The organism is Bacillus sp. ISL-7 (assembly GCF_018613065.1).
Genome location: NZ_JAGGQW010000021.1, coordinates 1 through 57,671 on the forward strand (window position 1 = coordinate 1; position 57,671 = coordinate 57,671).

Below are 57,671 nucleotides of genomic sequence, written 5' to 3' on the forward strand. Positions count from 1 at the left end.
CATATTATGGGTTACAGTTCATTCTAGGAGTCAGGCTTTTTTTTTAATAAAATATGATATACTTTCACTTAGGATTGGAGCTGATTTAAATGGATAAAAACCAATTAGGTGTGCAATACATGCAGGATGGCAATCTGGAGGAGGCGGCAAAGGCCTTTAATGAAGCCATTCAAGAAAACCCAAACGACCCAGTTGCCTATATTAATTTCGGAAATGTACTTTCCGCTGTTGGGGACGACGAAAAGGCACTTAATTTTTATCAAAAAGCAATTGAAATAGATGAAAACGCTGCGGCGGCTTATTATAGTATTGGAACCTTGTTATTTAGTAACGACCTCTTCAACGAAGCCAAGAATATGTTTGAGACAGCTATGAAAAAAGGTCTGCAATCAAGTGACAATTACTTCATGTTGGGGCTGACACTTGTTCAGTTGGATCAAGGGAAATTTGCGCTTCCATATTTACAAAGAAGCGTCGAGTTAAATGAAAATGATGCGGAAGCACGTTTTCAATATGGGTTATGTCTTGCGCAGCTTGAGTTAATTTCTGAAGCGCTGATTCAATTTGAAAAATGTATCGAACTAGATCCGGAACATTCCGATGCCTATTATAATTTAGGTGTCACTTGCGCTTTTCAAGAAAATCCTGTGAAAGCAGTTGAAATGTTTAATAAAGCACTTGAAATTCAACCAGACCATTTACTTGCTGGTCACGCGAAAAAGTTAATCGAAGGTAACCAGTAATTTTTCTTATTTTTTCAGAAAGGAGGGAGCCAAATGGAAAAGCAAGATACACTTGATTTATTTACTGAACAAGGAAAATTCGTAAAAGGAAGACCAATTGTGACCATTTTTCACAATGATCAAAACCTTTACACCGTGCTAAGGATTCGCGTCGATGAAACAAATCATCCTTATGAGGACAAAGAAGCTGTGGTCACCGGTTATTTTCCGAAAATTCATGAACAAGAGACCTATATCTTTTTCGGAGAATTTAAGGATCATCCAAAGTTTGGGATGCAATTTCATACCAATCATTTTCGCAAGGACATGCCCCAAACGAAACAAGGGGTTATCAACTATTTATCTGGAGAAATGTTCAAGGGGATTGGAAAAAAGACCGCTGAAAACATTGTAGAAACCTTAGGAGAAGACGCCATTTCCAAAATTCTCAATCAGCCGTCATTGCTTGACTCCATACCAAAACTTCCTCCTGAAAAAGCAAAATTACTTTACGATACGTTGATGGAGCATCAAGGACTCGAGCAAGTGATGGTTGCTTTAAATCAATATGGATTTGGACCGCAGATTTCTATGCGGATTTATCAAGCCTATAAAGATGAAACACTTGACATTATGCAGAAAAATCCTTATCAACTGGTTGAGGATATTGAAGGAATCGGGTTTGGCCGGGCCGATGAGCTTGGCTACCAGCTGGGTATTTCCGGAAACCATCCTGACCGGATCAAAGCAGCCTGTCTCTACATCCTTGAAAATGAAAGCATGCAAACAGGGCATGTATACATAAATGCTGAAGACTTATTGGAGCAAGTAAAAGCATTATTAGAAGATAACAAGCGTGATCAAATCGACTACATAGATATATCCAATGAGGTCATTAAGCTGCAAGAAGAGGGTAAATTAATGGGGGAAGAAAAACGCGTTTACTTGCCTTCTTTATATTTTGCAGAAAAAGGGCTTGTGACGAATATCCACCGAATCCTTGAACAAACCGAATATAAAGATCAATTTCCCGAATCTGAGTTTCTGCTATCGTTAGGAAGTTTAGAGGAACGGCTTGGGGTCCAATATGCACCGACGCAGCGAGAAGCCATCCAAACGGCGTTAATGTCGCCGATGTTGATTTTAACAGGTGGACCTGGAACAGGGAAAACGACTGTTATTAAAGGGATTGTTGAGCTTTATGCCGAATTGCATGGCTGTACCTTAGAGCCTAAGGATTACCATAAAAAGGGGGAGCCATTCCCATTTTTGCTTGCAGCACCTACTGGTAGAGCGGCAAAAAGAATGAGTGAATCGACGGGACTTCCAGCGGTAACCATACATCGTCTTCTCGGATTTAATGGGCAGGAAGGATTTGACCGTGAGGACGCGAGCCCGCTTGAAGGGAAAATTATCATTGTCGATGAAACGTCAATGCTTGATATTTGGCTTGCTAATCAACTGTTTAAGGCACTCCCTGAAAATATTCAAGTCATTCTAGTCGGGGATGAGGATCAATTGCCCTCCGTAGGACCAGGCCAGGTTTTAAAGGATATGCTGGAATCTGAACGGATTCCCACGGTCCGCCTAACCGATATTTATCGCCAGGCAGAAGGTTCTTCCATTATTGAGCTAGCCCATGAAATTAAAAAGGGTTATTTACCTGCCGATATTACGGTGAAGCAAGCAGACCGTTCATTTATCAAATGTTCAACAGCGCAGGTATCTCAGGTTGTAGAAAAAGTAGCTCTAAATGCCAAGAATAAAGGATATTCGGCAAAGGATATTCAAGTATTAGCCCCCATGTATAGAGGGCCTGCTGGAATCGACCGTTTAAATGTATTGCTGCAAGAAATATTTAATCCAAACCCTGACGGCAAGCGGAAGGAAATTGCTTTTGGTGAGGTAAAGTATCGGATCGGTGATAAGGTTCTACAGCTTGTAAATCAACCTGAAAGTAATGTTTTTAACGGGGATATTGGGGAAATCATCTCGATTATTTATGCGAAGGAAAATACCGAAAAGCAGGATATGATTTATATTTCCTATGAAGGCAATGAAGTCGAGTATACAAAGCAGGACTTAAATCAAATCACGCATGCATATTGCTGTTCTGTTCATAAATCGCAGGGCAGTGAATTTCCGATTGTCATCTTACCAGTGACGAGAAGTTATTATCGGATGTTACGTAGAAATTTGATCTACACAGCGATTACCAGAAGTAAACAATCCTTGATCCTTTGCGGAGAAGTAGATGCACTCAAACTGGGCGTTGAAAGAGCGGATGAACTCTCTAGACAAACAACCCTATGCCAAAAGCTCCAGGAATCAATTAAAGCTAGACCAAATGCTGGAGAAAATCATGAACCAATCGTTCCTAAAACAGCAGAAGGTGAAAATTCTACCGATGGCTTGTCCTACGAGGATCTTTTCATACAGGAAGATCCAATGATTGGCATGGAAAACGTTTCACCTTATGATTTTATGTTAAATGACTAACACTATAAATGTTCACAGGAGGTGGGACACTCTTTGCGGACATTTTCGTTACTGAAAGGACAGCCTGTTTTTAATACAAAAAGCGGCCAGAAAATTGGTGAGGTTTGTGATTTATGTATCTCAAGTAACGGTAAGGTAAATGGCTTACTGATTAAAAAAGGCGTTTTTTTCAAACAATCCTTTTTTCTGGACATCGAGAAAGTGGCTTCCTTCGGCTTAGATGGAATAATGATTGATGACGACGGCTATTTGATAAAACTGAAAGATGAACTAGAATATACACTTACTCATCAACATTCTCTAGATGGAATGATGATGCTATCTAAGAGCGGGGAATCGCTTGGATTGTTAAAAGATGTATATTTTCAGGAAGAATTGGGCACAATCATAGGGTACGAAATCACGGATGGCTTCTTTTCGGATCTTACGGAAGGCAAACAAGTCATTCAATCCGGGAAGCCCTTAGCTATCGGAAAGGATGCCATTATCGTAGATGTAAATAATACGTGAGGTGTCTTTCCATGTTTAAGTGTCCCAATTGTCAAAGCAAGGATATCGGTAAAATTGGTATCAACCAATATTATTGCTGGAATTGCTTTATTGAACTTACAGTAAACAAAGGCCTAATCAGTACCCATCAAGTCGAAGAAGACGGGTCACTTAGTTCCTTAGATGATTTGTTTGAAGAAGAAGAGCGTCGTTACACCCTTTAAGATAAAAAAGCGGAAGCGCTTGTGTTAGACCGTTATCAAAGTTAACCATGTAAACTTATTTAACGTCTATTAAAGAGGTGAAACGTATGAATAAAATGATGACGACGACGATGATTGCTATTGGTGCTGGGATGGCTGCCTATTCGGTGGCCTCAAGAAATAATATGATGTCAGCCCGAAATATGAAAAGAATGACAAGGAAAGTAAGGCGCGCGATATTTTAGAACTGAATCCCCCTCAATTCGAGGGGGATTTTTGCGGTTCGGGTCATACCTGTTAACATGCGCTACCGCTTTTCTGATGCATAATTCCACCAAGTGTCTCTAAAACTAACATGAAAAGGAGGCATAAAACGTGGAGATTCAAATGAAATGGTATTACCGCATCGGGTTTTTACTCCTTTTATTAATTGCCATCTATGTGTTTCTAAAAATCCGCTTTGTTTGGATGCCTGTCTTTAGGGCAGCAACAATTATTATCCTCCCTTTTGTGATTGGAGGATTTATCACCTATTTGCTGCATCCAATTGTCGAAAAATTACACCAAAAAGGCATGCATCGAGGACTCGCTATTTTTCTTATCTATATTTTATTTTTTGGTGGTCTGGGTATTTGCGTATATAAGGGAGTTCCGGCGATGATCGACCAAATAAAAGACCTCTCCGAGAGCGCGCCAGTTTTAGCAGAGCAATACAGAGGATGGATTGATAAGCTTCAATCGCACACAAGAGAATGGCCCGACGGCTTGCAAACTAGAATTAATGATGGAATTGATGCGTTTGAAAAAAAGCTCGATTCTCTTTTGTCAGTCATTGTAAATATTTTAATTAGTTTTTTTAATTCTGCTTTAATTATGATGATCATTCCGTTCATTGCCTTTTATATGCTAAAGGATTTTCAATTGATTAAACGATCTCTATGGTATATTACCCCTAAACAGTGGCGGAAGAAGGGGACACTTTTCCTAAAAGACGTTGATGAATCGCTGGGCAGTTACATAAGAGGGCAACTTCTGGTATGTGTAATCATTGGCAGTGTCTCAGCCCTTTTGTTTTGGATATTTCATCTAAAATACTCTTTAATTTTAGGCTTGATTGTTGGAGTGACCAATGTCATTCCCTATTTTGGACCCATCATCGGAGCTGTACCAGCAGTCATCATCGCTGCCACATCGTCCGTAAAATTAGTTGTGATTACAATGGTGATTGTTTTTGGGCTTCAATTTCTAGAAGGAAACATCCTATCTCCATTGATTGTAGGTAAAAGTCTTCATATGCACCCCCTAATAATCATGATGGCGTTAACCGCTGGGGGAGAAGTCGGTGGAATACTTGGACTTATCTTGGCTGTTCCTGTTTTAGTGGTAATAAAAGTGGCTATTATTCACGCGAAAAATCATTTTATTCGCAGGAAAGCAAAAGAACCTTCCACATAAGCGGGTGATAGATTGACAAACTTTTTTCGGGTAGCTATAATTCGTGATATAGAATGATTATTTGTATTAAAATGTTGAAGGATTGAGTATGTTGTAGAAACCATCTGTAACGCATTTGCGTAGAAGAGAGGAGCTTCCCTGGCTGAAAGAAGCTCTAGATGAAGGACGACAGAAAGCTAATCTGGAGTGCAGCTAACCACTGCCGTATTCCTGCGTTAAGGGATTATTGAGAGATGGATACGTGTTTTGTATCCATAATCAGGGTGGTACCGCGAGACAAGCTCTCGTCCCTGTTTTTGGGATGAGGGCTTTTTTGTATGCTTTTTTATAAAAAAGGAGGGTCTACTAATGAAAAATTTAACAGGTTCACAAATTCGTTCGATGTTTTTAGAGTTTTTTAGTAAAGAAAAAGGTCACACCATTGAACCGAGTGCATCACTTGTGCCGCATGATGATCCATCACTATTATGGATTAATAGTGGGGTCGCAACTTTAAAGAAGTATTTTGATGGACGTGTCGTTCCTGAAAATCCTAGAATTACAAATGCGCAGAAATCTATCAGAACCAATGACATTGAAAATGTCGGAAAAACAGCTCGCCACCATACATTCTTTGAAATGCTTGGTAACTTTTCAATCGGTGAATATTTTAAAGTAGAAGCTATTGAATGGGCATGGGAATTCTTAACGTCTGAGAAATGGATTGGCTGGGATCCAGAACTTCTCTCAGTTACGATCCATCCTGAAGATCACGAGGCCTATGAAATTTGGCATAACACCATTGGTCTGCCAGAGGAGCGGATTATTCGTCTTGAAGGGAACTTCTGGGATATTGGTGAAGGTCCAAGCGGTCCGAATACAGAAATTTTCTATGACCGCGGTCCAGAGTATGGAAATGATCCTACGGATCCTGAACTCTACCCAGGTGGAGAAAATGACCGTTATCTTGAAGTCTGGAACCTAGTATTTTCTCAATTTAACCATAACCCGGATGGTACTTATACACCGCTGCCAAAGAAAAATATTGATACGGGGATGGGCTTAGAACGAATGGTTTCTGTTGTTCAAAACGTGCCTACTAATTTTGATACAGATTTATTTATCCCTATTATTCGGGCAACAGAAGAGATTTCCGGCGAAAAATACGGACACAACAAAGAGATCGATGTTGCGTTCAAAGTAATTGCAGACCATATTCGTACGGTTGCCTTTGCGGTCGGCGATGGGGCATTGCCTTCAAATGAAGGTCGTGGCTATGTACTGCGCCGCTTGCTTCGCAGGGCTGTTCGGTATGCTAAACAAATTAATATTAATCGTCCATTTATGTTCGAACTTGTTCCTGTCGTAGGCGAAATCATGGATGATTTCTATCCGGAAGTGAAAGACAAGACTGATTTTATTCAAAAAGTTATCAAAAGTGAGGAAGAACGTTTCCATGAAACACTTCATGAAGGCTTAGCGATTTTAGCAACTGTGATTAAGAAGGAAAAAGAGAAAGGCAGTGAAACCATCACTGGTGCTGATATTTTCCGACTTTATGACACATATGGGTTCCCGGTTGAATTAACAGAGGAATATGCTGAAGAAGAGGGCATGAAGGTTGATCATGAAGGCTTTGAAGTAGAAATGGAGCAACAGCGTGAGCGTGCCCGGGCAGCAAGACAAGATGTCGACTCGATGCAGGTCCAAGGCGGTGTCCTTAGAGATGTTAAGGTTGAAAGTAAGTTTATCGGCTATGACGAACTTAAAACGAATTCTACTGTGGCAGCAATCATTAAAAATGGTGAACTTGTCGACAAAGCATCTAGTGGCGAGGAAGTACAATTAATTCTAGATGTGACACCGTTTTATGCAGAGAGCGGCGGGCAAATTGCTGACCGCGGTTTGATAACAGGTGTAGATTCTAGCATAACGGTTAAGGATGTTCAAAAAGCACCAAATGGTCAAAACCTTCACCAAGTAGTAGTTAAATCAGGAACTTTAACAACGAACGACAAGGTGACTGCTGAGGTTGATGCTGAAAACCGCGTGAAGATTATTAAAAACCATACAGCAACCCATTTGTTACACCAAGCCTTAAAAGACGTTCTAGGCGAACATGTGAACCAAGCTGGTTCCCTTGTAGAACCAGATCGTCTCCGCTTTGACTTTTCGCATTTTGGTCAAATTAAACCAGAAGAACTTGAACAAGTTGAGAAAATCGTCAATGAAAAAATCTGGAGAAACATCGAGCTTGATATCAGCTTAAAGCCAATTGCTGAAGCAAAAGAAATGGGGGCAATGGCTCTTTTTGGAGAAAAATATGGTGATATTGTCCGTGTAGTAAGGGTTGGCGATTATAGCCTAGAGCTTTGCGGCGGCTGCCATGTTCCAAATACATCTGTGATTGGGTTGTTTAAAATTATTTCTGAAGGCGGAATTGGTGCTGGAACCAGAAGGATTGAAGCGGTAACCGGTGAATCAGCTTACAAATCATTAAATGAGCAAGTGAGCTTGTTAAAGGATGCAGCTGAGAAACTAAAAACCAATCCGAAAGAAATTGTTAATAGAATTGATAGTTTAATGCTAGAAATCAAACAACTTCACAGAGAAAACGAATCTCTTTCAACAAAACTTGGGAATATTGAAGCCGGAAATCTCGTATCAAAGGCGCAAGAAATTGATGGGGTAACAGTGTTAGCTGCAAATGTTCAAGGTGCTGATATGAATAATTTAAGAAATATGGCTGATGATTTGAAGCAAAAACTGGGCTCGGTCGTAATTGTTCTGGGTAGTGCCCATGAAGGAAAGGTTAATTTAATTGCAGCAGTTACCAAGGATTTAATTGAAAAAGGTTTTCATGCTGGAAAGTTAATCAAAGAAGTTGCTTCTCGCTGCGGCGGCGGCGGCGGCGGTCGTCCTGACATGGCTCAAGCAGGTGGTAAGGATCCGGAAAAATTGGATGCTGCACTTCAATTCGTTGATGAATGGGTAAAATCCATTTGATAATAGGACAAAGTAGTGTAAAATGTAGGTAACTAAGCTAAAAAGCGGAAGTGCCCAGGCGCTTCCGCTAGACAATACAATTCTCTCCTCAAATAAAAAGCGAGGTGTATGCAATGAGCTCATTTGACAAAACGATGCGATTTAATTTTCCTGAAGAACCGTTTGAGCATGATATAAATGACGTTCTTCTTCAAGTTTATGAAGCTTTGCAGGAAAAAGGCTACAATCCGATCAACCAAATTGTTGGTTATCTTTTATCAGGAGATCCTGCCTATATTCCGCGTCATCGCGATGCCCGCAATATTATTCGCAAACTTGAACGAGATGAAATTATTGAAGAATTAGTGAAATCCTATCTAAAACAACAGCGAGAGGGTTAATGAATGCGCGTATTGGGTTTAGATGTAGGCACTAAAACAGTCGGTGTCGCTTTAAGCGATGAATTTGGCTGGACTGCCCAGGGCCTTACAACTCTCAAAATCAATGAAGAAAAAAATGTGTTTGGTTTTGAGGAAATTGGTCAATTAATAAAAGAGTATCAAGTAGATACGGTTGTCATCGGTCTGCCTAAGAACATGAACGGGACGATTGGACCGCGCGCAGAAGCGAGTATGCAATTTGCAAAAGAAATTGAAAGTAAATTTGCAGTGCCAACTGTTCTTTGGGATGAGCGTCTAACAACAATGGCAGCTGAGCGCGTATTACTTGAAGCCGATGTGAGTCGGAAAAAACGTAAGAAAGTAATTGATAAGATGGCTGCAGTGATGATTCTGCAAGGCTATCTGGATAGTAAAAATTAATGAGGTGAAGAAATGGCACACGATCACGAACAAGAACATGATGAAGAACAATTTATTACACTGGTAGACGAAAATGGTAACGAACAATTACATGAAGTGCTTTTTACTTTTGATTCTGATGAGTTCGAAAAATCTTATGTATTCTTTTATCCTGTAGGATCTTTTGATGATGATGAAGAAGATGTTGATATTCATGTTTACGCTTATATTCCTACGGAAGATGGCGGATATGGTCCGTTATTGCAAATTGAAACGGACGAGGAATGGGACATGGTTGAAGAAGTGTTCAATACCTTCAATGAGGACCAAGAAGCGGAAGAAGAATAGAATATGGATAAACCGGCTGATTTAATAGCCGGTTTTTTTTTGTCTTTACTGTATTAAAAACTGACAAATTTATTGTTAAATTGACATTTTTCGTACTATGTGCTGAAATAATTAAGATGTCTATTTTTTTAATGTTACACATTAATAGTTTACAAAACCTAGATATGCGTTGGTATAAAGGGAAGGGGGAGTCAAATGACAACAGACAAAAAAGATGTTATCCGTAAAAAAATGCTTGAACATCAAAAAGAAGCAAAAGTTGTCAGAAAAATTGTTTTGATTATTTCGATTTTTTTGCTATTATTAATAGTCTTAATTAGTGGTGGAGGATATTTGTACATAGAATCAGCACTTAATCCTGTTGACGCAGGTAGTAAGAAACTGAAAACAGTGGATATTCCAATTGGCTCATCAGTCACAGGTATCGGCGAAAAGTTAGAATCAAGTGGGATCATAAAAAGTGCAAAAGTATTTAAATATTATGTAAAGCTTAAGAATGAAGGCGGGTTTATGGCAGGGGAGTATCAACTAAGTCCTTCCATGGATGTCCCCGAAATCGTTAGCCGTCTAAAAACCGGTAAGGTACTGGCTAAGGCTAGTTTCAAAATTACCATTCCTGAAGGAAAACAACTGAAAGAAATTGCGGCCATGATGGCGAAAGCAACAAAACAGAAGGAAGATGTTGTTTTTAATAAATTAAATGACAAAGAATTTATTAAAACGCTAATGGCCAAATATCCGGATATTTTAACCGAGGAAATCTTAAATTCTTCAGTAAAATATCCACTGGAAGGTTATTTATACCCGGCGACCTATCCGTTCTACAAACATAATCCCACTGTTGAAGAAATGGTCACTGCTATGCTTGATAAAACCCGGACGATTGTATCTGCCTATTCAGAGCAAAGTAAGAAAAAAAAGCTATCTGTTCATCAACTATTAACCATGGCCTCATTGGTTGAAGAGGAAGCGACCGAAAAAGCGGACCGTAAAACGATTGCGAGTGTTTTTTATAATCGGATCGAAAAGGGTATGATGCTGCAAACCGATCCAACCGTTCTCTATGCTCAAGGGAAACACAAGGAAAGGGTGTTATATGAAGATCTTGAAGTGGATTCACCATATAACACATACCAAAATACGGGTCTGCCTCCAGGTCCAATTGCCAATGCCGGAAAATCTTCGATTGAAGCGTCACTTGAGCCTGAGAAGACTGACTATTATTATTTCTTGGCAACGGCAGATGGTGATGTTATTTTTACTAAAACACTGGAAGAGCATAATAAGGAAAAAGCAAAGCATATTACAAGTAAAAATTAATTGCATTACGGAGGAAATGTTATATCATTCCTCCGTTTTTCTATTGAAATATTATACTGATCTATGTTAAAATAGTTCAAGTGTTTTAATAAATGATCCATAGCGTAACTCACAGTAAGGTAACCTGGCCATAGCTGCCTGGAACGCATTATGTCGGAATTCTACCCGTTAATGCTGAAGATTACTGTGAACGCTATTTTTTCATGTCTAAATAGTTTTATCTATAGAGATAATAAAAGTATTTGACTTAGAGAATTGCTAGCCTAAGCGCAATTCTTATTAGGGATAGAGGTGAGGGCAGCTTGTTAAATGAGAAGCTGCATTCTTATATTGAAGGTCTTATTTCTGAACGAAATCTATTGTTTACAGAAATGGAAAACTATGCGAGTGTTCATAATGTTCCTATTATGGAACTGTCAGGTATAGAAACGATGCTGCAATTATTACGAATTCACGATTCAAAGAAAATACTTGAGGTGGGAACAGCGATAGGTTATTCTGCTTTACGAATGGCAGAGGCGCTCCCAAATGCCCAAATTGTTACAATCGAGCGCGATGTGGACCGTATACACATGGCTGAACAGTTTATCAGTCGTTCGGAACGTAGTCATCAAATCACTATAATCAATGGTGATGCACTAGAGGTTGAGGATGCCGTAAGTGGACATGCCTCTTTTGACGCGATTTTTATTGATGCAGCGAAAGGTCAATATAAAAAGTTTTTTGAAATCTATTCTAAATATCTAACGAATAATGGAATGATTATTACCGATAATGTTTTGTTTAAAGGCCTGGTTGCTGAACCTGTTATTGAAACAAAAAGAATACGTAATCTCGTCAAAAAGATTAATGAATTTAATCACTGGTTAATGAATCATCCGGATTTTGATTCTGTTATATTACCCGTCGGGGACGGGGTTGCGATAAGCAAAAGGAGAGGTGATAGGATATGAAAAAATCAGAATTACTGGTAACTCCTTTGACTGTCAATGATATCTTGCCACTATGTGAAGCTGGTGCAGACGCGTTTGTGGTCGGTGAACAACGGTATGGCTTACGACTTGCAGGGGAATTTAACCGAGAAGATGTCCAAAAGGCGATCGAACTAGGCCACTCAAAAGGGAAAAAAGTATATGTGGCCATGAATGCGATTTTTCATAATGAAAAAATTGAAGAGCTCTGCGATTATATTCAATTTGTATCAGCGGCAAAGGCTGATGCGATAATTTTTGGTGATCCGGCCGTTTTAATGACGGCAAGAGAAGTTGCCCCAGATATGAAACTGCACTGGAGCACCGAAACAACAGGAACAAACTGGTACACTTGCAATTATTGGGGTAGAAAAGGTACGAAACGGGCAGTGTTAGCACGAGAAATTAATATGGATGCGATCGTTGAAATGAAAGAAAATGCGGAAGTGGAAATCGAAGTACAGGTTCACGGCATGAGCTGTATGTTCCAATCCAAACGTTCGCTGCTAGGAAATTATTATGAGTATCAAGGAAAAGTAATGGAAATTGAAAATCGAAATATGCAAGAAAACATGTTTTTACATGATAAGGAACGAGAAAATAAATATCCAATCTTTGAAGACGAAAACGGTACACATATAATGAGTCCAAATGATATGTGTATCATTGATGAACTTCAAGAGATGCTTGAAGCGGGTGTCGACTCGTTTAAAATCGACGGAATCCTAAAAAGCTCTGAATATATTCTTGCAGTAACAAAGGCTTACCGTGAAGCAATTGATTTGTTTAGCGAAGATCCGGATGCTTATGAAGATAAAAAGGACGAGTTGTTAGCGGCAATTGAAGAAATTCAGCCGGCCAATCGTTCATTAGATACAGGATTTTATTTCAAAGAGACGGTTTATTAAGGAGGGGTTCAGCTGTGAATACAGTTAAAGATAAGATTTCTGAAATTATCGACGGAAAACGTGTCATTGTAAAGAAGCCGGAACTCCTTGCTCCAGCAGGTAATCTTGAAAAATTAAAAATTGCTGTACATTATGGTGCAGATGCCGTATTTATCGGTGGCCAAGAATATGGACTTCGTTCAAATGCCGATAACTTTACCTTCGAAGAAATGAAGGAAGGCGTGGAGTTTGCGAGAGAATACGGAGCAAGAATTTACGTGACCACCAACATTTTCGCTCATAATGAAAATTTGGACGGTTTAGATGAATATATACTTGGGTTGAAGGAAACTGGGATTGCGGGAATAATTGTCGCTGACCCGTTAATTATTGAAACTTGCCGCCGTCTTGCTCCGGAAATTGAAATCCATATAAGCACACAGCAATCACTCTCCAACTGGAAAGCTGCCCAGTTTTGGAAAGAGGCAGGGGCAGAACGTGTTGTCTTGGCACGGGAAGTAAGTGCAGAAGAAATTAGAGAAATGAAAGAAAAGGTCGATGTTGAGATTGAAACCTTTATTCATGGGGCGATGTGTATTGCCTATTCTGGACGTTGTACATTGAGCAACCATATGACTGCAAGGGATTCGAACCGCGGTGGCTGCTGTCAATCATGCCGCTGGGATTATGACCTTTACAAGTTAGAAGGCAGCAACCAGGAAGTTGCCCTTTATGAAGAAGGTGACGCACCGTTTGCAATGAGCCCGAAGGATCTTAATCTAATTCAAGCCATTCCACAAATGATCGAACTAGGTATCGATAGTTTGAAAATCGAAGGCCGAATGAAATCGATTCATTATATCGCAACAGTTGTCAGTGTTTATCGTAAAGTGATCGATGCCTTTTGCGCGGATCCTGAGAATTTTGTCATTCAGAAAGACTGGCTAATGGAACTCGACAAATGTGCAAACCGAGAAACGGCTCCTGCATTTTTTGAAGGTGTGCCAGGGTATAAAGAGCAAATGTTTGGTAATCATAGCAAGAAGACAAATTTTGAATTTGTAGGCCTTGTACTGGATTATGACGAAGAAACAAAAATGGTTACACTTCAACAACGTAATCATTTTAAACCAGGGGAAGAAGTAGAGTTTTTCGGACCTGAAATTCAAAACTTTACCCATGTCATTGATAAAATCTGGGATGAAAAAGGTATTGAATTGGACGCAGCAAGACATCCACTTCAAATTGTACAATTTAAAGTGGACAAACCGGTCTACCCTAACAACATGATGCGAAAGGAGAACTAGCATGATGCGCAAACCCGTTGTTATTGGTGTAACCGGCGGCTCCGGCTCCGGAAAAACCAGTGTAACAAAAGCAATTTATGAAAGTTTGAAAGATCATTCCATTTTGGTGCTAGAACAGGATTATTATTATAAGGACCAGAGTGATTTACCATTTGAAGCACGTTTAAAAACAAATTACGATCATCCACTTGCCTTTGATAACGACTTATTGATCGAACATATCGAAAAGCTTTTACGCTATGAGACGATTCAAAAACCGGTTTATGATTATTCAATTCACACCCGTTCTGACAAAGTGATTCCAGTTCAACCCCAAGATGTTATTATTTTAGAGGGAATCTTAGTACTTGAGGACGAGCGGCTACGGAATTTAATGGACATCAAGTTGTACGTTGATACAGATGCTGATTTAAGAATAATCCGCCGTTTGACTCGTGATATTAGAGATCGCGGTCGGACATTTGATTCTGTCATTGACCAATACTTAAATGTTGTTCGTCCGATGCATAACCAATTTATTGAGCCTACGAAACGATATGCAGATATTATTATCCCTGAAGGCGGCCATAACCATGTGGCGATTGATTTAATGGTCACAAAAATTCAAACAATTCTTGAACAAAAGTCAATTTTATGAAACAATAGCAAAAGAAAAGTCTAATTAGATGAGAAAGAGAAATGTCCAGCTCCAGCGCCTAGCCCCTCGAGGTCATAAGCCAATCCGTCATGAAGGTTAAAAATCAACCTTCCTGCCGGCTCGACTTATGCTTGTCGGGGCTGATCAAGGCGCTTGCGCTTTTCGTCGTTGCGCGCCCTTTTATTAAAGGACGCGCTACTATCTATTATGCCGGTTGGCATAATATTACATATTTTACATACACAATCTTAATGACTAGAAGGAGTGAGGGTTTTGGCAACAGAAAAAGTATTTCCAATGACACAAGCAGGTAAAGAAAAACTTGTCCAAGAACTTGAATACTTAAAATCAGTGAAACGTAAAGAAGTGGTTGAAAGAATTAAAATCGCGAGAAGTTTCGGGGATTTATCTGAAAACTCTGAGTATGATTCTGCGAAAGAAGAACAGGCTTTTGTTGAAGGGCGTATAACAACTTTAGAAAATATGGTTCGCAATGCGAAGATTATTGCAGAGGCCGCTATGGCGAGTGACTCTGTAACATTAGGAAGTTCCGTTACATTTGTTGAGCTCCCAGATGGGGATGAAGAAACGTATTCCATTGTTGGAAGCGCTGAAGCTGATCCATTTGAAGGGAAGATATCAAACGATTCACCAATCGCCAAAAGCCTTTTAGGTAAAAAAGTAGGCGACCAAGTTTCGGTTCAAACTCCCGGCGGTGAAATGAGCGTCCGTATCGTCAGCATTAAATAATCGAAATTATAACTATTCTTTTGAATATTGTTTGAAATAAGAAAACCTCGTCAAAACTTTTGACGAGGTGTTTTTTATGTGGCGAAGACGAGCCATTGGGTGGCTTATTATTTCTATTACAGGTTTGTTGTTACTTTTAGTACGTTTAATGCAAATTCAGTTAATTGAGACAGAAACCTTTTCTAAACATAACGTAAATTTACTCGAAGAAAGTGTCAAACAAAGAACTCAAGAACTGGTAATTGATAATGGCAGAGGTAACTTTCTTGACCGAAATGGTGCAATGCTCACACATAAAAAGGTGGCAGTTCTCGTCCTTTTTCCCTTTTTAAAAAAAATGGATTGGGAGGCCGACAAGGTTTCAAGTATTTCTGGAATACCAATAACTGTCCTTAAGATGGCTGTGGAAGGGGCAAAAAAGCCTTTTGCCTATGGTGACCCTGAACCATATGAACTTACTAGTTCACAAATGGAAAGAATCAATAGCTTAAAAATACCTGGTGTATTTGCGATAGAAAAAAAGTTTGAACGTGCCCATGTACCAGCGGAACAGTTGCTTGGGATGACAGGTGAAAATTCTAAAGAGTTAAAGAAGCGATATCCGAGTAAGGAATTGTCGGAGAAAACCTTAATTGGCGTGTCAGGGCTGGAAGAAAGTTTTGATGAATTCCTGCTCCCTGAAGGTAAATCAAAGCTGGTTTATCATGTAGACGGCGGTGGTGCACCGCTTTTTGGAATTAATGTAAGATATGTGGATCCGGCAAATCCGTTTTATCCTGTCAATATTCGGACAACCCTGGATAGGACACTTCAGCAAACAGCGGAGAATTTAGTTGACCACTATCAGATAAAAAAAGGGGGCTTGGTTCTCTTTAATATTCAGGATAATAGCGTGTTGTCACTTGTTTCGCGGCCAACGATTAATAAAAATGACCCCTACAATGGTGCTGGAATGACAAATATGATGTTGAAACAACAGATAATGGGCTCAGTTTTCAAAACGGTTGTAGCGGCTGCGGCCATAGACCATAATCTTGATGACCCGAAGCGTCTATTTGATTGCAGTAAGAAAATCAATGGTAAACCAGAGTTAAAATACAATTATGGAATGTTGGATTTCACGAATAGCTTTGCAAGGAGTTGTAATCGTACCTTTGGAGAGCTAGCTAGTGAATTACAAAAAATGAATCCCAACCTTTTAGAAGATTATGCAGAAAAATTGTCGCTTACCGGTTCGGTTGGCTGGCAGGGGGATATCTATCATACGAATGATTTTAAACAGCTCGCGGATGAGGACAAAGGAAGAGTGTTTCTTTCTGAGGACGCAAGGAAGGACGCTAATTTCGCCGCGATGTCCGGGATTGGACAACATGAAGTACGGGCTACCCCTTTAGCCGTCGCTAATATGATGGCGACGATCGCAAGGGGTGGTGAAAAAGAGATGGTTAGGGCCGTATCAAAAATTGAATACAAAAACGGTACGACAATGGTCAATTTTCCGGAGCAAAGCTTAAAGGGAGATACCATTTCTCCCTATACCGCGATGAAGCTGCAAAAGTTATTGCGGGAAGTTGTCTTGAACCCGAACGGCACAGGAAGATGGTTTAAGGACTTGCCTTATGAGGTAGCAGGAAAATCAGGCACAGCGGAAACAGGAAAATATGAAGCAGGCAGGCAGTTGCATAATAAATGGTTCGCTGGTTATTTTCCTTACGAGAATCCCAAATATGTACTTGTGGCAGTGAATTTGGATGTACTAGATTCAGAGGGCGGGGTAAATTTGTTGTTTGCTGATATGGTTAAAATGCTGTATGAAAAAGATAATGGGATGCAATAGGTAATGGTTTTTCCTTCAAGTTCTCATAAAATCATGTTAGAATATTGAGAGTCTATAAATGTCTGGCTCCTTGTACCAAGGGGAGCTTCCGTATTTTATTTTAGGAGGGAATTAATTTGACTAATAATTTGAATTCTAATTCGCGTTCAGGTTACCGCTCAAAAAGAAAAAAGACCAATATCGTCTTAAATAGTTTAATCATCGTTGTGCTCTTACTAATTATTTTTGTCGCATATAATATCTTTGCTACTGGAAATGACAATGCATCACCAAAAAAGGAAAGTACAAAAACAGAGCAAAAGGAAAATAAAGATGAACAAAAAGAGTCTAAAACTGTCACTACAAATAACGATGACAGTGTAACTGATCCTTCTGCCGAAGAAGAAGAACTAAGTGAAGATGCGGCGACATCAGAGGATTCTTCCACATCTGAGGAAACTTCGACACCAGAGAAAGCAGATGAATCACAGGCTGTCGTGACAGAGGGAGACGGCAATTCGAATGTGATAAAAGCAACTGAAAATCCTGCTTGGCAGCCTGTTGGTACATCGCAATCAGGTGAGCATACTCCAGTTTATGACGAGTCTTCGGCTGACTGGCAAGAAATGTTGAATGCCATTTCTTATGCAACTGGTTTAGACAAAGGTAATATGACCGTTTATTGGCTGGGAAGAGATAGGTCTACCACAAATGGCTCATTTGGAACCGTCGCTTCAAAAGATAAACAGCAAAAGTTTAATGTATATCTCCAATGGGTTGATGGTCAAGGTTGGAAACCTACCAAGGTGGAAGAACTGGCTGAATTAAATCAGTAATCGATATTGAAAAAACCTCTCGAAATCTCGAGAGGTTTTTTGCGCATTTTAGACATTTCGAGGCATTCTCACAACGAAAATATTGACGAATTTGCAAAATATGATAAGTTGGGAACAGGTTTTTCACGAACCCATAGTATACTCATAGGATTGATGTATTCAATTAGGAGTGAATAGGTAAGAAGGTGCAGCACATTGTAGCATGCTCATTACAAAAGCGGTAGAATAGTGTTTGCGGATACAATGTATGGTTCCGAGGAAGATTATAAGCAGTAAATCTGATAATAATTATGAATACAAGAAAGAGGTCACAGTATGAAAATCGCAATCATTGGAGCAATGGAAGAAGAAGTAACTTTACTTAGAGACAATATCGACAATCAAACACAGGAAACTATAGCAGGCTGTGAATTTACCTTTGGAAAAATGCATGGAGTGGATGTCATTCTGCTTCGTTCTGGAATTGGTAAGGTCAACGCTGCCATGTCATCTACTATTCTGCTTGAAAAATATAAGCCTGATTGCATCATCAATACAGGGTCTGCTGGTGGCTTTAATCCTGCACTAAATGTAGGTGATGCCGTTATTTCAACGGAGGTTCGCCATCATGATGTAGATGTAACTGCTTTTGGTTATGAATATGGCCAGGTTCCGCAGTTGCCAGCTGCCTTTATAGCGGACACTAAATTAATTACAGTCGCAGAAGTAGCAGCATCAGAACTTGAAAACTTCCAAATTGTCAAAGGCCTAATAGTCACTGGAGATTCTTTTATGGAGGACCCTGTACGTGTCGATTTTGTCCGGTCAAAATTTCATGACCTGCAAGCCGTCGAAATGGAAGCAGCAGCAATCGCACAAGTGGCTCATCGTTTTGGCGTACCTTTTGTCATTATTCGCTCACTTTCTGATATTGCTGGAAAAGAATCTGAAGTTTCTTTTGACCAATTTATCGATAAAGCGGCAACTAATTCTGCGACATTGGTTATGAAAATGGTGGCAGCTTTACGATAGTTAGAAGAGGTGAAAAAATGAAGGTTTACAAAAATGTACATGAACTAATTGGGCATACACCTATTGTTGAAATTACACAATTTCCTTTGTCTGAGGGAGTTCGTATTTTTGCAAAACTAGAATTTATGAACCCTGGAGGCAGTGTAAAAGACCGCCTTGGGATCGAACTATTAAACGAAGCTTTTTCAAGTGGGAAATTGCAGGCGAGCGGAACCGTTATTGAGCCAACTGCAGGGAATACCGGGATTGGCCTAGCGCTAGCGGCTATAAATAAAGGAATTCAAGTAATATTATGTGTTCCGGAAAAATTTAGTATCGAAAAGCAAGAGCTGATGAAAGCACTAGGGGCCAAAATCGTTCACACGCCAACAGAAATGGGGATGAAGGGCGCGATTGCAAAGGCTGAGGAGCTTCTAAAAGAAATTCCAGGGTCTTATTGCCCGCAGCAATTTGCCAACCCTGCTAACCCCGCTACGTATTATAAAACGCTTGGCCCTGAACTCTGGGATCAAATGGACGGTCAAATTGATATTTTTGTTGCTGGCGCAGGTACAGGCGGAACATTTATGGGGACTGCTCGGTATTTAAAGGACCATAAAAAAGCAGTTAAAACGGTTATCGTTGAACCGGAAGGATCGATCCTAAATGGCGGGGAATCTGGTCCGCATCGGACCGAAGGCATCGGAATGGAATTCTTGCCAGGGTATATGGACCCGGACTACTTTGATGCAATCCATACTGTTCCGGATGCGACAGCCTTTAACCATGTAAAGGAATTAGTTGTAAAGGAAGGACTTCTAGTCGGCAGTTCTTCTGGCGCCGCTTTTTATGCTGCACTTAAAGAGGCAGAAAAGGCAATGCCTGGAGCAAATATTGTGGTTATTTTTCCAGACGGCAGTGAGCGTTACTTAAGTAAGAAGATTTTTGAAGGAGGGATTTAGCATGAAAAGAAAAACGCAATTAATTCATGGAGGCATTAGTAACGATCCAGCTACTGGTGCAGTTACCTTTCCTATTTATCAAGTGAGTACATTTAAGCAAGAAGGTGTCGGCGGGCATAAAGGCTTCGAATATTCACGAACAGGAAATCCGACCAGACATGCGCTTGAGGAATTGATCAAAGAGCTTGAAGGAGGCAAAGCTGGATTTGCCTTTGGCTCTGGAATGGCAGCCATGACAGCTGTGATGATGCTGTTTAACAGTGGGGATCATGTGATCTTAACTGATGATGTTTACGGCGGTTCGTTTCGGGTAATGACGAAAGTATTGAATCGATTGGGAATTGACTCTACCTTTGTGGATACAAGTAAATCTGAAACGATATTAAGCGCGATTCGACCAAATACAAGAGCCATTCATTTAGAAACACCTACAAACCCGCTTCTAAAGATTACTGATATTGAAGCTGTCGCAAAGCTTGCAAAAGAACATAATCTTTTAACTATTGTTGATAACACATTTTCGACGCCATATTGGCAAAACCCTATCGAACTTGGGGCGGATATTGTCTTGCATAGTGCCACAAAATACCTTGGCGGGCACAGTGATGTAGTCGCAGGTTTAGCTGTGGTAAATAGTGAAAAGCTTGCTGAGGAGCTCCATTTTGTTCAAAATTCTACCGGTGGGATCTTGGGACCGCAGGATTCATGGCTGTTAATTCGCGGAATTAGAACACTCGGAATACGCTTGGAAGAGATGGAAGCAAATACGAAAGCAATTGTGGAATTCCTCCAAGGGCACACAAATGTAAAAAAAGTTTACTACCCTGGAATTGAAACACATCCGAATCATCAGATCGCTAAAAAACAAACGAGAGGATTTGGCGGTATGGTTTCGTTTGATGTCGGGAGTGCCGAAAATGCAGACAAATTACTTAGTAAAGTGAAATATTTTACCTTGGCAGAAAGCCTTGGAGCAGTTGAAAGTTTAATCTCAGTACCAGCAAGGATGACCCATGCGTCAATTCCAGCAGAGCGCCGAGCTGAACTAGGGATTACCGATGGTCTAGTAAGAATCTCAGTAGGCCTAGAAGACGTAGAAGACCTCATTGAAGATCTCGAGAATGCATTAAATTCATAAAAGGATGGGTGTCAGGCACCATGTGAAAAATTCACATGGTGCCTGACACCTTTTTGGGCATTTGAATTAATTTAAAAAAGTTTCCATAAAAAGGTTTACAAAGTATTTGTGTATGGATATAATTACCGTAGTAAGTAAAAAATTCCAAAAAGGAGGTCGAGGAAAATGATGTTTACATTAACTGGAGCGATTGCGTTAAACGGTATGGTATCAGCAACTGGAATGATTGTAACAATTGAATATGAATATCAAACATTCGACCAGTCTGGAATGGATTGCTTAATTTTAAATTAAGTTACAATACATATCCATGCCGCAGGGAGAATGACGCCTTGCGGTATTTTTGTGCCTAAAAAACCAGAGTCGCAGGGATACTCTTCTGCGGCCTTTTTGTGCCCTTTTTACGAGCATTTTGGATATGTAAAGCATAAATTGAATCTGTTGCGATTTCACTACAAATAATTACTTAAAGGAGGTGGTTAGTCATGACCCTAAATATATTCTTTTTTTCAATTACGATTAAGAAACGAAAAGTAAGCACGGAAGAAGCTATTCATCAAGAAATGGTTGAGAAGCTCTACGAACAAAACAAAGATCGTCAAGCATCAATGTACCGTGGGATGTAATTAGAAAAAAATTTGCTGAGAAGAAAGGTGGTTTTAAATATGTTGTTTTTACTAATGCAAGGTCGTGGCGCTAGTCTCTGGGTTTCGAAGGATACCACCTAGCTATTCATAAAAATTAGGAGGTAACAATCATGCCGCTGCATATCTTATTATTGTCGCTATTCTTTATACCAAAGAAAAAAGGGTCATAATGATATCATATTAAAATCGAATTGCTAATAGCCGAAAGTGTTTGATAACAAAATCTCCACAATTCCTTAAGCTAGTTACTGTGAAAATATGATAAATTCAAATTAGAAAGAACAGGATCTATCTAAGGGGTGGAGAGTATGTTCATGGTTGTGATGGCTATCGTCATTACTTCGGCAATCGGCTGCGTTATTTCAGCTGAAATTAGTGTTGAATAGAAAGTAAGCATCGACCAAAATATTCGGTCGATGCTTTTTTTCATCTTATTTATCTTCAGTCAAAGCCAAGAATTCATTAATATCATCAAGACAAATACGGACTGCCTTCTCCCAAAAGTCAGGTTGCGTCAAATCTACTTGTAAATGTTTCTCCGCTAGGTCCTCGACCGACATTGAGGCTGTATCCTTTAACAAGGCAATGTACTTATCTTCATAGCCCCTGCCTTCCTCAAGAGCCTGAGCATAGATACCAAGTGAAAAAAGATAACCAAATGTATATGGGAAGTTATAGAATGGAACACCGGTTATAAAGAAGTGGAGCTTCGAAGCCCAGAATAACGGATGATATTCTTCCAAAGCATTGCTATATGCCTCTTTTTGTGCGGCAAGCATCAATTCATTTAACCGTTCCACTTCAACAGGACCTTGCTTTCTTTCTTCATAAAAACGCGTTTCAAACAAGAAACGGGCATGTATATTCATTAATAGCGCAACCGTTCTTTGAATTTTATCATCTAATAAAACGAGCTTTTCTTCTTCGTCCTTCGCATTCTTCACTGCCGCGTCAGCTACAATCATTTCCGCAAAGGTTGAGGCGGTTTCAGCAACGTTCATCGCATAATTGCGATTGAGATGATGAACACCCTTCATTGCGAATGTATGGAATCCGTGTCCCAGTTCATGTGCAAGGGTTGAGACGTTAGATGGAGTGCCTGAATAAGTCATGAAAATACGGGATTGATTACTTTCAGGGAAGAAAGTACAAAAGCCGCCAGGTGCTTTTCCAGGGCGATCTTCTCCTTCGATCCATTGTTCTTTAAACGCCTTCTGGGCAAATGAAGCCATTTTCTCACCAAAGATAGCAAAGTTCTGTTCGATAAATTCAGCACCTTCTTGATAAGAAACCTTTGAGGCTGTTTTTCCATATGGAGCATCTAAATCATACCAACTTAATTTTTCAAGTCCTAACAGCGTAGCTTTACGCTCTAGGTATTTAACCAGCATTTGTTTATTTTCCGAAATAACTGTCCACATTGTTTCCAGCGTTCTCTTTTCCATGCGGTTAATACTAAGCGGTTCCTTCAAAACATCCTCCCAGCCACGCTTTTTGTAGACACTTAAACGGAAACCAGAAAGATGATTAAGTGTTTTAGCCAAGATGTCTGCTTGATCTCCCCAAGCTTTTTCCCAATTTTCAAAAATAGCTGTTCGAATTTCCCTGTCTGGGCTGGAAAATTTGTTGAAAGCCTGCCCGACAGAGAGTAGTTTCTCTTTGCCATTTTCGTTAAACGAGATTTTAATTTTTCCTACGATTAAATCATACAGTTGACCCCAGCTATGGTAACCGTCCACACCAAGGGCGCTGATAATAGCTTCTTCTTCTTTAGAGAGCTTATCTTTTGCACGATCTCGTCGTTCATTTAATATGTAAGAGAGCACTTTGAGTTTTTCATCTGCTAACAACTGTACCCAAACGTCATCGTTGATTGTTGTTAATAAGCTATCAAATCTACTAAGAGCAGTTTGGAAAGCAGCACTTAAACTGGTCACTCTTGCTTCCAGGTTAGATGCTTTCTTGTCTTCGGTATTTTGTGCCTGCAAACATCCAACAAAGGCACCGGCTTGACGAAGCTTTTTGGCGGCATGCTCAAAGTCTTCAAGTAACTCTTGTAGGAATTTTGAATCTTCGGTTGTATTGAGTGGAGTCCAACTGCTAGCTTTTGCTTGGAAAAGATCAATTAACTCTGAAGTAAGGGTTAAGTGGTCTGCAAATTCTTTGGAATCACTGCCGCCTTTAAAAATTATTTCTAGGTCCCACACATCCGAATATGGAGTGGCTGTCATTCTATGTACCTCCTTTATTTTTGTACTTTCATTATTATATAGTTATTTTTCTAAAAATTCTATACACTACGCTTTCCGAAGGATGGGATGCAAAAGGGAATAAAAAAGTAATTCACCTAATCTTCAAATTTGTTTTTCAACCGTATGTAGTATAATTTAATCCTAGATCTAATATGCGGGAGAGGAAACTAGTGAAAAAAATACTACTCGTTGATGATGAAACAAGAATGTTAGATTTACTTTCTCTTTATTTAACTCCCAAAGGGTATAACTGCATTAAAATGTCTTCCGCTCTCAAGGCAATTTGTTATTTGGAAAAGAAGAAAGCAGATATAATCTTGTTAGATGTTATGATGCCCGAAATGGACGGGTGGGAAGCATGTAAGGAGATTCGAAAAAACTGGGACATCCCGATCATTATGCTAACCGCACGCAGTGAAAAAAATGATATTGTTAAAGGCCTAAAAATGGGTGCTGATGATTATATTTCTAAACCATTCGACGAAGAGGAGTTAACTGCTCGTATAGACGCTGTCCTAAGAAGACAAGCAGGTCATCCAGCATTCATTGACTTTAATGGTCTTTCATTAAACGAGGATTCTTTTGATGTTTCATACAAGAATCGGCATATACCTGTCACACCAAAGGAATTTTCTTTATTAGCGCTTTTACTGAAGAATCATAACAAAGTGTTTACCCGGGAACATCTTTTGACGACGATATGGGGTTATGCCGCTCCAACAGAAGACCGGACGATTGATTCCCATGTTCGGAATTTACGGGATAAATTACGGAAAACAGGATTTCCTGTTGACGATTATTTGACAACCGTATGGGGACTGGGGTATAAGTGGATGGATAAGGATTCATAAATGAATACCTCATAGTTTAATATGGAGGGAAAAAAGTGAAGATTACAATGAAAGTCTATCTTGCTATTTTGACAGGAATCATGCTGATTTTGGCCTCAGGCTGCACAAATAAAAGCCAAGAACAGAAACCTGAAAAGGAAAAGATAGCAAAAGTAAACTTTGATATTATCCAGGCGAAATCATTAAAAGTAGGTCAGATTCTTGGTATTGGCTATCCAGGAAATGATTTTGCTTTGTACGTAGCTACAGATGACGGCCTAAAAATGTATAATGGTTCTGAATGGTATGAAACAACAACGAACCAACATGATTACTTTGGCTTTCAAGCGATAAGTGCTGGTTTTATCGCAAGCGGTCAACCTCAAAAAGGATCGGGTCTTAAGGACCCACTCGGTGTAATTCAGAGTGTTGATAAAGGACTAACCCTCAAGAAATTATCCTTTTATAATCAGTCGCTGTTCCATTTCGTGGGTGCAAGTTTTTCAGGAAAGGGTCTTTATGTAATTAACGAAGAACCTAATGGAAAACTGGGTCAAGGCGTGAATTATTCTCTGGACAATGGAGCGACGTGGAAAAAAAGTGCATTAAAGGATTTTAACGCTGATTCATTTGGGATGATTGCGGTTCATCCGAAAAATGGCAATATCATCGCGATGTCGACAAGGTCTGGTATTTTTTATTCGACCGACAATGGGAACACCATGAAGCAGATTACAGATCCATTTATGGTTACGGCACTTACATTTAGTGGAGACTCGATTTTATTTTCAAGTGTGGAAGACGAAAAAGTACTATTAAAAACAATCAATCCTGCAACTGGAGAAGAAAAGAATATCGCTTTCCCATTCCTTGATTATGATAATCCAATTACTTATTTAGCGATTAATCCAAGAGATCCGAACCAAATCGCCTTCACTACTTATAAGAATGATGTATATGAATCTATTGATGGTGGAATGAAGTGGAATAATCCTTTACAAAATGGAAAAACAGAGCTGAAATAATCTTTAGCTCTGTTTTTTTAGGTTACTTTTTCTTCTTCTCTTTTTCGGCTCGATAAAATTCATGGAACATTTTCATTAAGGCGCGTTTTTCAATCCTTGAAACATAACTTCGTGATATTCCTAATTCTTTGGCAATCTCCCGTTGTGTTTTTTCTTTTTGTAGGTCAAGACCAAATCGCCCGATGATTACTTCCTTTTCTCGGTCATCCAGCACTTCAATATATTGTTTCACTTTCTCCAGCTCCATGTTCAGCTGAATCGTATCAATCACATCTTCTGATTCTGATTTAAGCACATCGATTAATGATATTTCGTTTCCTTCCTTATCTTGACCAATTGGATCATGCAAGGAAACATCTTTTTTTGTTTTCTTAAGAGCTCGTAAATGCATTAAAATTTCATTCTCAATACAACGTGCGGCATAGGTGGCGAGCTTTGTTCCTTTCCCCTCGGAGTAACTCTCAATCGCCTTAATTAACCCAATGGTTCCGATTGATATTAAATCTTCCGAATCCTCCCCAGTGTTTTCGAATTTTTTTACTATATGCGCGACCAATCTTAGGTTGTGTTCAATTAACATATTGCGCGCATGGGAATCTCCCTCTGCCATCAATCGAAGATATTTTCTTTCTTCTGCGGCAGATAGGGGTTGAGGAAAGGCATTATTTTTTACATAGGAAACAAGAAATAAGAATTCCTTCATTAAATATCCGAGAGCTGTTAAGATTCCAGACATCCACATCTACCCCCGTCTTTTTTGGCTTATTCGCCTATTATTAATTCCTATGAAGGAAAAGGGAAATTGTGTCTGTCCATAAACTTTTTTATTTAAGTAGGAATTTTTTAGAAAAAAAAGCATCAACCATGGACTGATTGATGCTTTCTTGCTGTTTCTATACTTTTTTCAGTTTAAATGGACTGACCATTAGGAATGATAGAATGATGATGATAAATAAGAATGTTTGGGAAGGGATATAGGGAATGGCTAAAAAGCTTAAGGTAGCCAAGCATCCTGCTGCTGTAATTGGTAGACCAGTAAAATAGCCATTGCTTTCCGTTATATTGAAGCGTGCTAATCTGAAGGCGCCACAACCGATGTAGAAAACTGTAAAAAATGAACCCGGTCCGCCAAATTCATGTAAAATTCCTTGATATAGTAATAGTGCAGGTGCCACGCCAAATGATATAATATCACTCATGGAATCCAATTGTTTTCCTAACTCGGACTCAATATTAAATTTTCGTGCAATCATGCCGTCAAAACGATCGGCCAATGCGGCAATAAAAATTAACAGCAGGCTTAATCTCAAATTCCCATGAAATCCGAATACAATGGCAAAACCGCCCAATGATAAGTTTGTTAAAGTGATAACATTAGCTGTTTGTGATTTAAGTTTTTTTATTGTTTGATCTAGTACGTCTAATAAAAACATGCTCCACACCACTCCTTTCTTACAAGCCGGAAGGTAAATAATTTCTTACATTCATTCTATATTATTTAATTTTAAGCGTTTTATGTCTTTTCGTAAAGAGTATTTTTACACTATTTGGGGGTAGTTAGATGATCCAAGGCTTTTATCGTCTATTGATTGAGTTAACAAATGGAAGGTGGACATCAGGAATTTTAAGAAGGTTTGCTCGTTCAAATGTCAGTCGTTTCGTGGTACCATCCTTTGCAAAGATTTATCATTTAAATCAAGAAGAAATGGAGAAGAGCTTGTCAGAATATCCTACTCTTCATGATTTATTTGTCAGGACATTGAAGAAGGATGCAAGAGAAATTGATAAAGGTGAGAATTCGGTTGTCAGTCCGGTGGATGCGGTTATCGAAGATGTGGGTCCGATTAAAGAGACGAGTGATATTCATGTCAAAGGAAAGACGTATTCAATTGAAGAAATGCTGGGAAATCCACAACTGTTAGCCAAGTATTTGAATGGTACATACATGATTCTTTATTTAAGCCCAAGTCATTATCATCGTATTCACAGCCCTGTCAATGGAATCGTCACCGAACAATGGACGCTTGGTTCAAAATCATATCCAGTCAATAAGCTGGGGCTAAAATATGGGGTTAGAACACTCGCCAAGAATTATCGAGTTATAACTGAAGTGAAAACGGATTATGGGCATGTTGCAATTGTGAAGGTTGGGGCTATGTTTGTTAATTCAATTGAAACCACACACAAGGGATCAGAATTAGTGAAGGGCGGCGAAATGGCTTATTTTAGTTTTGGTTCGACCGTAGTCCTGTTATTCGAAAAAGATATTTTTCAAATGGATTCAAACGTTCAGACACCTAAGGACATTAAGGTTGGAGAAAAACTTGGGGTTTTGAGAAATCAGTAACGAAAAACAGTCTCAGCGACTTGGGCTTGAGTTGAGGCTAGACAAAAAGAAAAGCCCTAATAGGGCAATTGTTAATTTTATGACGACATTTTTATTTTATGGTATAAGGAGCGTCTGAGCATTTCTGACTCAATAAGTCCAATAAAATCAGGGCTTAAGTTTAATTCTCTTGCTTTAAAATATGACTCAATTAATAATTCATCTGACAGTTTCCGCACGGCAGAATCCACCTCCGATTTGAAAATAAATAGTTCTAATATATGAATCATTAGCATAAAATGGTATGTTCAATTGGTGTACCCTAAATCTACCAAATTTATTCCTATAGAACAATCGTTCTAACTATCCACAGGTTATGGTGGATAACTTGTGATTACTTTGTTTATAAAATGATGAAATGTGTATGATTCAATGGGTATAATGTTAATAACTTTATCCACAACGGTGTGAAATGAAGATATTTGTCGAAAAATATTTTATTACTTTTTTAATTTTATCCTATTTTAGAAAGATTTAGGTGCTCTTATAAAAAGCAATAATATTTTAAAATCATGTATTATCAGTTTTTGATGAATAATAAGACTATAAACAAATTACATTTAATCTTTGAAACAAAGGTTAAAATTGGTTATGATTGTACAAGAAAAAAATATTGAACGATTATATTTAGAATTCAATGAGGTGTAAGCTTAGTGCTAAAACAATTTTTACCGAATGAACATGTTAAAAGCATCCTTGATATATCCGCTGAACAGTTGAATGCAAAAGGGATTAAGGGGATCATTACTGATTTGGATAATACGTTAGTGGAATGGGATCGCCCCAATGCCACTCCTCAATTAATCAAATGGTTTGATGAAATTCGAAAACATAATATCCTCGTGACAATTGTTTCTAATAATAATGAAGAACGTGTCAAAGCCTTTTCTGATCCTTTAAAAATCCCCTTTATTTTTAGGGCTAGGAAGCCGTTTGCCATTGCCTTTCACAAGGCCATTTCACAAATGGGAATTAAAAAAGAAGAGGCAGTGGTAATTGGAGATCAGTTACTGACAGATGTACTTGGCGGGAACCGGGGTGGTTTTCATACGATCCTGGTTGTCCCTGTTGCACAGACTGACGGATTTTTTACAAAATTTAACCGCTTTGCCGAGAGAAGAATTTTAAATTGGTTTCGAAAAAAAGGTATGCTTCAATGGGAGGATTAATGTGTGAGTGAACATCAACATATTTGTATGGGTTGTGGAGTAAAGGTCCAAACAGAATACCCAGAGGAACTAGGATACGCCCCAACATCGGCATTGGAAAAAGAAATGATTATTTGCCAGCGATGTTTTCGTCTTAAGCACTATAATGAGGTTCAGGATGTTAGCTTAACCGACGATGATTTTTTAAAAATATTAAATGAAATGGGAAAGTCAGATGCCTTAATCGTGATGATTGTTGACATTTTTGATTTTAATGGCAGCTGGCTTCCAGGTTTACACCGTTTTGTAGGAAGCAATAAAGTGCTTCTTGTTGGAAATAAGGTGGATTTATTGCCTAAATCTGTGAAGCATAGTAAGCTAATTCACTGGATGAAGCATGAAGCCAAAGAACTGGGGTTAAAGCCAGAAGATGTATTCCTTGTAAGTGCTGCGAAAGGCTTATTTGTTAAGGAAACGGCGGCGGCCATTGATGAACACCGAAATGGTAAAGACGTCTATGTGGTTGGGTGTACTAATGTTGGGAAATCTACGTTTATCAATCGAATCATTAAAGAAGTAACAGGAGAATCCGATGTTATTACCACCTCCCATTTTCCGGGAACGACGTTGGATATTATCAAAATTCCACTTGATGATGAAAAATCATTAATTGATTCGCCAGGTATTATCAACCATCATCAAATGGCGCATTATGTTGATAAGAGGGATTTAAAAATTATCACCCCCAAAAAAGAAATCAAGCCAAAAGTGTTTCAATTGAATGAAGGACAATCCTTATTCTTTGGCGGACTGGCCCGCTTTGATTATATTAGTGGCGGCCGAAGATCCTTTGTTTGTTATGTTTCCAATGAATTGAATATTCACAGGACCAAAATCGAGAATGCGGACGAACTCTATGAAAAGCATGTGGGGGAAATGTTGACACCGCCTCGTATGGAACAATTAGAATCTTTTCCTGAGCTTGTGAAACAGGAATTTATTGTGAAAGAAGCAAAAACGGATATCGTTTTCTCAGGACTTGGTTGGATTACCGTAAATGAGGCGGGTGCAAAAGTAGCTGCCTATGTACCAAAAGGTGTACAAGCATTAATTCGAAAATCCTTAATATAAATAGATATCTTTAAGGTCAGGTTTTCACGTGCTGACATGGGTGGGGGGAATTCAGATGAAGAAATTATTTGCTGTTTTGGGGAATCCAATCGGACATAGTATGTCTCCGGTTATGATCAATGATTTATTTTCATTTTATAACATCGATGCAGCCTATCTGCCATTTCAAGTTAAGGAAGTGGATTTACAGGATGCTGTCAAGGGATTAAAAGCGCTGGGCGTCAGTGGATTTAATGTAACTGTACCGCATAAAAGTAAAATTATTCCCTTTCTGGATGGCATAGATGAATTGGCCGCGAACATCGGGGCGGTGAATACCGTTGTAAATGAAAACGGTCAACTAATTGGCTATAACACAGATGGCCCTGGTTTTCTAAAAGGCTTAAATGCTTTTCTGCCTAAAATAACAGACCAAAAGGTTCTGATTATTGGAGCAGGCGGGGCTGCGAGAGCCATCTATTTAACTTTGGCAAAGGAAAATCCGCTCGTCTTGAACATTGCCAATCGCACGATAGAGAAAGCCTGGGAACTAATCAAAGAATGTCCTTATTCAGTTTTTTCTAGTGCTTGTTCGTTTGAAGAGGCAAGTGAATCATTAGGGGAATATGATTTAGTTATTCAAACGACACTGATTGGCATGTCCCCAAAAATTAATGAGCAGCCATTCCCGCTAAATAAAATAAAGAATCAAACCGTCTTTTGTGATATCATATACAATCCGCTTGAAACGCAATTTTTACAAGAAGCGAGTCTTAATGGAGCAAGCATCCAAAACGGGATAGATATGTTTGTATATCAGGGAGCACTTGCTTTTGAAAAATGGACAGGAATTTTCCCTGATGTGGAAAGAATGAGAGATAATGTGTTAAAACAATTAGGAGGAAGAACATGTTAACAGGTAAGCAAAAAAGTTTTTTACGTTCAAAGGCGCACCACCTAGATCCGATATTTCAAGTAGGTAAAGGTGGAGTAAACGAAAATATGATTAAACAAGTTGCTGATGCACTCGAAGCAAGAGAGCTATTTAAAGTCAGCATTTTGCAAAATTGTGAAGAAGATAAAGCGGCCGTTGCTGAGCAGTTAGCTGAAGGTACGGGTGCAGAAATTGTTCAACTTATCGGAAATACCATTGTCCTTTATAAAGAGTCTGTGGAAAAGAAAACAATTAAACTTCCATAATTGAAAGTATAAGGAGGCGATCGCATGTTGAAGGTGGGAATATTGGGAGGAACTTTTGATCCTCCGCATTATGGACATCTTTTAATTGCAAATGAGGTTCTTTCCACTCTTCAGCTTGATGAAATTTGGTTTATGCCAAACCAAGAGCCTCCCCATAAGAGAAAATCAGAATCGATTAAAAATGAAGATCGCCTGCAAATGCTGGAATTAGCAATCGGTGGAAATGCTGCTTTTCGAGTGGAAACGATTGAACTTCATAGGCAAGGCCCTTCTTATACAGTTGATACCATGAAAATGATTAATGACCAGTATCCTGACCATCAGTTTTTCTTTATTATTGGGGCGGATATGATTGAATACCTGCCGAAATGGCATAAAATTGATGAACTTATTAAACTTGTCCAATTTGTTGGAGTTGAAAGACCGACGTATAGCAGTCAGACAGACTACCCTATCCTTTATGTAGATGTTCCGGCACTGGATGTGTCATCTAGTATGATTAGGGATAGGGTGAAAAACGGAAAGACAGTTCGTTATCTACTTCCTGACCCGGTCGTTCAATATATCGAGGAGAAGCATTTATATGGAACGTGAAGAGGCGTTAAAGCTTGTAAAGGAACAATTAACCGATCATCGCTATCAGCATACTTTGGGAGTAATGGAGACAGCGATAGCACTTGCAAAACAATATGGCGGAAATGAACAAAAAGCGGAATTAGCTGCGATTTTTCATGATTATGCAAAATTTCGTCCAAAAGACGAAATGAAGGAAATCATTACTGGTCAAGGATTTCCGCAGGATTTGCTTGAATTTAATTCGGAATTGTGGCATGCACCTGCAGGGGCCTACTTGGTGGAAAAAGAAGCGGGCATCAGCGATCGTGAAGTTTTGGAAGCGATCCGTTATCATACCTCAGGAAGACCAGGAATGACTTTACTGGATAAAATTATTTATTTAGCCGATTACATTGAACCAGGCCGTCATTTTCCAGGTGTGGAAGAGGTACGAGATATGGCTAAAGAAAATTTAGATAAAGCACTAATTAAGGCCATTCAAAATACGATCATGTTTTTATTAAAAAAGAATCAAACAATATACCCTGATACATTCTATACGTACAATGATCTAATCAAAAAACTGGAGGATTGATTAATGGATAATCAAGAACTACTAAAAATTGCTGTTAAAGCAGCGGATGACAAACGTGCTGAAGACATTTTAGCCCTAAATATGAAGGGGATTTCTTTAATTGCTGATTACTTTATCATATGTCACGGAAACTCAGATAAACAAGTACAGGCGATTGCAAAGGAAATGAAAGAAAAAGCCCAAGAACATGGATATGACGTAAAAAGAATAGAGGGTTATGATGAAGCAAGATGGGTGTTGATTGATCTTGGCGATGTTGTTGCCCACGTATTCCATCGTGACGAAAGAAGCTATTACAAATTGGAGCGTCTATGGGGCGATGCGCCGTTGGAAGACATCCACAGTGCGCTAAATACATGAGCTATCAGCAATTTGCCTATCTCTATGATGAGCTGATGAAGGACGCACCATATGATGAGTGGGTCCAGTTTGTCAAAGATAAATGCGTGAACTATAACGTTACTGGCACTCGCTTGCTGGACCTAGCATGTGGGACAGGTGAACTCTCCGTCCGGTTAGCGAAAGACGGCTTTCAAGTAACGGGAGTGGATTTATCTGAGGATATGCTAGCTGTGGCACAGGCGAAGGCCGAGGATGATGGGGTTAGAATTCCGTTTTTTCAGCAGAATATGGCTGACTTAGAGGGCCAGGGGGAATTTGATGTCATCGGTATTTTTTGTGATTCGTTAAATTATCTTCAGAGCGAGCAAGAAGTTATGGCGACCTTTTCAAACGCCTTCCAGCATTTGAGCGATGAAGGAATATTCATTTTTGACGTTCATTCGATTTATAAAATTTCTCATTTATTCATTAATCAAACCTTTGCTTCCAGTGAGGATCATGTCTCATTTATCTGGAATAGCTTCTCTGGAGAAAGTTCGAATAGTGTGGAACATGAGTTAAGCTTTTTTGTTTTGGATGAACGAACAGGAAAGTATGACCGATTTGATGAGATTCATTTTCAACGAACATATCCAGTCCAGCAATATTCAGACTGGTTAGTCGAGACTGGTTTTGAATTGTTGGAGGTTTGTGCTGATTTTAAAGATGCTAAGCCTGCAACACAATCAGAGCGAATCTTTTTTGTAGCGAAAAAAATAAAGAAAGCCATCTAAAAAATAAGATGGCTTTTTATTATGAGAAAAGAAGGAATTTGTCAGTAAATGGCGAAATTAATAATTAGAGAATTGCGTCTCTACTTTATCTAGATCCTCTTTAAATTTTGCCTGCGTAGCCTGAAATAGGTGCCCAAATACGTCTCCGAGCTCGTTATCCAGTACTTTTATACCTTCACCGGTTATCCCGCCCTTTACACATACCTTTTCCTGCAGTGATGAAAGTGTATAATGCCCTTGCTTTAATAATTCACCCAGTCCTACAATCATTTCACTTGCCATAATTGTAGCGGCATCTTCGTCAATTTCTGTCTCTTTAACTGCCGCTTGGATGAAACTTTGGAGAAGATAGCTGAAGAAAGCTGGCCCGCAGCTAACGATATCAGAGGCAGGCCTCGTTATTTTTTCATCAATATGAAACGGCACCCCAATCTTCGTAATTAATTTCTCTACTTTCCTTTTCCAATGGTCTCTGCAATTTTCCCCATAGGTAATCAATGACACCCCAGATAATGCGCGATTTGTAATACTTGGGATTACTCTAACGGCTGAACAGGAAACCTTCTTTTCAATTTGGCTTGTACTGATAGGGCTCGTTATAGAAATGAGACATTTTTCAGGGCTTAAATGTGGTTTAATTTCATCTAGAACTTGAAATACATCTAATGGTTTTACACAAATAAATACCAAGTCGGACTCCGCGGCAACTTCTCTTGGATTCGCTCCAACCCTTAGTTCCCTATATTTATCTTTAAGCACCATAGCTTTTGATTTTGTCCTGTTTGTAATCATGATAGAGGAAGGGGAAATGGCTTTTCCGTCAATCAAGGCCTCCACCAATATTCTCCCCATATTACCGGTACCGATAATGCCTATTTTCATTGTTCCGACCCTCCTTCGCATGCAAGTTTCTTTTATAACCATATGAAAACTGTAAGTGAAATATACCTTTAGAAAGGAAGGATTCAAGTGAAATACTGGTTGATTGAACACAAGATCATTGTTGTAGTTGTTGCGATTATTGCACTCGGTGGATTTTATTTTTTTTATGTCAATGATACCCCTGAGCCTCTTCCCACTAATTCTCTAAGTAGTGAAGAGAAATTTCAAGGGGAAGAGAAGGAAACAGAAAAGACGAAACCTGCAAATCTTCCGGAATTGCCAGAGAAAATAATGGTAGATGTCAAGGGCCAAATCAAACTTCCAGGAGTATACCAAGCAAATACAAGTGAGAGGGTTATTGATGTTATCAGTCGAGCGGGTGGTTTAACGGACAAGGCCGACCAAGGTCAGGTGAATTTTGCCGAGCATGTCCAAGATGAAATGATCATTTACATCCCTGCTAAGGGAGAGGAAGGACTTCCTTCTGCACCCGTAGGCGGCAGCCAAATTACTACCAGCGGTAATCAAAAAGAATTAAAAATTAATATAAATAAGGCCGATGAAACTGAATTGCAAAATCTCCCTGGCATTGGTCCAGCCAAAGCGGCTGCCATTATTGAATATAGGAATACAAATGGCCCTTTCAAAGCGATTGAAGACTTGAAAAATATAAGCGGTATTGGGGACAAAACATTCGAAAAATTTAAAGATTTACTTGCTATATAGTAAATCTCTAATTGACCTATAGGGACAATCACTATTAAACTTAAGTGGAAGAATATAAAAGGGAGTGGGAGAAGTGGAACGAATCTCATGGGATCAATATTTTATGGCACAAAGCCATTTGCTCGCACTAAGAAGCACATGTACTAGGCTGACAGTGGGAGCTACAATTGTAAGGGATAAACGAATTATTGCTGGTGGCTATAATGGATCAATAGCTGGTGGAGACCATTGTATTGATGAAGGTTGCTTCGTGATTGACAATCACTGTGTCAGAACCATACACGCTGAAATGAATGCGCTGCTTCAATGTGCTAAATTTGGTGTCCCGACAGCAGAAGCTGAAATTTATGTCACCCATTTCCCCTGCTTACAATGCTGTAAAGCGATTATCCAAGCGGGTATTAAAACCGTTTATTACGCGGAGGATTATAAAAATCACCCGTATGCAATTGAACTTTTTCAGCAGGCAAATGTTACCATTGAGAAGGTAGAGCTACATGAGTCAGTAATTGATTTACGGAAGGTTAGTCAATAATTCTACGGATTGATGCCGGTTATTTCCGGCTCTTCCGTATTTTGTAATGAAAATACCTAAATGGAGAAGTCAAATGAATGGAAAATATATTTATTTTACAATTGCAGCGTTATTTGGTTTGTTATGTGTTCAATTAATATTTCTTCCTTTTTTCTTATTACAAACCCTGTATCTTTATCTTCTTTATAAATACAAACGATTTATGAAATTTCAACTTGGGCTGGTAGCTGTGTGTTTTTTGACCTTCTTGTTTATCGGTCAACACTCAGTCTCAACCAATAAAACAGTCATCCCCCCATCCACTACCACCTTTAATCTTCAATATACCGAGGACCCAAAAATTGATGGTGACTTATTACAAGTGCAGGCTGCTAATGCACGGTACAAGGAAAAACTCCTCATCCGCTACAAAATCCAATCAGAACAAGAAAAAGATCTATTAAAGACGAAAACCTTTTATCATTGTTTATGCAGGGTGTCAGGCACTCTGGAAAAACCGGCGATTGCCAAAAACCCCAATGCTTTTAATTACCGAATGTATTTATCTAGGAAGAACATTTATTGGATCATAGAGATACAAGAAAACCCATTGCAAACTTGCTCTCCGATGAAACCTTCTCCATTGGAATTGATAAAACAACTTCGATATTCTGGTATTAATTATCTTGAGTCACATTTTCCGATAGAAATCGCTTCACTTTCCGCCGCCTTACTATTTGGTGACAGAAATTTGTTTGACCCGGAAGTTTTAACTGCGTACCAAAAAACCGGTATTGTTCATTTGCTCGCCATTTCTGGACTCCATGTTTCGTTATTAATTGCGATGGTTTTTTATATCGGCATTCGATTCGGACTAACGAGACAGTTTATGATCAATTTTCTTCTCATCATCCTGCCGATTTATGTCATTCTGACAGGCGGTTCACCATCTGTTATTCGCTCAGCGATGATGATTTTCCTCGTGTTACTTACTGTAAAGTTAAGAGCTCGCGTGAGGCTTTTTCCCCTGGATGCTATAAGCATGGCATTTATTTTCTATTTATTTTTTAACCCAATGGTGATTTTTGATGCTGGCTTTCAACTCTCATTCTCAGTGAGTCTGGTGATCATTTTGTCTGCTCCATATATTTTGCAAGGCTATGAAAAGACCATAACGCGTATGCTTGCGACTTCGTTAGTTGCTCAATTAGCTGCACTCCCGTTCTTACTGTATCATTACTTTGAGGTTTCAATGATAGGTATCATCGCCAATATGGTCTATATTCCTCTTTTTTCATTTGTTTACCTCCCAGGATTGTACCTTTTGTTTATCATTCAGTTTATGTTCGGAAAAACTCCGCTTATACTTATTAGTATTTTCAGAACAATCATTAGCCTCTCCAATTATCTTATAGAATATCTTGCTGATTTTACCTTCTTCCGCTTTATCCCTGGAAGACCAAATTGGTTTTTACTCATTATGTATATTTTTATCCTGCTTTTGATTTTTTTTATTTGGGAAACTAAAGCGTATCCGAAAAGGAAGGTCCATCTAATCGTATTGAGTGCTGTGCTGATTATTTTTCAACAAGGCTGGAACTGGTTATATCCATATGGTGAAGTGACCATGATTGATGTTGGCCAAGGGGATAGTATTTTAATTCACCTTGCACATGGTGAAGGAACCTATCTCATTGATACAGGCGGGACAATGAATTATACAGAAGAAAAGTGGAGGGAACGAGCCAGTGCCTTTGAGGTAGGAAGGGATGTAGTGGTTCCCTTTTTAAAAGGACAAGGTATTACCAAGATTGACAAACTAATCTTAACACATGGGGATATGGACCATATTGGGGGGGCATTCTCGATATTAAAAGAGCTTGAAGTAAATCAAATCTTAATGCCTTCTGTAGTCGAGCCATCAACTACTGAACTTGCCATTTTGGAGGAGGCTAAAAAGAAAAATATTGCTGTCATAAAAGTGTCAGAAGGAGACAAGTGGATTAGCGGGGAAAATGAATTTTATATCCTTTCACCTGAAAAGAATTTTGCTGGTGAAAGAAACAGCGGTTCCATTGCCTTTATTGCTCAATTAGGGGGAGTTAGTTGGTTTTTTGGCGGAGATCTTGATCAAGAAGGGGAAGAGAAAATCATAAAAAAATATCCTAATTTAAAGGTTGATGTTTTAAAAGCTGGTCATCATGGGAGTAAAACATCAAGTGCAGAATCTTTTATTAATCAAATTAACCCAAGAATAGCATTAATTTCGGTCGGTGAAAAAAATCGTTTTGGCCACCCACATTCAGAAGTGCTTAACCGATTAAGAAAAACAAATACAGTTATTTTTCGAACCGATCAGCAAGGAGCAATAACCTATAAATTTTATCAAGGAAAAGGAACCATTTCTCCCTATTTACCATAGGATAAAGCATCTCAAGAAAAATTAAAAAAGACTGCACGAATGCAGTCTCCTATATTACTCATATGTAGCCATTCATTATGAACCGATTACTTTAATGACTGTAGCAACAATAAACATTATGGCAAAAAAACCAAAGGAAACCCCAAATCCTACCCCAGAATCAATCGCGTCGTTTCGTTTACTTTGCACATCTTTTTCAAATTCATTCACAGTCTACCCCTCCTATTTCACATATAGTATAAGTCATTCTCAAGAAAAAATCCAGCGTACATCAAAATGCTTTCCTTAACTGACAAGAGTTGTCAAAATAGTGAGACTGATAAAAGGCTACACTAAACTTACACAAGGAACTCCGCCAGACAATAGAATATCCTAGGGCTTCTATTGCAGGCGTTCATTATAGATTGGGAATTAGCACTTATTGATAAGTGCTAATTCCCTTTAAATGCTTGTCAAATTGTCCAAGCTTCTTTACCATATATATGAGTGGGAGAAGGGGAGCGCTGACAAATGGTAGTGGATATTTGGAGAAAAATTAAACAAAAGGAAATTGCTCCTATTTATTTATTATTTGGAACAGAGACATTCTTAATAAATGAAACAAAGCAATTATTACTTAACCATATTTTAAACGAAGAAGAAAAGGATTTTAATTTTGCAAGCTATGATTTAGAGGAAACACCAATTGAGGTTGCAATCGAAGATGCTGAAACCTTTCCTTTTTTAGGAGAAAGAAAAGTTATCTTTTTACATAATCCTGTTTTTTTAACGGCTGAAAAATCAAAAGAAAAGATTGATCATAATTTATCTAGGTTCGAAATGTATTTAAAAGAGCCGGCACCCTACTCAGTATTAGTTATTTCGGCACCATATGAAAAATTGGATGAACGGAAAAAAATAACGAAAGAATTAAAAAGAAATGCTGAAATAGTCGAAGCCAAAAAGTTAAATGAACATGATTTACGAAACTGGGTAAAGAGCAGGGCGAAAAGAAGTGGGATTGAATTTGAACCTGATGCTATTGAACAATTGCTCGCATTGGTTGGAACAAATATGTTTATGATTACAAGTGAAGTGGACAAATTAGCATTATACGCTGCAGATGAAAAAAGAATTGATGTCAGCCTAGTGGAAAAATTAGTTGCTCGTTCACTTGAGCAAAATATTTTTACGCTCATTGAAAAAGTGGTTCAGCGAAAACTCGATGAAGCCTTAAGAATTTATTATGATTTGTTAAAACAAAATGAAGAGCCGATTAAGATTCTGGCATTGTTGGCAGGACAATTTAGGTTAATTTATCAAGTGAAGGAGCTCTCAAGAAGAGGATATGGACAGCAGCAAATATCAGGTTTCTTGAAAACACACCCATTCCGAGTCAAACTTGCTCTCGGTCAAGCTCCTAAATTTACAGATGAAGAATTGGCTAATATAATTGACCTCCTTGCTGAAGCGGACTACCAAATGAAAACAGGAGGCATGAATAAATCTTTATTGATTGAGATGTTTCTATTTCATTTAAAGAAATAAAAAAACGATTCCTGTTCAAGGGAATCGTTTTTTTACGCTCAATTATAGAGCGTTAGTTTTTTTCATTAGACGGGATTTTTTACGAGCAGCAGCATTTTTGTGGATAAGACCTTTTGCAGCAGCCTTGTCTAATTTACTAGCAGCAGTTGCAAATACTTCTTTAGCAGCAGCACCGTCGTTAGTAGAAATAGCAGCTTCTACTTTCTTAACAGCAGTACGCATTGCAGATTTCGCAGTTGTATTTTGAGCATTACGAGCTTCGCTTGTTTTTACACGCTTAATAGCAGATTTAATATTAGGCATTACTTTCACCTCCTACAAAGAATCGAGACACTATATGAACTCGACTTAACATTCATAAAAAATAATTCAGAACATGAAATATTTTATCAAATGGAAGCCTATAATGCAATACTTGTTTCTACGAAGAAGAATATCATTTGCATGTTTTATGTCGGAAAGGGCAAAAATAGGGAATAGTTTCTAGATTTTAGGAAAATTTTGATGGGAGTGAATAATAATGGGTGAGTCGATTGACTTAAGTAAGTACTCTGTTCGAACGGATTTGGCAATTGAAGCAAGGGAAATGGTTCTTACACAGCAGAAAGGAACTGTCGGGCAAGAGAAGGATCTTTCACAAATTGAAGGCGTGATTATTAAGGAAAAAGATGTTGATGACATAAAGATTTCATTAGTTGAAGTGACCAAACAGGGTGAACAACAGCTGGGCAAAAAAGCTGGTAGATATTTAACGGTGGAAGTACAAGGGATTCGTCAGCAAAATACAGAGGTACAGCAAAAGGTGGAAGAAATTTTCGCTAGAGAGTTTGCTTACTTTTTGGAGGGAACTGGGATTAAAAAGACGGATTCATGTCTTGTTGTTGGGCTCGGAAATTGGAATGTAACCCCCGATGCACTTGGACCCATGGTATGTGAAAACTTGTTGGTTACACGTCATCTTTTTCAGCTTCAGCCGGAAAATGTCGAAGAAGGCTATCGTTCCGTAAGTGCACTATCACCTGGTGTTATGGGTTTAACCGGGATTGAGACAAGTGATATCATTTTTGGAGTTGTTGAAAAAACAAAACCTGATTTTGTGATTGCCATTGATGCACTAGCATCACGATCGATAGAAAGAGTGAATTCGACGATCCAAATCTCTGATACAGGCATTCATCCTGGTTCTGGTGTTGGTAATAAAAGAAAAGAACTGAGTAAGGAAACCTTGGGTATTCCTGTCATTGCGATTGGAGTTCCGACCGTTGTCGATGCCGTCTCCATTACAAGTGATACGATTGATTTTATTCTCAAGCATTTTGGGAAAGAACTTCGTGAAGGAAATCGGCCTTCGAGGGCACTTGCACCAGCAGGAATGAGTTTCGGAGAAAAGCGAAAATTGACCGAAGAGGATTTACCTGAGGAAAAGCACCGTAAGACGTTTCTTGGGATGATTGGTACACTAGAGGATGATGAAAAAAGAAAATTAATTTATGAGGTGTTATCTCCAATCGGACATAATTTAATGGTCACTCCAAAGGAAGTAGACGTTTTTATTGAAGATATGGCAAATTTGATTGCGAACGGATTGAATTCCTCGCTTCATAGTGCAGTGGACCAAGAGAACGCTGGATTTTATACAAAATAGAAGAATTTTAAGAGGTACTTTCGAAATCTATGTTTTACAGGAAGTGCCTCGAAAATATAACTAGTGGTTCTATCGATTCTAGTATCTTCATAAGATTTACTAGAATCCGATTTGCGAGGTGGAACCATGAAAACTAGAAATTCAGGAACGTTTGTTATGGTACAAGGATCAAGTTTACTAAAAGCCGTTGGATTACTGTTAATATTTATGATAATGATTTTCTCTATTAGTGGATTATTAACCTCGTTAAAGCCACAATATCGGCCTATGTCATCTTCAGTAAATCAGGCTGCAACCAACGTGAATGGAGAGCTGCTTTATCAATTAATGGGCTGGGAAAACCATCATTTTTTATCAGTTGGACAAGATTGGACGTCAACTCCTAAATTAACCAACTTGGTATTTAAGCTATCAAGCAATATAAATTTAAATGATCCTCGAAGCTTGCTTGGCAGAGAGCTTCCCGGATTCTTTCAATTTGATGGGAAAATTCTTGTGGCTGGTGAGGGTACTAATTACACTAATATGCCAATTGAATCTGCACCTCCTATCGAAATTATGAAAGCAGAGAGGGAGGCTGCTTTGCAAAATTTAGAAGGTATCGAGAAGCCATCGGGTGAAAAGCCCCCTTCAACACCGGGACAAACAACAGGGAATCACAAGGTTGTATATGTTTATTTTACACATACGCGGGAATCTTATTTACCCTATCTCAAAGGTGTGACAGACCCTGATAAAGCTTACCATTCACAAATTAACGTCACCAAAATTGGCGATCAATTAAAAACGAGCTTAGAGGATCGAGGAATCGGTACTTTTATTGATAAAACTGATATCCAGGCGAACTTAAATAAAAAAGGTTTAGGTTACCCAAAATCGTACCAGGAATCTCGCCCGGTTGTTCAAGCAGCCATGGCATCAAACCGTGATTTAGATTATTTTATTGATATTCATAGAGATTCACGCCGCAAGAACCAAACAACAGTTAGCATTAATGGAAAGTCCTTTGCAAAGCTTGCGTTTGTAATCGGTGGCAAAAACCCAAATTATGAAAAGAATGCAAAACTAGCAACAGAACTCCACAATCAACTGCAAAAAAAATATAAGGGTTTAAGTAGGGGAGTAATCATTAAAAATGAAGCTGGGTCTAATAGTATCTACAACCAAAACCTTTCCAATAATGCAATCTTAATTGAATTTGGCGGAGTGGATAATACGTTTGAAGAATTAAATCGGTCAGCTGACGCTCTTGCGGATGTATTTAGTGAATTTTACTGGCAGGCTGAAAAAGTTAACAAGGATGTTGAGCAATCAACCAATAAACAATAGATGTAAGGGAGCATTTTTTATGAAGATGTTCATGTTAAAAAGCTTATGCTTAAGCGCTCTCATGTTAATCTCTGTTTTAGTAGGAATGCAATTAGCTAATGATGGTATTCATAAAATGAAAGGCTATGATGATCCCAATTTTCAAAATGCTGTCAGTTTAAATGAAACGGACAATGACCTAAGAGCTACCTTTCTGGGGAATGATATCTCAAGCCATGATCTTGAGGCAAAGAAGAAGAAACTCGAAGAAATAAGTGCTTATAATTTTTTCTCTTCGATGGGAAAGAAGATGTCTGAAGGGATATCAGGTGCCTCCGAAAAAATAGTTGATCTCATAGCTGATTAAAACGTGTAAGTGGCACCTTTTGGGTGCCGCTATTTTATTTTAGGAAATAATCTTATTAGAGTTTCCATTGAATCTTGTTAATCCTATTGATATAATTCAAAATAGTGTATATGTGCGAGTATAGTAGGAGTGAAATACCGTGAACAATAATGAAAGACTTAAACGACAATCAAAAATTAGAAATTTCTCGATTATTGCCCATATCGATCATGGGAAATCAACATTGGCTGACCGTATTTTGGAAAAAACCAATGCCTTAACCTCTCGGGAAATGAAAGACCAGCTATTAGATTCAATGGACCTTGAAAGAGAACGCGGGATTACCATTAAGTTAAATGCCGTCCAGTTAAAATACAAAGCTAAAGATGGAGAAGAATATATTTTCCATTTAATTGATACACCGGGACATGTCGATTTTACGTATGAGGTATCAAGGAGTCTTGCAGCCTGTGAAGGGGCTGTTTTAGTCGTTGACGCTGCACAAGGAATTGAAGCACAGACACTAGCGAACGTTTACCTTGCCCTTGATAACGACCTTGAAATATTACCAGTCATCAATAAAATCGACTTACCTAGTGCTGACCCAGAACGGGTCCGCGGTGAAATTGAGGAAGTCATCGGCTTGGATGCTTCAGAAGCTGTATTAGCTTCAGCAAAAGCTGGTATCGGGATCGAAGAAATCCTAGAACAGGTTGTACAAAAAGTTCCTGCACCAACCGGAGATCCGGAAGCACCATTAAAAGCGCTGATTTTCGATTCCCTCTATGATGCCTATCGTGGTGTTGTTGCCTACATCCGTGTTGTCGAAGGAACTGTTAAAGTTGGCGACAAAGTAAGAATGATGGCTACTGGGAAAGAATTTGAAGTGAATGAGGTAGGTGTATTTACACCAAAAGCGACGTTGCTTGATGAGTTAACTGTCGGAGATGTTGGCTTTTTATCTGCATCGATTAAAAATGTCGGCGATACTCGTGTCGGTGATACGATTACAAATGCGAAAAATGGGGCAACAGAAGCCCTTCCTGGTTACCGCAAACTCAACCCAATGGTTTATTGCGGGTTATATCCAATTGATACAGCGAAATTTAATGACCTGCGTGAAGCGCTTGAAAAGCTGCAGTTAAATGATTCATCACTTCAATTTGAACCTGAAACATCGCAGGCTCTTGGATTCGGTTTCCGTTGTGGATTTTTAGGACTTCTTCATATGGAAATCATTCAAGAACGGATTGAGCGTGAATTCAAAATCGACCTAATTACGACTGCACCAAGTGTTATCTATCACGTTCACATGACAGATGGTTCTGAAATAAAGGTGGATAATCCATCGGATTTACCAGATCCACAAAAAATAGACCGTGTGGAAGAGCCATATGTAAAAGCAACAATGATGGCTCCGAATGATTATGTAGGAACTATTATGGAACTTTGCCAACTTAAACGCGGGATTTTTGTTACGATGGAATACCTGGCTGAAAATAGGGTGAGTATCATCTACGAGATGCCATTAGCGGAAATTGTTTATGATTTCTTTGATCAATTAAAATCAAGCACAAGAGGATATGCATCTTTTGATTACGAACTAATTGGTTATAAGCCTTCGAGTCTGGTTAAAATGGACATATTGTTAAATGCTGAAAAGGTCGATGCACTCAGCTTTATTGTCCATAAAGATTTTGCGTATGAACGCGGAAAAATCATCGTCGAAAAGCTGAAAGAACTTATTCCAAGACAACAGTTTGAGGTTCCTATTCAGGCTGCAATTGGTCAAAAAATTGTTGCTCGTTCCACAATTAAAGCCATGCGTAAAAACGTATTAGCAAAATGTTATGGTGGAGATATCTCTCGTAAACGTAAATTGTTAGAAAAGCAAAAAGAAGGTAAGAAGCGGATGAAACAAGTTGGATCCGTTGAAGTACCCCAAGAAGCATTCATGGCTGTCTTAAAAATGGATGATAACAACACAAAAAAATAAACTAGCGGGAGGTTAGGACAAGCCATTTTTTCGGGCGAATTCTAGCCTCTTTTTGTTACAAGAACAGAGGAAGTGAAAGAAATGATTAAATCTGCTTATCTCCATATCCCCTTCTGCGAACATATTTGCCATTATTGTGATTTTAATAAAGTATTTCTTAAGGGACAGAGGGTAGATGACTATTTAAATGCACTTGATCAAGAAATGAAAATGACGGTTAACCATTTTCCTACAAGTGATCTCCAAACGATATTTGTCGGTGGAGGTACGCCGACATCGTTAAATGAGCAGCAACTGGATCGTTTTTGCGAGAGTATTAACAGGAATTTACCCAAGAGCAAGCAGTTGGAATTTACCTTTGAAGCGAACCCAGGTGATTTAACGAAAGAAAAATTACAAATATTAAAAGATGCAGGTGTAAATCGCCTATCCCTTGGTGTGCAAACCTTTAATGAGGAATTACTAAAAAAAATCGGTCGCGTTCATAAAGCGAAAGATGTTTATCAAACAATTGATAACGCAAAATCTTTAGGCTTTGACAATATCAGCATCGATCTGATCTTCAGTTTACCGTCACAAACGATAACTGATTTTAAAGAGTCGTTAACAGAAGCTTTTTCCCTTGATATCTCACATTACTCAGCGTATTCCTTAATCATTGAACCGAAAACGGTCTTTTATAACTTACTGAAAAAAGGAAAGCTGCCAACTCCTGGTGAGGATGTGGAAGCAGCCATGTATGAATTACTAATGGAAGAAATGGAAAAGCATGGCTTTAACCAATATGAAATTAGTAATTTCTCCAAACCTGGTTTTGAAAGCAGGCATAACTTAACCTATTGGAACAACGAACCCTATTATGGGTTTGGAGCAGGGGCACATAGTTATTTAAATGGGATAAGACGTTCAAATACAGGCCCGTTAAAAAGATATATGGACCAAATTAATAGTGGTATACTCCCTGTTATTGAGGAACATCAGACCACAAAAGTAGAACAAATGGAAGAAGAAATGTTCTTAGGTTTACGCAAAACAGCCGGTGTATCGGTCCGTCACTTTATTGAAAAGTTTGCTGTTGATCCACTTCAGTTATTCGAAAAAGAGATTGCGGAATTAACTGCTAAACAGTGGTTAGAAGTGGGGAAAGATCATATATTTTTAACAAAAAAGGGCCGGTTGTTAGGAAATGAAGTTTTTCAGGCATTTTTAAGATAACCATTGGATTTTATTAACAGTCTTACTTCAGATCGTCTATGTTTCTTTTTGATTGACACCATCCCCCCTTTTTTGATAATTTATTAATATAATTAGCACTCGGTAACTAGGAGTGCTAACAGAGGTGATGAATGTTGTTAACAGATCGTCAATTGTTAATTCTTCAGGTTATTGTTGATGACTTTATTCGATCTGCCCAACCAGTCGGCTCAAGAAGCTTGTCGAAAAAAGAGGAAATTTCCTTTAGTTCGGCAACTATTCGCAATGAAATGTCCGACCTTGAAGAGTTGGGATATATTGAAAAGACACATACCTCTTCAGGGCGTGTCCCATCGGAAAAAGGTTATCGGTATTATGTTGATCATCTCCTGTCTCCACAGGTGTTAAATCAGCATGATGTATCCATTATTCAGTCGATTTTTGCTGAGAAACTTTTCGAGTTCGAAAAAATTATTCAAAGGTCAGCAAAAATATTATCGGAACTAACCAATTACACATCGATTGTCCTTGGTCCTGCAGTAAGTATTAATAAGTTGAAAAGAATTCAAATCATCCCATTAAATAAGGAAACCGCGGTGGCTATTTTTGTAACAGATACGGGACATGTTGAAAACAGGACCTTTTCTTTACCGCCCTCCGTGGATGCAAGTGATTTAGAAAAAACAGTAAATATCTTGAATGATCGTTTAGCAGGAGTTCCTCTTGAAGACTTAAATGATAAAATTTATAAGGAAGTTGCCATGCTCTTAAGGCAGCATATCCATAATTATGATTTAATGCTGCATACGATCGCTGATTCATTAAAAATGCCTAGCAATGAAAAACTTTTCTTTGGTGGAAAAACAAATATGTTAAGCCAGCCGGAGTTTCATGATGTAGCAAAACTGCGCAGCCTGCTAACAATGATTGACCAAGAAGAGTGGATCTATAACTTAATCAGAAATGATTCAGCAGGTATTCACGTCAAAATTGGCACAGAAAATAATAATAGTGTCATGGATAATTGCAGCCTAATCACAGCTACCTATTCAGCAGGGGCTGAAAATTTAGGAACGATTGCCATCCTTGGTCCTACAAGAATGGAATATTCTCGAGTCATTAGCTTATTACAATTTTTTAGTAAGGATTTAACGGCTGTTTTAACAAAGTTGTATCAAAATAAATAGCACTGGAAATATTGAGTAAGGGTGAAAAACCGTTTATTTCACCTAGGTGAAATACCGTATTTTTCATGCCCTTTCTTGTGAATATGAATTTTAATATAAATGGGTGCAAATGCTTTAAGGGAGGTGAGTAAGTTGACAAATGAGAATAATAACACGATAAATGAAGAAGTTGAGATTGAAAATAATGATAATGTTGAACTTACCGATGATAAAACGGTTGAGACTATTTTTGAAGAGGATGGCACAACAGAAAAAGTTGATGTCCTTCCAATTGATGAAAAGGAACAGGAAATTCAATTGCTGAAGGCAAAGTTAGAGGAAGCAGATAATCGATATCTACGACTACAAGCAGATTTTGATAATTTCCGGAGGCGTACTAGATTAGATCTAGAAGCGAGCCAAAAATATAGAGCACAAAAATTAATTACAGATTTACTGCCTGCAATAGACAACTTTGAAAGAGCAATGAAAGTTGAAGCAGATAATGAACAAACAAAGACACTTCTGCAAGGGATGGACATGGTTTACCGTAGTTTGCTGGATGCCTTGAAAATTGAAGGTGTTGAACCTATTGAATCGGTAGGCAAAGAGTTTGATCCGCATCAGCATCAGGCTGTAATGCAGGGTGAAGACGAGAACTATGGCTCTAACATTGTGACGGATGAATTTCAAAAAGGTTATATGTTAAAGGATCGTGTCATTCGCCCAGCAATGGTGAAAGTAAATCAATAAAACTACATATTTTTTTTAGGAGGAAAAGGAAATGAGTAAAATTATCGGTATTGACCTTGGTACAACCAACTCTTGTGTGGCTGTCCTTGAAGGTGGCGAACCTAAGGTTATTCCAAATCCAGAAGGCAATCGTACGGCTCCTTCAGTTATTGCTTTTAAAAATGGGGAACGCCAAGTTGGGGAAGTAGCAAAACGCCAAGCAATTACAAACCCAAATACAATTATGTCGATTAAACGCCATATGGGCACAAATTATAAAGTGGAGATTGAAGGCAAAGAGTACACACCACAAGAACTGTCTGCCATTATTCTTCAATATTTAAAATCTTATGCAGAAGATTATCTAGGCGAGCCAGTTACAAAGGCCGTTATTACAGTTCCTGCGTACTTTAATGATGCAGAACGTCAAGCAACAAAGGATGCTGGGAAAATTGCTGGTCTTGAAGTAGAGCGTATTATCAACGAGCCAACTGCAGCAGCTCTTGCCTATGGATTAGACAAAACGGATCAAGATCAAACAATCCTTGTTTATGACCTTGGCGGTGGAACATTTGACGTTTCAATCCTTGAATTAGGCGATGGTGTATTCCAAGTTAAGTCAACTGCCGGTGATAATCGACTTGGAGGGGACGACTTTGACCAAGTCGTTATTGATTACCTCGTTGATCAATTCAAGAAAGAAAATGGGATTGACCTAGCTCAAGATAAAATGGCGTTACAGCGCCTAAAAGATGCAGCTGAAAAGGCGAAAAAAGATCTATCTGGTGTGACTTCTACTCAAATTTCACTACCATTTATCACTGCTGGTCCAGCTGGCCCGCTTCACCTAGAAGTAACGATGACTAGAGCAAAATTTGACGAATTATCTGCGCATCTTGTAGAGCGGACAATGGGTCCAACACGTCAAGCATTAAGCGATGCTGGTTTAACTCCTTCAGAAATTGATAAAGTGATCCTGGTTGGTGGTTCAACACGTATTCCGGCTGTTCAAGAAGCAATTAAACAAGCAACTGGACAAGAGCCTCATCGTGGTGTTAACCCAGATGAAGTTGTAGCAATGGGTGCTGCTATTCAAGGCGGTGTAATTACTGGTGATGTAAAAGACGTTGTATTGCTTGACGTTACACCATTATCCCTTGGTATTGAAACAATGGGCGGCGTTTTTACGAAGTTAATTGATCGTAATACAACAATCCCTACATCTAAATCGCAGGTTTTCTCAACTGCTGCAGATAACCAAACAGCTGTTGACATCCATGTTCTACAAGGGGAACGTCCAATGGCGGCCAATAACAAGACTCTAGGACGATTCCAATTATCAGATATTCCACCAGCACCACGTGGAATTCCACAAATTGAAGTAAACTTTGATATTGATAAGAATGGAATTGTAAATGTTCGTGCGAAAGATCTTGGTACAAATAAAGAACAACAAATTACCATTAAGTCTTCAACAGGACTGTCAGACGAAGAAATCCAAAAAATGGTCCGTGAAGCAGAAGAAAACGCAGATGCAGATAAGCTTCGCAAAGAAGAAGTGGAACTTCGTAATGAAGCAGACCAACTTGTCTTTACAACAGAAAAAACCTTAAAAGACCTTGAAGGTAAGGTAGATGCAGGGGAAGTTGAGAAAGCAAATGAAGCGAAGGATGCATTAAAAGAAGCAATTGAGAAAAACGATCTTACTGAAATCCGTGCGAAAAAGGATGCATTACAAGAAATCGTTCAAGCTTTGACAGTTAAGCTTTATGAGCAAGCAGCAGCTGCGCAGCAAGCACAACAGGGCGGCCCTGAGGCTGGAAATACTGCCGGTAAAGATGATGTTGTCGATGCAGAATTTGAAGAAGTAAAAGAGGATAAATAAGAGTTTTTTACAGCTCAGAAAAAAGTCAAAGTCAGAACTATGGGCTTTGGCTTTTTTATTGCAATACCATTGGTATAAATGATAGAATAATCTTTATGTGACAGATTCGGGAGTGGGTAATCATGAGTAAACGGGATTACTATGAAGTACTTGGGATTAGTAAAAGTGCTTCAAAGGATGAAATAAAAAAGGCCTATCGAAAGCTTTCAAAAAAATATCATCCAGATATTAATAAAGAAGCAGATGCGGCGGATAAATTCAAGGAAATAACTGAAGCTTATGAAATATTAAGCGATGATCAGAAAAAAGCACATTATGATCAATTTGGTCATACGGATCCAAACCAAGGCTTTGGCGGCGGTGGAGATTTCGGCGGCGGCTTTGGCGGGTTTGAAGATATCTTTAATACCTTTTTTGGCGGCGGTGGAGGCGGAAGAAGACGTGATCCGAACGCACCAAGACAAGGTGCTGACCTTCAGTACACGATGACCGTAACTTTTGAAGAAGCGGCCTTTGGAAAAGAAACAGATATTGAAATTCCACGTGAAGAAACTTGTGGTACATGCAGTGGGTCTGGGGCAAAGCCTGGAACCAAACCAGAAACTTGCCAGCACTGTCATGGAACCGGGCAGTTAAATGTGGAGCAAAACACTCCATTCGGCAGAATTGTAAATCGTCGTACATGTAATCACTGTAATGGTACCGGGAAAGAAATTAAACATAAGTGCTCTACATGCGGTGGTAAAGGAAAAGTACAAAAGCGCAAGAAAATTCATGTTAAAATCCCTGCGGGTATTGATGATGGACAGCAGCTTCGCATGTCAGGTCAAGGAGAAGCCGGGATTAACGGTGGGCCAGCTGGAGATCTTTATGTTGTTTTCCATGTGAGACAGCATGAGTTTTTTGAAAGAGATGGCGATGATATATATTGTGAAATGCCAATCACTTTTGTTCAAGCTTCCTTGGGTGATGAGATTGAAGTACCTACATTGCACGGGAAAGTAAAGTTGAAAATTCCTGCTGGGACGCAAACGGGAAAAAAATTCCGATTAAAAGGAAAAGGTGTTCCTAACGTCCGCGGATACGGTGTTGGAGATCAATATATTCTAGTTCGAATCATTACTCCAACAAAACTAACAGATAAACAAAAGCAACTTTTAAAAGAATTCGCAGATCTTAGTGGCTCTTCTCCCATTGGTGAACACGAAGAAAGTTTTTTCTCAAAAGTAAAACGAGCCTTTAAAAGCGAGTAAGGATTGGAGTTGGTAGATGTGAAATGGTCCGAAATCAGTATTCACACAACAAATGAGGCGATTGAACCTATTTCTCATATTTTGCATGAAGCTGGGGCGAGTGGTGTAGTCATTGAAGATCCATTTGAACTGACGAAAGAAAGAGAAGATCAATTTGGTGAAATCTATCAACTCAATCCCGATGATTATCCAGAAGAAGGGGTAATATTAAAGGCTTATCTTCCGGTTAACAGCTTTTTAGGCGAAACGGTGGATGCGATTAAAGAATCAATTAATAATTTAATTATTCACAATATCGATATCGGTAAAAATAAAGTAACCATAAGTGAAGTAAATGAAGAAGAATGGGCAACAGCATGGAAAAAATATTATCATCCTGTGAAAATTTCTGAAAAGTTTACAATTGTTCCGACTTGGGAGATTTATACTCCGGTCAGCAGTGATGAATTAATTATTGAATTAGATCCAGGAATGGCATTTGGAACAGGTACACATCCGACAACTGTCTTGTGTATTCAAGCACTTGAAAGAACGGTTCGTCCTGGTGACCGGGTTATTGATGTGGGAACAGGTTCGGGCGTATTAAGTATTGCAGCAGCAATGCTTGGTGCCGAAGATGTCCGTGCCTTTGACCTTGATGAGGTAGCGGTAACAACTGCGAGAGTGAACATTAAACTCAATAAAGTGAGTGATCGTGCAACAACAGCACAAAATAATCTGCTCGATGGCGTGGAAGAAAATTCTGCTGATGTAGTGGTTGCTAATATACTAGCTGAAGTAATTCTGCGGTTTACTGAGGATGCTGCGAAGGTTGTCAAACCCGGTGGATCTTTTATTACCTCGGGAATTATCAATCAGAAAAAAGATCAGGTTAAAGATTCATTGGTAGCGGCTGGTTTTGAAATTATCGAAACGATTTTGATGGAAGATTGGGTTGCAATCATTGCCAAAAGGTTATAATGGTTGAAAAAAGGGGTGATACTTACCCCTTTTTTTCATGCTATACTTTTAAATCAAGATTTTCTTTAGTAAAATAAATTGTAAATGTTTAGAGAGGGTGCAGGAAGTTTGCAACGATACTTTGTTAAACAACGAGCAAATGGTGATCGTTTTTTGATTGATGAAGAGGACCGCCATCATATCGTCAAGGTTATGCGCATGCAACTCGGTGATCAGATTATTTGTGTTGACCCAGAGGGGAAGCAAGCTGTATGTGCCCTTGCAGAAATTACCGATACAAGTGTTGTTGCAGACGTTGTACAATGGAAGGATATCGGCTCCGAGCTTCCGATTTCAATAACGATTGCTAGCGGACTACCCAAGGGAGACAAGCTGGAATGGATCATTCAAAAAGGAACAGAACTGGGTGCACATCAGTTTCTCCCATTCTCAGCGGCTCGTTCAGTTGTAAAATGGGACGAAAAAAAAGCAGCGAAAAAAATAGATAGATGGCAAAAAATAGCAAAAGAAGCTGCGGAGCAATCCCACCGTGCCTTTTTACCGGAAGTTAGTAGTGCGATTAGCTTTAAAGAATTGCTTTCAAAAAGCAAAGACTTTGATTATAAATTGGTTGCTTTTGAAGAAGAGAGTAGAAATGGCGAAACATCCGTTTTTGCGTCTACCCTCAATAAAATGAGCAAAGGTAATTCTCTTCTTTTGGTTTTTGGACCAGAAGGCGGCTTATCTGATGCAGAAGTACAGCAATTAAAGAATAACGATTTTGCAGTTTGTGGGTTAGGCCCAAGAATACTACGAACGGAAACCGCTCCATTATATGCATTAGCGGCTATTTCCTATCATTTTGAATTAATGAGGTGAAAATAATGGCAACAGTTGCGTTTCATACATTAGGATGCAAAGTTAATCACTATGAAACTGAAGCTATTTGGCAATTATTTAAACAAGAAGGCTACGAGCGAGTTGATTTTGAATCAATTTCGGACGTTTATATTATTAATACATGTACCGTCACAAATACCGGCGACAAAAAAAGCCGACAGGTCATTCGTCGCGCAGTCAGGAAAAACCCGGATGCGGTAATTTGTGTAACAGGTTGTTATGCGCAAACATCACCTGCAGAAATTATGGCAATTCCTGGTGTGGATGTTGTGGTCGGAACGCAGGACCGGATTAAAATGCTGGAATATATTGAGCAATATAAGCTTGAACGCCAGCCGATTAATGGTGTAGGCAATATCATGAAAAGTCGTATCTATGAAGAACTTGATGTCCCGTCCTTTACCGACCGGACACGTGCCTCTTTAAAAATCCAAGAAGGTTGTAACAATTTCTGTACCTTCTGTATTATTCCATGGGCACGCGGCTTAATGAGATCTCGTGATCCCAAGGAAGTTATCCGTCAAGCCCAACAATTAGTTGATGCTGGTTACCAAGAGATTGTTCTGACTGGTATTCACACTGGCGGTTATGGTGAAGACATGAAGGATTACAATCTGGCACAATTACTTCGTGACTTGGAAACAGTCATTGGGCTAAAACGATTACGTATTTCATCCATTGAAGCAAGTCAGATTACGGATGAAGTGATTGAAGTAATTAAACATTCAACTATTGTTGTCAGTCATTTGCATATTCCGTTGCAATCTGGTTCCAATTCTGTTCTAAAAAGAATGCGACGCAAATATACGATGGAGTTCTTTGGAGAAAGATTGGATCGGCTTAAGGAAGTTCTTCCGAGATTAGCAGTAACCTCCGATGTAATTGTAGGTTTCCCAGGTGAAACAGAAGAAGAGTTTATGGAAACTTTTAATTTTATTAATGACCATAAATTTTCTGAACTTCACGTATTCCCGTACTCTAAACGTACAGGAACACCAGCAGCCCGCATGGAAGATCAGGTCGATGAAGAAGTAAAAAATGAACGAGTTCACCGCTTAATTTCCCTTTCAGATCAGCTGGCAAAGGAATATGCCTCACAATTTGAGGATGAAGTGGTAGAAGTGATCCCTGAAGAGATATCTAAGGATGAAGCTAATTCTGGTTTCCTAATCGGATATACTGATAATTACATGAAAGTTGTTTTCTCAGGGACAGAAGATATGATTGGTAAAATTGTTAAAGTAAAGATTACCAAAGCAGGCTACCCATACAACCAAGGACAATTTGTAAAAGTTATTGAGGATTCCGTTTCAAAAACAGATTTGTTAATAGAAGAAGAAGCTGCCATATAAGGACCATTTAGGTCCTTTTTTTTTGTGGTATTTAGGTTAAACTATTTTCAGCCGCAAATTTCATTCTAATCTACTTTGGAGCGTTATATTTATTCGAATGGACATCGAAGGGAGCATGGTAATGGCTACTACAAATATTGCTGCAATAATTGACCACACCCTACTGAAGCCGGAAGCAACGAGACAGCAAATTATATCTTTATGCCAAGAGGCGAAGGAATATAAATTTGCTTCGGTGTGTGTAAATCCAACATGGGTAGGCACAGCTAAAGAACTGCTACAAGGCAGTGGTGTAATGGTTTGTACCGTAATTGGATTCCCCTTAGGTGCGACTACTTCTGAAACTAAAGCGTTTGAAACAAAAAACGCTATAGAAAATGGTGCGAAAGAAGTGGATATGGTCATAAATATAGGGGCATTAAAGGATCATAACGATGAGTTGGTGGAAAAAGATATTCGGGCGGTGGTTGAGGCTGCAAAGGGCAAAGCACATACAAAGGTTATTATAGAAACAAGTCTGTTATCAAATGAAGAAAAGATACGCGCCTGTGAACTTTCTGTTAAAGCAGGAGCAGATTTTGTGAAAACTTCCACCGGATTTTCAACGGGAGGAGCGACAGCGGAAGACATCGCCTTAATGAGGAAAACTGTCGGTCCAGATTTGGGTGTTAAAGCCTCAGGTGGAGTTAGAAGTACGGAAGATGTCCAAAAAATGATTGAGGCTGGAGCGACAAGGATTGGAGCCAGTTCAAGTATCGCCATTGTCAACGGAAAAACTGCTACTTCAGATTATTAAGATGATGTAAATTCCAATAAATATCCAGTAAATCCAGTATGAGACGGCTAAAAAGCCGTCTTATTTTTATGTACTTGGATTTTTAGGTGTTTTATCATGTAAAAATAAAATCATTTTCCCAAACCTCGTTGCAAAAGGTAAGACCAATAAAGAAGTGGCAACATTAAAGATGACACTTATATGGGCTAATTGGACATTTTTTGTATCTGCAAGAAGTGGGGCATTGTCAGTAAGTGATGGGATGAGCGGGATAAAAAGCAATACCCCAAATACATTGAGCCAAACGTGGGCAAATGCAGCTAATCTCGATTCCTTTCCCCCGCCAATCGAAGCAACAAGGGCGGTAATACATGTCCCAATATTCGCCCCGAGGACAATAGCAATACCTGCATCAAGCTGCAAGAGCCCAGCTGTTAGGAAGCTCATTGCAATTCCAGTCATCGCCGTACTCGATTGAATAATAGCTGTCATTATGGTACCAGTTAACAGGCTTAAAAGAATCTGATCATTTATGGAAAGGATAAAATTATTGATCATATTCATCGATGTTAACGGGACAGCAAGCATTTCGAAGCCTTTCATAGCTGCAAAAACAGAGGATATTCCAAATAGCAGCATCCCGATACTTCTCGCTTTTTTATTTTTAAATAATATAAGAAGGGCTCCACAAATAGCGAGTGGAACGAGGACTTTATCAATATTAAATGTAATTAATTCTGTTTTAAAGGTAGTTCCAATATTTGTTCCTAGAATAATCCCAATCGACTGAGGGAACGTCATGATCCTTGCTGAAATTAATCCAATTGTAATCACCATTACGGCAGTGCTGCTTTGTAATAGTGCCGTAATAAATGTCCCTGTTAGCATCCCTTTTAAGGGAGTACTAGTAAGTTTAATCAGCCAGCCCTTTAATTTATTTGCTGATAAATTAAACAGCGCAAATCTAATAATGGTCATTCCAAAGACAAATAATAAAATGCAAAGAACAAATAATAATATGTATAACATTTGTATGGCCCCCCTCGCTTCATTGTATGGTGGGGGAAGGAGGGACATGCCACTTTTTAAGGGAAATTAAGACAAGTCTTTATTTAATTGAATAAAAAATAAAAAGCATGTACTATCACTGTGAATTTCAGTTGACCTTGTATCAAGGTTATATTATAATTGCAAGGTACATGGATTGAATGTTAGTGTGTTGTGTTTCGGAGGGAGGGAAAGAGAATGTCTAAAACCGTCGTTCGTAAAAACGAATCGCTTGAAGATGCTCTTCGTCGCTTCAAACGTACAGTATCAAAAACTGGTACTTTGCAAGAGGCAAGAAAGCGCGAATTCTATGAAAAGCCAAGTGTAAAACGCAAGAAAAAGTCTGAAGCAGCTAGAAAACGTAAGTTTTAAGAGAGGGTGTAATACATGAGTCTTCTCGAGCGTTTGAATAATGATATGAAACAAGCGATGAGAAACAAGGAAAAAGACAAACTCTCAGTAATTCGGATGGTAAAAGCTTCATTGCAAAATGAAGCTATCAAGCTCGGCACAAAAGAGCTTGCAGAAGATGTAGAGTTAACAGTCCTTTCTCGCGAAGTAAAACAACGCAAAGACTCCCTCCATGAATTTGGTAAAGCTGGTCGTGATGACCTAGTTGATAAGTTGCGTACAGAGTTGGCTATCGTGGAATTGTATATGCCAAAACAGCTTTCTGAAGAGGAACTGGTGGAAATTGTTAAAGAAACAATTTCTGAAGTCGGCGCAAAATCAAAAGCAGAAATGGGAAAAGTGATGTCTGCGATTATGCCTAAAGTAAAGGGTAAAGCAGATGGGGCACTTGTAAATAAACTTGTACAACAACACCTTTCATAGTATTCTGACAGGAAGACTGTAGGCTTTTAGCCTGCGGTCTTTTATTATTTTTAATGAAACTTAATTGACTTTCAAACGTAATATTAATTGTCGAAGCTAAAGAAAGAAAGGGGGCCTTGGAATGATTGAATTTCTTACTGACCCGATTGTTGTAACTGTTCTATTATCGATTGCGGGAATCGGAATTGTATTAGAGCTTTTTTCATCCAAGTTTGGTGTGGCAGGATTTATTGGTGTGTTTGCGCTCATTTTATTCTTTTATGGGCATTTT

Annotated in this window: 62 protein-coding genes, 1 pseudogene and 1 other annotated feature (1 of these 64 running past the window's edge); of the genes and pseudogenes, 54 read left to right on the forward strand and 9 right to left on the reverse strand. The window is 38.8% G+C overall.

Going from position 1 to position 57,671, the window contains the following annotated elements; genetic code table 11:
* Positions 1-89 precede the first annotated feature (89 nt).
* The 23 genes from J7E66_RS05655 to J7E66_RS05760 all read left to right on the forward strand — a co-directional run bounded on the left by J7E66_RS05655 (position 90) and on the right by J7E66_RS05760 (position 21,720).
* Complete coding sequence (locus tag J7E66_RS05655; RefSeq protein WP_214998430.1) at positions 90-743, forward strand: tetratricopeptide repeat protein; 654 nt, start codon at positions 90-92, stop codon at positions 741-743.
* 33 nt (positions 744-776) lie between these two features.
* Positions 777-3,221 (forward strand): SF1B family DNA helicase RecD2, encoded by a 2,445-nt coding sequence (gene recD2, locus J7E66_RS05660; protein ID WP_214998431.1) that lies wholly within the window; start codon positions 777-779, stop codon positions 3,219-3,221.
* Between the two features lie 33 nt (positions 3,222-3,254).
* Positions 3,255-3,731 carry a PRC-barrel domain-containing protein gene (locus J7E66_RS05665; protein ID WP_214998432.1) on the forward strand — a complete coding sequence of 159 codons (477 nt, stop codon included), beginning with the start codon at positions 3,255-3,257 and terminating at the stop codon, positions 3,729-3,731.
* 11 nt (positions 3,732-3,742) lie between these two features.
* Positions 3,743-3,934: a hypothetical protein gene (locus tag J7E66_RS05670; protein WP_168245164.1), complete on the forward strand. Its 192-nt coding sequence runs from the start codon at positions 3,743-3,745 to the stop codon at positions 3,932-3,934.
* A gap of 86 nt (positions 3,935-4,020) precedes the next feature.
* Positions 4,021-4,158: a YrzQ family protein gene (locus J7E66_RS05675; protein ID WP_214998433.1), complete on the forward strand. Its 138-nt coding sequence runs from the start codon at positions 4,021-4,023 to the stop codon at positions 4,156-4,158.
* A gap of 130 nt (positions 4,159-4,288) precedes the next feature.
* Positions 4,289-5,368, forward strand: a complete 1,080-nt coding sequence (locus J7E66_RS05680) for an AI-2E family transporter (RefSeq protein ID WP_214998434.1) — start codon at positions 4,289-4,291, stop codon at positions 5,366-5,368.
* Positions 5,369-5,433: 65 nt separating this feature from the next.
* Positions 5,434-5,663 (forward strand) — a binding site (T-box leader).
* Between the two features lie 53 nt (positions 5,664-5,716).
* Positions 5,717-8,353, forward strand: coding sequence for an alanine--tRNA ligase (gene alaS, locus J7E66_RS05685; protein WP_214998435.1), 2,637 nt, complete (start codon positions 5,717-5,719; stop codon positions 8,351-8,353).
* A gap of 113 nt (positions 8,354-8,466) precedes the next feature.
* On the forward strand, positions 8,467-8,733 hold the full coding sequence (locus J7E66_RS05690) for an IreB family regulatory phosphoprotein (RefSeq protein WP_066257787.1): 267 nt from the start codon (positions 8,467-8,469) through the stop codon (positions 8,731-8,733).
* Positions 8,734-8,736: 3 nt separating this feature from the next.
* Positions 8,737-9,153 (forward strand): Holliday junction resolvase RuvX, encoded by a 417-nt coding sequence (gene ruvX, locus J7E66_RS05695; protein ID WP_214998436.1) that lies wholly within the window; start codon positions 8,737-8,739, stop codon positions 9,151-9,153.
* Between the two features lie 12 nt (positions 9,154-9,165).
* Positions 9,166-9,480: a DUF1292 domain-containing protein gene (locus J7E66_RS05700; protein ID WP_214998437.1), complete on the forward strand. Its 315-nt coding sequence runs from the start codon at positions 9,166-9,168 to the stop codon at positions 9,478-9,480.
* 195 nt (positions 9,481-9,675) lie between these two features.
* Positions 9,676-10,800: an endolytic transglycosylase MltG gene (gene mltG, locus J7E66_RS05705; protein WP_214998438.1), complete on the forward strand. Its 1,125-nt coding sequence runs from the start codon at positions 9,676-9,678 to the stop codon at positions 10,798-10,800.
* A 302-nt stretch (positions 10,801-11,102) separates the two neighbouring features.
* On the forward strand, positions 11,103-11,753 hold the full coding sequence (locus J7E66_RS05710) for an O-methyltransferase (RefSeq protein WP_214998439.1): 651 nt from the start codon (positions 11,103-11,105) through the stop codon (positions 11,751-11,753).
* Positions 11,750-12,679, forward strand: coding sequence for a peptidase U32 family protein (locus J7E66_RS05715; RefSeq protein WP_214998440.1), 930 nt, complete (start codon positions 11,750-11,752; stop codon positions 12,677-12,679). Before J7E66_RS05710 ends, J7E66_RS05715 begins: the two co-directional genes overlap by 4 nt.
* Before the next feature lie 14 nt (positions 12,680-12,693).
* Positions 12,694-13,965: a peptidase U32 family protein gene (locus J7E66_RS05720; RefSeq protein WP_214998441.1), complete on the forward strand. Its 1,272-nt coding sequence runs from the start codon at positions 12,694-12,696 to the stop codon at positions 13,963-13,965.
* 1 nt (position 13,966) lies between these two features.
* A complete protein-coding gene (udk, locus tag J7E66_RS05725) occupies positions 13,967-14,602 on the forward strand; it encodes a uridine kinase (RefSeq protein ID WP_088089069.1) in 636 nt (211 codons plus the stop codon).
* 273 nt (positions 14,603-14,875) lie between these two features.
* On the forward strand, positions 14,876-15,352 hold the full coding sequence (gene greA, locus J7E66_RS05730) for a transcription elongation factor GreA (protein ID WP_098934406.1): 477 nt from the start codon (positions 14,876-14,878) through the stop codon (positions 15,350-15,352).
* A 76-nt stretch (positions 15,353-15,428) separates the two neighbouring features.
* Positions 15,429-17,189 carry a peptidoglycan D,D-transpeptidase FtsI family protein gene (locus J7E66_RS05735; protein WP_214998442.1) on the forward strand — a complete coding sequence of 587 codons (1,761 nt, stop codon included), beginning with the start codon at positions 15,429-15,431 and terminating at the stop codon, positions 17,187-17,189.
* 116 nt (positions 17,190-17,305) lie between these two features.
* On the forward strand, positions 17,306-18,004 hold the full coding sequence (locus J7E66_RS05740) for a YrrS family protein (RefSeq protein ID WP_214998443.1): 699 nt from the start codon (positions 17,306-17,308) through the stop codon (positions 18,002-18,004).
* A 315-nt stretch (positions 18,005-18,319) separates the two neighbouring features.
* Positions 18,320-19,015: a 5'-methylthioadenosine/S-adenosylhomocysteine nucleosidase gene (mtnN, locus tag J7E66_RS05745; RefSeq protein ID WP_214998444.1), complete on the forward strand. Its 696-nt coding sequence runs from the start codon at positions 18,320-18,322 to the stop codon at positions 19,013-19,015.
* A gap of 17 nt (positions 19,016-19,032) precedes the next feature.
* Complete coding sequence (locus tag J7E66_RS05750) at positions 19,033-19,956, forward strand: PLP-dependent cysteine synthase family protein (RefSeq protein WP_214998445.1); 924 nt, start codon at positions 19,033-19,035, stop codon at positions 19,954-19,956.
* Between the two features lies 1 nt (position 19,957).
* Positions 19,958-21,094 carry a bifunctional cystathionine gamma-lyase/homocysteine desulfhydrase gene (locus J7E66_RS05755; protein WP_214998446.1) on the forward strand — a complete coding sequence of 379 codons (1,137 nt, stop codon included), beginning with the start codon at positions 19,958-19,960 and terminating at the stop codon, positions 21,092-21,094.
* A gap of 165 nt (positions 21,095-21,259) precedes the next feature.
* Positions 21,260-21,388, forward strand: a complete 129-nt coding sequence (locus tag J7E66_RS32260) for a hypothetical protein (protein ID WP_282599551.1) — start codon at positions 21,260-21,262, stop codon at positions 21,386-21,388.
* Between the two features lie 191 nt (positions 21,389-21,579).
* Positions 21,580-21,720 carry a YrzI family small protein gene (locus J7E66_RS05760; RefSeq protein WP_214731585.1) on the forward strand — a complete coding sequence of 47 codons (141 nt, stop codon included), beginning with the start codon at positions 21,580-21,582 and terminating at the stop codon, positions 21,718-21,720.
* A 313-nt stretch (positions 21,721-22,033) separates the two neighbouring features.
* On the opposite strand, the gene J7E66_RS05765 is transcribed toward J7E66_RS05760, so the two are convergent.
* Positions 22,034-22,171: a hypothetical protein gene (locus J7E66_RS05765; RefSeq protein WP_214998447.1), complete on the reverse strand. Its 138-nt coding sequence runs from the start codon at positions 22,169-22,171 to the stop codon at positions 22,034-22,036.
* A 1-nt stretch (position 22,172) separates the two neighbouring features.
* Positions 22,173-23,972 carry a M3 family oligoendopeptidase gene (locus J7E66_RS05770; RefSeq protein WP_214998448.1) on the reverse strand — a complete coding sequence of 600 codons (1,800 nt, stop codon included), beginning with the start codon at positions 23,970-23,972 and terminating at the stop codon, positions 22,173-22,175.
* Positions 23,973-24,163: 191 nt separating this feature from the next.
* Between J7E66_RS05770 and J7E66_RS05775 the strand changes: the two genes are divergently transcribed.
* Positions 24,164-24,844, forward strand: a complete 681-nt coding sequence (locus tag J7E66_RS05775) for a response regulator transcription factor (protein WP_214998449.1) — start codon at positions 24,164-24,166, stop codon at positions 24,842-24,844.
* A gap of 35 nt (positions 24,845-24,879) precedes the next feature.
* A complete protein-coding gene (locus tag J7E66_RS05780) occupies positions 24,880-25,848 on the forward strand; it encodes a F510_1955 family glycosylhydrolase (RefSeq protein ID WP_214998450.1) in 969 nt (322 codons plus the stop codon).
* 22 nt (positions 25,849-25,870) lie between these two features.
* Here the strand turns inward: J7E66_RS05780 and sigK are convergent, their stop codons facing one another.
* Both sigK and pssA read right to left on the reverse strand, forming a co-directional pair.
* Positions 25,871-26,584, reverse strand: coding sequence for an RNA polymerase sporulation sigma factor SigK (sigK, locus tag J7E66_RS05785; RefSeq protein WP_214998451.1), 714 nt, complete (start codon positions 26,582-26,584; stop codon positions 25,871-25,873).
* Positions 26,585-26,741: 157 nt separating this feature from the next.
* Complete coding sequence (gene pssA / locus J7E66_RS05790; protein WP_214998452.1) at positions 26,742-27,281, reverse strand: CDP-diacylglycerol--serine O-phosphatidyltransferase; 540 nt, start codon at positions 27,279-27,281, stop codon at positions 26,742-26,744.
* A gap of 128 nt (positions 27,282-27,409) precedes the next feature.
* Between pssA and J7E66_RS05795 the strand changes: the two genes are divergently transcribed.
* Complete coding sequence (locus J7E66_RS05795; protein WP_214998453.1) at positions 27,410-28,195, forward strand: phosphatidylserine decarboxylase; 786 nt, start codon at positions 27,410-27,412, stop codon at positions 28,193-28,195.
* Positions 28,196-28,272: 77 nt separating this feature from the next.
* Here the strand turns inward: J7E66_RS05795 and J7E66_RS05800 are convergent, their stop codons facing one another.
* Positions 28,273-28,413: a sporulation histidine kinase inhibitor Sda gene (locus tag J7E66_RS05800; protein WP_098259603.1), complete on the reverse strand. Its 141-nt coding sequence runs from the start codon at positions 28,411-28,413 to the stop codon at positions 28,273-28,275.
* A 474-nt stretch (positions 28,414-28,887) separates the two neighbouring features.
* On the opposite strand from J7E66_RS05800, the gene J7E66_RS05805 reads away from it, so the two are divergent.
* Genes J7E66_RS05805 through J7E66_RS05840 form a run of 8 tightly spaced genes read left to right on the forward strand, consistent with a single transcriptional unit; the run spans position 28,888 to position 33,957 of the window.
* A complete protein-coding gene (locus J7E66_RS05805) occupies positions 28,888-29,403 on the forward strand; it encodes a YqeG family HAD IIIA-type phosphatase (protein ID WP_168245142.1) in 516 nt (171 codons plus the stop codon).
* A gap of 3 nt (positions 29,404-29,406) precedes the next feature.
* Complete coding sequence (gene yqeH / locus J7E66_RS05810) at positions 29,407-30,513, forward strand: ribosome biogenesis GTPase YqeH (RefSeq protein WP_214998454.1); 1,107 nt, start codon at positions 29,407-29,409, stop codon at positions 30,511-30,513.
* A gap of 55 nt (positions 30,514-30,568) precedes the next feature.
* Positions 30,569-31,408: a shikimate dehydrogenase gene (aroE, locus tag J7E66_RS05815; protein ID WP_214998455.1), complete on the forward strand. Its 840-nt coding sequence runs from the start codon at positions 30,569-30,571 to the stop codon at positions 31,406-31,408.
* On the forward strand, positions 31,402-31,692 hold the full coding sequence (gene yhbY, locus J7E66_RS05820; protein ID WP_088089051.1) for a ribosome assembly RNA-binding protein YhbY: 291 nt from the start codon (positions 31,402-31,404) through the stop codon (positions 31,690-31,692). The genes aroE and yhbY overlap by 7 nt, the downstream gene beginning before the upstream one ends.
* Before the next feature lie 24 nt (positions 31,693-31,716).
* Entirely contained in the window at positions 31,717-32,286 is a 570-nt protein-coding gene (locus J7E66_RS05825; RefSeq protein ID WP_214998456.1) for a nicotinate-nucleotide adenylyltransferase, read from the forward strand.
* Positions 32,276-32,842, forward strand: coding sequence for a bis(5'-nucleosyl)-tetraphosphatase (symmetrical) YqeK (gene yqeK, locus J7E66_RS05830; protein ID WP_098934397.1), 567 nt, complete (start codon positions 32,276-32,278; stop codon positions 32,840-32,842). Before J7E66_RS05825 ends, yqeK begins: the two co-directional genes overlap by 11 nt.
* Positions 32,843-32,845: 3 nt before the next feature.
* A complete protein-coding gene (gene rsfS / locus J7E66_RS05835; RefSeq protein ID WP_168245136.1) occupies positions 32,846-33,202 on the forward strand; it encodes a ribosome silencing factor in 357 nt (118 codons plus the stop codon).
* Positions 33,199-33,957: a class I SAM-dependent DNA methyltransferase gene (locus J7E66_RS05840; protein ID WP_214998457.1), complete on the forward strand. Its 759-nt coding sequence runs from the start codon at positions 33,199-33,201 to the stop codon at positions 33,955-33,957. Before rsfS ends, J7E66_RS05840 begins: the two co-directional genes overlap by 4 nt.
* Positions 33,958-34,014: 57 nt before the next feature.
* On the opposite strand, the gene comER is transcribed toward J7E66_RS05840, so the two are convergent.
* The gene (gene comER / locus J7E66_RS05845) at positions 34,015-34,839 is read right to left on the reverse strand and encodes a late competence protein ComER (RefSeq protein WP_214998458.1); all 825 of its coding nucleotides are present in this window, start codon (positions 34,837-34,839) and stop codon (positions 34,015-34,017) included.
* Between the two features lie 87 nt (positions 34,840-34,926).
* Between comER and J7E66_RS05850 the strand changes: the two genes are divergently transcribed.
* From J7E66_RS05850 to J7E66_RS05860, 3 genes and pseudogenes are all read left to right on the forward strand, one after another.
* On the forward strand, positions 34,927-35,565 hold the full coding sequence (locus tag J7E66_RS05850) for a helix-hairpin-helix domain-containing protein (protein WP_214998459.1): 639 nt from the start codon (positions 34,927-34,929) through the stop codon (positions 35,563-35,565).
* A 73-nt stretch (positions 35,566-35,638) separates the two neighbouring features.
* Positions 35,639-36,085: pseudogene (locus J7E66_RS05855) on the forward strand (ComE operon protein 2); the annotation flags it as partial.
* A gap of 88 nt (positions 36,086-36,173) precedes the next feature.
* Positions 36,174-38,501, forward strand: coding sequence for a DNA internalization-related competence protein ComEC/Rec2 (locus J7E66_RS05860; protein ID WP_214998460.1), 2,328 nt, complete (start codon positions 36,174-36,176; stop codon positions 38,499-38,501).
* 75 nt (positions 38,502-38,576) lie between these two features.
* Here the strand turns inward: J7E66_RS05860 and J7E66_RS05865 are convergent, their stop codons facing one another.
* Complete coding sequence (locus J7E66_RS05865) at positions 38,577-38,711, reverse strand: YqzM family protein (protein ID WP_026563518.1); 135 nt, start codon at positions 38,709-38,711, stop codon at positions 38,577-38,579.
* Positions 38,712-39,011: 300 nt separating this feature from the next.
* On the opposite strand from J7E66_RS05865, the gene holA reads away from it, so the two are divergent.
* Positions 39,012-40,028, forward strand: coding sequence for a DNA polymerase III subunit delta (gene holA, locus J7E66_RS05870; RefSeq protein ID WP_214998461.1), 1,017 nt, complete (start codon positions 39,012-39,014; stop codon positions 40,026-40,028).
* Positions 40,029-40,070: 42 nt separating this feature from the next.
* On the opposite strand, the gene rpsT is transcribed toward holA, so the two are convergent.
* Positions 40,071-40,331 (reverse strand): 30S ribosomal protein S20, encoded by a 261-nt coding sequence (gene rpsT / locus J7E66_RS05875; RefSeq protein ID WP_088089041.1) that lies wholly within the window; start codon positions 40,329-40,331, stop codon positions 40,071-40,073.
* A 217-nt stretch (positions 40,332-40,548) separates the two neighbouring features.
* Between rpsT and gpr the strand changes: the two genes are divergently transcribed.
* The 13 genes from gpr to deoC all read left to right on the forward strand — a co-directional run bounded on the left by gpr (position 40,549) and on the right by deoC (position 55,540).
* Positions 40,549-41,673 carry a GPR endopeptidase gene (gpr, locus tag J7E66_RS05880; protein ID WP_214998462.1) on the forward strand — a complete coding sequence of 375 codons (1,125 nt, stop codon included), beginning with the start codon at positions 40,549-40,551 and terminating at the stop codon, positions 41,671-41,673.
* 126 nt (positions 41,674-41,799) lie between these two features.
* A complete protein-coding gene (gene spoIIP / locus J7E66_RS05885; RefSeq protein WP_214998463.1) occupies positions 41,800-43,002 on the forward strand; it encodes a stage II sporulation protein P in 1,203 nt (400 codons plus the stop codon).
* Positions 43,003-43,021: 19 nt separating this feature from the next.
* Positions 43,022-43,348, forward strand: coding sequence for a DUF3679 domain-containing protein (locus J7E66_RS05890; RefSeq protein WP_214998464.1), 327 nt, complete (start codon positions 43,022-43,024; stop codon positions 43,346-43,348).
* A 139-nt stretch (positions 43,349-43,487) separates the two neighbouring features.
* Positions 43,488-45,323, forward strand: coding sequence for a translation elongation factor 4 (lepA, locus tag J7E66_RS05895; protein WP_214731552.1), 1,836 nt, complete (start codon positions 43,488-43,490; stop codon positions 45,321-45,323).
* Between the two features lie 81 nt (positions 45,324-45,404).
* A complete protein-coding gene (gene hemW / locus J7E66_RS05900) occupies positions 45,405-46,538 on the forward strand; it encodes a radical SAM family heme chaperone HemW (protein WP_214998465.1) in 1,134 nt (377 codons plus the stop codon).
* Positions 46,539-46,672: 134 nt separating this feature from the next.
* Positions 46,673-47,704, forward strand: coding sequence for a heat-inducible transcriptional repressor HrcA (hrcA, locus tag J7E66_RS05905; protein WP_214998551.1), 1,032 nt, complete (start codon positions 46,673-46,675; stop codon positions 47,702-47,704).
* Positions 47,705-47,836: 132 nt separating this feature from the next.
* The gene (grpE, locus tag J7E66_RS05910; RefSeq protein WP_251032782.1) at positions 47,837-48,436 is read left to right on the forward strand and encodes a nucleotide exchange factor GrpE; all 600 of its coding nucleotides are present in this window, start codon (positions 47,837-47,839) and stop codon (positions 48,434-48,436) included.
* A gap of 31 nt (positions 48,437-48,467) precedes the next feature.
* On the forward strand, positions 48,468-50,300 hold the full coding sequence (gene dnaK, locus J7E66_RS05915; protein ID WP_214998467.1) for a molecular chaperone DnaK: 1,833 nt from the start codon (positions 48,468-48,470) through the stop codon (positions 50,298-50,300).
* Between the two features lie 122 nt (positions 50,301-50,422).
* Positions 50,423-51,553, forward strand: a complete 1,131-nt coding sequence (gene dnaJ / locus J7E66_RS05920) for a molecular chaperone DnaJ (protein ID WP_214998468.1) — start codon at positions 50,423-50,425, stop codon at positions 51,551-51,553.
* 18 nt (positions 51,554-51,571) lie between these two features.
* The gene (gene prmA, locus J7E66_RS05925; protein WP_168245124.1) at positions 51,572-52,513 is read left to right on the forward strand and encodes a 50S ribosomal protein L11 methyltransferase; all 942 of its coding nucleotides are present in this window, start codon (positions 51,572-51,574) and stop codon (positions 52,511-52,513) included.
* A 108-nt stretch (positions 52,514-52,621) separates the two neighbouring features.
* Positions 52,622-53,371 (forward strand): 16S rRNA (uracil(1498)-N(3))-methyltransferase, encoded by a 750-nt coding sequence (locus J7E66_RS05930; RefSeq protein ID WP_251032783.1) that lies wholly within the window; start codon positions 52,622-52,624, stop codon positions 53,369-53,371.
* 5 nt (positions 53,372-53,376) lie between these two features.
* Entirely contained in the window at positions 53,377-54,744 is a 1,368-nt protein-coding gene (mtaB, locus tag J7E66_RS05935) for a tRNA (N(6)-L-threonylcarbamoyladenosine(37)-C(2))-methylthiotransferase MtaB (RefSeq protein WP_214998470.1), read from the forward strand.
* Between the two features lie 121 nt (positions 54,745-54,865).
* Positions 54,866-55,540 (forward strand): deoxyribose-phosphate aldolase, encoded by a 675-nt coding sequence (deoC, locus tag J7E66_RS05940; protein WP_214998471.1) that lies wholly within the window; start codon positions 54,866-54,868, stop codon positions 55,538-55,540.
* A gap of 66 nt (positions 55,541-55,606) precedes the next feature.
* On the opposite strand, the gene J7E66_RS05945 is transcribed toward deoC, so the two are convergent.
* The gene (locus tag J7E66_RS05945; protein ID WP_214998472.1) at positions 55,607-56,548 is read right to left on the reverse strand and encodes a Na/Pi symporter; all 942 of its coding nucleotides are present in this window, start codon (positions 56,546-56,548) and stop codon (positions 55,607-55,609) included.
* A 216-nt stretch (positions 56,549-56,764) separates the two neighbouring features.
* Here J7E66_RS05945 and rpsU point away from each other — a divergent pair, with 216 nt between their 5' ends.
* From rpsU to J7E66_RS05960, 3 genes are all read left to right on the forward strand, one after another.
* Positions 56,765-56,938, forward strand: a complete 174-nt coding sequence (rpsU, locus tag J7E66_RS05950; protein WP_007087607.1) for a 30S ribosomal protein S21 — start codon at positions 56,765-56,767, stop codon at positions 56,936-56,938.
* A gap of 15 nt (positions 56,939-56,953) precedes the next feature.
* On the forward strand, positions 56,954-57,400 hold the full coding sequence (locus J7E66_RS05955) for a GatB/YqeY domain-containing protein (RefSeq protein ID WP_088089026.1): 447 nt from the start codon (positions 56,954-56,956) through the stop codon (positions 57,398-57,400).
* A gap of 121 nt (positions 57,401-57,521) precedes the next feature.
* A protein-coding gene (locus J7E66_RS05960) for an NfeD family protein (protein WP_214998473.1) crosses the window boundary here: on the forward strand, positions 57,522-57,671 show its beginning. Its footprint extends 486 nt past the window's final position; 150 of the gene's 636 nt are visible here — the first part of the coding sequence; its start codon is at positions 57,522-57,524; its stop codon lies off the right edge, out of view.

Excerpts from the sequence above, each read along its gene's own strand:
- J7E66_RS05655 (WP_214998430.1), top strand. The coding sequence starts at position 90 with ATGGATAAAAACCAATTAGGTGTGCAATACATGCAGGATGGCAATCTG.
- recD2 (WP_214998431.1), top strand. The coding sequence starts at position 777 with ATGGAAAAGCAAGATACACTTGATTTATTTACTGAACAAGGAAAATTC.
- J7E66_RS05670 (WP_168245164.1), top strand. The coding sequence starts at position 3,743 with ATGTTTAAGTGTCCCAATTGTCAAAGCAAGGATATCGGTAAAATTGGT.
- J7E66_RS05675 (WP_214998433.1), top strand. The coding sequence starts at position 4,021 with ATGAATAAAATGATGACGACGACGATGATTGCTATTGGTGCTGGGATG.
- alaS (WP_214998435.1), top strand. The coding sequence starts at position 5,717 with ATGAAAAATTTAACAGGTTCACAAATTCGTTCGATGTTTTTAGAGTTT.
- J7E66_RS05690 (WP_066257787.1), top strand. The coding sequence starts at position 8,467 with ATGAGCTCATTTGACAAAACGATGCGATTTAATTTTCCTGAAGAACCG.
- ruvX (WP_214998436.1), top strand. The coding sequence starts at position 8,737 with ATGCGCGTATTGGGTTTAGATGTAGGCACTAAAACAGTCGGTGTCGCT.
- J7E66_RS05700 (WP_214998437.1), top strand. The coding sequence starts at position 9,166 with ATGGCACACGATCACGAACAAGAACATGATGAAGAACAATTTATTACA.
- mltG (WP_214998438.1), top strand. The coding sequence starts at position 9,676 with ATGACAACAGACAAAAAAGATGTTATCCGTAAAAAAATGCTTGAACAT.
- J7E66_RS05715 (WP_214998440.1), top strand. The coding sequence starts at position 11,750 with ATGAAAAAATCAGAATTACTGGTAACTCCTTTGACTGTCAATGATATC.
- udk (WP_088089069.1), top strand. The coding sequence starts at position 13,967 with ATGATGCGCAAACCCGTTGTTATTGGTGTAACCGGCGGCTCCGGCTCC.
- J7E66_RS05735 (WP_214998442.1), top strand. The coding sequence starts at position 15,429 with ATGTGGCGAAGACGAGCCATTGGGTGGCTTATTATTTCTATTACAGGT.
- mtnN (WP_214998444.1), top strand. The coding sequence starts at position 18,320 with ATGAAAATCGCAATCATTGGAGCAATGGAAGAAGAAGTAACTTTACTT.
- J7E66_RS05750 (WP_214998445.1), top strand. The coding sequence starts at position 19,033 with ATGAAGGTTTACAAAAATGTACATGAACTAATTGGGCATACACCTATT.
- J7E66_RS05755 (WP_214998446.1), top strand. The coding sequence starts at position 19,958 with ATGAAAAGAAAAACGCAATTAATTCATGGAGGCATTAGTAACGATCCA.
- J7E66_RS32260 (WP_282599551.1), top strand. The coding sequence starts at position 21,260 with ATGATGTTTACATTAACTGGAGCGATTGCGTTAAACGGTATGGTATCA.
- J7E66_RS05760 (WP_214731585.1), top strand. The coding sequence starts at position 21,580 with ATGACCCTAAATATATTCTTTTTTTCAATTACGATTAAGAAACGAAAA.
- J7E66_RS05765 (WP_214998447.1), bottom strand. The coding sequence starts at position 22,171 with ATGAAAAAAAGCATCGACCGAATATTTTGGTCGATGCTTACTTTCTAT.
- J7E66_RS05770 (WP_214998448.1), bottom strand. The coding sequence starts at position 23,972 with ATGACAGCCACTCCATATTCGGATGTGTGGGACCTAGAAATAATTTTT.
- sigK (WP_214998451.1), bottom strand. The coding sequence starts at position 26,584 with ATGTCTGGAATCTTAACAGCTCTCGGATATTTAATGAAGGAATTCTTA.
- pssA (WP_214998452.1), bottom strand. The coding sequence starts at position 27,281 with ATGTTTTTATTAGACGTACTAGATCAAACAATAAAAAAACTTAAATCA.
- J7E66_RS05795 (WP_214998453.1), top strand. The coding sequence starts at position 27,410 with ATGATCCAAGGCTTTTATCGTCTATTGATTGAGTTAACAAATGGAAGG.
- aroE (WP_214998455.1), top strand. The coding sequence starts at position 30,569 with ATGAAGAAATTATTTGCTGTTTTGGGGAATCCAATCGGACATAGTATG.
- yhbY (WP_088089051.1), top strand. The coding sequence starts at position 31,402 with ATGTTAACAGGTAAGCAAAAAAGTTTTTTACGTTCAAAGGCGCACCAC.
- J7E66_RS05825 (WP_214998456.1), top strand. The coding sequence starts at position 31,717 with ATGTTGAAGGTGGGAATATTGGGAGGAACTTTTGATCCTCCGCATTAT.
- yqeK (WP_098934397.1), top strand. The coding sequence starts at position 32,276 with ATGGAACGTGAAGAGGCGTTAAAGCTTGTAAAGGAACAATTAACCGAT.
- rsfS (WP_168245136.1), top strand. The coding sequence starts at position 32,846 with ATGGATAATCAAGAACTACTAAAAATTGCTGTTAAAGCAGCGGATGAC.
- J7E66_RS05840 (WP_214998457.1), top strand. The coding sequence starts at position 33,199 with ATGAGCTATCAGCAATTTGCCTATCTCTATGATGAGCTGATGAAGGAC.
- comER (WP_214998458.1), bottom strand. The coding sequence starts at position 34,839 with ATGAAAATAGGCATTATCGGTACCGGTAATATGGGGAGAATATTGGTG.
- J7E66_RS05860 (WP_214998460.1), top strand. The coding sequence starts at position 36,174 with ATGAATGGAAAATATATTTATTTTACAATTGCAGCGTTATTTGGTTTG.
- holA (WP_214998461.1), top strand. The coding sequence starts at position 39,012 with ATGGTAGTGGATATTTGGAGAAAAATTAAACAAAAGGAAATTGCTCCT.
- rpsT (WP_088089041.1), bottom strand. The coding sequence starts at position 40,331 with ATGCCTAATATTAAATCTGCTATTAAGCGTGTAAAAACAAGCGAAGCT.
- gpr (WP_214998462.1), top strand. The coding sequence starts at position 40,549 with ATGGGTGAGTCGATTGACTTAAGTAAGTACTCTGTTCGAACGGATTTG.
- spoIIP (WP_214998463.1), top strand. The coding sequence starts at position 41,800 with ATGAAAACTAGAAATTCAGGAACGTTTGTTATGGTACAAGGATCAAGT.
- J7E66_RS05890 (WP_214998464.1), top strand. The coding sequence starts at position 43,022 with ATGAAGATGTTCATGTTAAAAAGCTTATGCTTAAGCGCTCTCATGTTA.
- hemW (WP_214998465.1), top strand. The coding sequence starts at position 45,405 with ATGATTAAATCTGCTTATCTCCATATCCCCTTCTGCGAACATATTTGC.
- dnaK (WP_214998467.1), top strand. The coding sequence starts at position 48,468 with ATGAGTAAAATTATCGGTATTGACCTTGGTACAACCAACTCTTGTGTG.
- dnaJ (WP_214998468.1), top strand. The coding sequence starts at position 50,423 with ATGAGTAAACGGGATTACTATGAAGTACTTGGGATTAGTAAAAGTGCT.
- mtaB (WP_214998470.1), top strand. The coding sequence starts at position 53,377 with ATGGCAACAGTTGCGTTTCATACATTAGGATGCAAAGTTAATCACTAT.
- deoC (WP_214998471.1), top strand. The coding sequence starts at position 54,866 with ATGGCTACTACAAATATTGCTGCAATAATTGACCACACCCTACTGAAG.
- J7E66_RS05945 (WP_214998472.1), bottom strand. The coding sequence starts at position 56,548 with ATGTTATACATATTATTATTTGTTCTTTGCATTTTATTATTTGTCTTT.
- rpsU (WP_007087607.1), top strand. The coding sequence starts at position 56,765 with ATGTCTAAAACCGTCGTTCGTAAAAACGAATCGCTTGAAGATGCTCTT.
- J7E66_RS05955 (WP_088089026.1), top strand. The coding sequence starts at position 56,954 with ATGAGTCTTCTCGAGCGTTTGAATAATGATATGAAACAAGCGATGAGA.